This window comes from Flavobacterium sp. (genome assembly GCF_035456085.1).
GTDB lineage: Bacteria > Bacteroidota > Bacteroidia > Flavobacteriales > Flavobacteriaceae > Flavobacterium.
In genome coordinates, this window is sequence record NZ_DATIDY010000132.1 from 1 (window position 1) to 54,198 (window position 54,198).

46 protein-coding genes and 1 riboswitch are annotated in these 54,198 nt (G+C 32.9%); of the genes, 22 read left to right on the top strand and 24 right to left on the bottom strand.

Annotated features, from left to right (window positions below; genetic code table 11):
* The 13 genes from VLC96_RS10070 to VLC96_RS10130 form a co-directional block, all read right to left on the bottom strand.
* The coding region (locus VLC96_RS10070) for a trans-sulfuration enzyme family protein (protein WP_325262617.1) at positions 1–632 on the bottom strand (632 nt) is incomplete at its 3' end.
* Positions 633–697: 65 nt separating this feature from the next.
* Positions 698–1,132, bottom strand: a complete 435-nt coding sequence (locus VLC96_RS10075) for an OsmC family protein (RefSeq protein ID WP_325262618.1) — start codon at positions 1,130–1,132, stop codon at positions 698–700.
* A 28-nt stretch (positions 1,133–1,160) separates the two neighbouring features.
* Entirely contained in the window at positions 1,161–1,613 is a 453-nt protein-coding gene (locus VLC96_RS10080; RefSeq protein ID WP_325262620.1) for a pyridoxamine 5'-phosphate oxidase family protein, read from the bottom strand.
* Positions 1,614–1,662: 49 nt separating this feature from the next.
* Positions 1,663–4,077 (bottom strand): bifunctional aspartate kinase/homoserine dehydrogenase I, encoded by a 2,415-nt coding sequence (gene thrA / locus VLC96_RS10085; protein WP_325262623.1) that lies wholly within the window; start codon positions 4,075–4,077, stop codon positions 1,663–1,665.
* A 159-nt stretch (positions 4,078–4,236) separates the two neighbouring features.
* Positions 4,237–5,238 carry an alpha/beta fold hydrolase gene (locus VLC96_RS10090; protein ID WP_325262625.1) on the bottom strand — a complete coding sequence of 334 codons (1,002 nt, stop codon included), beginning with the start codon at positions 5,236–5,238 and terminating at the stop codon, positions 4,237–4,239.
* 67 nt (positions 5,239–5,305) lie between these two features.
* A riboswitch (SAM riboswitch) is annotated at positions 5,306–5,414 on the bottom strand.
* A 235-nt stretch (positions 5,415–5,649) separates the two neighbouring features.
* Positions 5,650–5,859 carry a hypothetical protein gene (locus tag VLC96_RS10095; protein ID WP_325262626.1) on the bottom strand — a complete coding sequence of 70 codons (210 nt, stop codon included), beginning with the start codon at positions 5,857–5,859 and terminating at the stop codon, positions 5,650–5,652.
* Between the two features lie 90 nt (positions 5,860–5,949).
* Positions 5,950–7,242, bottom strand: a complete 1,293-nt coding sequence (locus VLC96_RS10100; RefSeq protein WP_325262628.1) for an O-acetylhomoserine aminocarboxypropyltransferase/cysteine synthase family protein — start codon at positions 7,240–7,242, stop codon at positions 5,950–5,952.
* A gap of 632 nt (positions 7,243–7,874) precedes the next feature.
* Positions 7,875–9,089, bottom strand: coding sequence for a sterol desaturase family protein (locus VLC96_RS10105; protein ID WP_325262630.1), 1,215 nt, complete (start codon positions 9,087–9,089; stop codon positions 7,875–7,877).
* Positions 9,090–9,253: 164 nt separating this feature from the next.
* A complete protein-coding gene (locus tag VLC96_RS10110; RefSeq protein WP_325262631.1) occupies positions 9,254–10,360 on the bottom strand; it encodes a homoserine dehydrogenase family protein in 1,107 nt (368 codons plus the stop codon).
* A complete protein-coding gene (locus tag VLC96_RS10115; protein ID WP_325262633.1) occupies positions 10,347–11,348 on the bottom strand; it encodes an alpha/beta fold hydrolase in 1,002 nt (333 codons plus the stop codon). Before VLC96_RS10115 ends, VLC96_RS10110 begins: the two co-directional genes overlap by 14 nt.
* A 349-nt stretch (positions 11,349–11,697) precedes the next feature.
* A complete protein-coding gene (locus VLC96_RS10120) occupies positions 11,698–12,990 on the bottom strand; it encodes an O-acetylhomoserine aminocarboxypropyltransferase/cysteine synthase family protein (protein ID WP_325262635.1) in 1,293 nt (430 codons plus the stop codon).
* Between the two features lie 53 nt (positions 12,991–13,043).
* Positions 13,044–13,232 carry a hypothetical protein gene (locus VLC96_RS10125; RefSeq protein WP_325262637.1) on the bottom strand — a complete coding sequence of 63 codons (189 nt, stop codon included), beginning with the start codon at positions 13,230–13,232 and terminating at the stop codon, positions 13,044–13,046.
* Positions 13,233–13,622: 390 nt separating this feature from the next.
* Complete coding sequence (locus tag VLC96_RS10130; RefSeq protein WP_325262638.1) at positions 13,623–16,466, bottom strand: TonB-dependent receptor plug domain-containing protein; 2,844 nt, start codon at positions 16,464–16,466, stop codon at positions 13,623–13,625.
* Positions 16,467–16,981: 515 nt separating this feature from the next.
* Between VLC96_RS10130 and metK the strand changes: the two genes are divergently transcribed.
* Together metK and VLC96_RS10140 are read left to right on the top strand one after the other, a co-directional pair.
* Positions 16,982–18,232: a methionine adenosyltransferase gene (metK, locus tag VLC96_RS10135; RefSeq protein WP_325262640.1), complete on the top strand. Its 1,251-nt coding sequence runs from the start codon at positions 16,982–16,984 to the stop codon at positions 18,230–18,232.
* 317 nt (positions 18,233–18,549) lie between these two features.
* Positions 18,550–19,164: a deoxynucleoside kinase gene (locus tag VLC96_RS10140; RefSeq protein ID WP_325262643.1), complete on the top strand. Its 615-nt coding sequence runs from the start codon at positions 18,550–18,552 to the stop codon at positions 19,162–19,164.
* 70 nt (positions 19,165–19,234) lie between these two features.
* On the opposite strand, the gene VLC96_RS10145 is transcribed toward VLC96_RS10140, so the two are convergent.
* The 5 genes from VLC96_RS10145 to VLC96_RS10165 all read right to left on the bottom strand — a co-directional run bounded on the left by VLC96_RS10145 (position 19,235) and on the right by VLC96_RS10165 (position 26,915).
* Positions 19,235–21,805, bottom strand: coding sequence for a sodium-translocating pyrophosphatase (locus tag VLC96_RS10145; protein WP_325262645.1), 2,571 nt, complete (start codon positions 21,803–21,805; stop codon positions 19,235–19,237).
* Between the two features lie 143 nt (positions 21,806–21,948).
* Positions 21,949–22,482 (bottom strand): inorganic diphosphatase, encoded by a 534-nt coding sequence (locus tag VLC96_RS10150; RefSeq protein ID WP_325262646.1) that lies wholly within the window; start codon positions 22,480–22,482, stop codon positions 21,949–21,951.
* 102 nt (positions 22,483–22,584) lie between these two features.
* Positions 22,585–23,187, bottom strand: a complete 603-nt coding sequence (locus tag VLC96_RS10155; protein ID WP_325262648.1) for a DNA-3-methyladenine glycosylase family protein — start codon at positions 23,185–23,187, stop codon at positions 22,585–22,587.
* 184 nt (positions 23,188–23,371) lie between these two features.
* On the bottom strand, positions 23,372–25,873 hold the full coding sequence (locus VLC96_RS10160; RefSeq protein ID WP_325262650.1) for a DUF5686 and carboxypeptidase-like regulatory domain-containing protein: 2,502 nt from the start codon (positions 25,871–25,873) through the stop codon (positions 23,372–23,374).
* Positions 25,874–25,937: 64 nt separating this feature from the next.
* Positions 25,938–26,915, bottom strand: coding sequence for a pyruvate dehydrogenase complex E1 component subunit beta (locus tag VLC96_RS10165; protein ID WP_325262652.1), 978 nt, complete (start codon positions 26,913–26,915; stop codon positions 25,938–25,940).
* A 489-nt stretch (positions 26,916–27,404) separates the two neighbouring features.
* Between VLC96_RS10165 and VLC96_RS10170 the strand changes: the two genes are divergently transcribed.
* From VLC96_RS10170 to VLC96_RS10185, 4 genes are all read left to right on the top strand, one after another.
* Complete coding sequence (locus VLC96_RS10170) at positions 27,405–28,151, top strand: electron transfer flavoprotein subunit beta/FixA family protein (RefSeq protein ID WP_325262654.1); 747 nt, start codon at positions 27,405–27,407, stop codon at positions 28,149–28,151.
* Positions 28,152–28,234: 83 nt separating this feature from the next.
* Positions 28,235–29,203, top strand: a complete 969-nt coding sequence (locus VLC96_RS10175; RefSeq protein ID WP_325262655.1) for an electron transfer flavoprotein subunit alpha/FixB family protein — start codon at positions 28,235–28,237, stop codon at positions 29,201–29,203.
* Between the two features lie 160 nt (positions 29,204–29,363).
* Positions 29,364–29,987, top strand: a complete 624-nt coding sequence (locus VLC96_RS10180; protein WP_325262657.1) for a bifunctional nuclease family protein — start codon at positions 29,364–29,366, stop codon at positions 29,985–29,987.
* Between the two features lie 54 nt (positions 29,988–30,041).
* Entirely contained in the window at positions 30,042–30,893 is an 852-nt protein-coding gene (locus VLC96_RS10185; RefSeq protein WP_325262658.1) for a thymidylate synthase, read from the top strand.
* A 33-nt stretch (positions 30,894–30,926) separates the two neighbouring features.
* On the opposite strand, the gene VLC96_RS10190 is transcribed toward VLC96_RS10185, so the two are convergent.
* Entirely contained in the window at positions 30,927–31,223 is a 297-nt protein-coding gene (locus tag VLC96_RS10190) for an isoamylase early set domain-containing protein (protein WP_325262659.1), read from the bottom strand.
* A gap of 234 nt (positions 31,224–31,457) precedes the next feature.
* On the opposite strand from VLC96_RS10190, the gene VLC96_RS10195 reads away from it, so the two are divergent.
* Together VLC96_RS10195 and VLC96_RS10200 are read left to right on the top strand one after the other, a co-directional pair.
* On the top strand, positions 31,458–31,790 hold the full coding sequence (locus VLC96_RS10195; RefSeq protein ID WP_325262660.1) for a 2TM domain-containing protein: 333 nt from the start codon (positions 31,458–31,460) through the stop codon (positions 31,788–31,790).
* An 11-nt stretch (positions 31,791–31,801) separates the two neighbouring features.
* Positions 31,802–32,284, top strand: coding sequence for a dihydrofolate reductase (locus tag VLC96_RS10200; RefSeq protein WP_325262661.1), 483 nt, complete (start codon positions 31,802–31,804; stop codon positions 32,282–32,284).
* Positions 32,285–32,366: 82 nt separating this feature from the next.
* Here VLC96_RS10200 and VLC96_RS10205 read toward each other — a convergent pair whose 3' ends face one another.
* Positions 32,367–32,747, bottom strand: coding sequence for a hypothetical protein (locus VLC96_RS10205; protein ID WP_325262662.1), 381 nt, complete (start codon positions 32,745–32,747; stop codon positions 32,367–32,369).
* 122 nt (positions 32,748–32,869) lie between these two features.
* Between VLC96_RS10205 and ubiE the strand changes: the two genes are divergently transcribed.
* Both ubiE and porT read left to right on the top strand, forming a co-directional pair.
* Positions 32,870–33,601, top strand: coding sequence for a bifunctional demethylmenaquinone methyltransferase/2-methoxy-6-polyprenyl-1,4-benzoquinol methylase UbiE (gene ubiE / locus VLC96_RS10210; RefSeq protein ID WP_325262663.1), 732 nt, complete (start codon positions 32,870–32,872; stop codon positions 33,599–33,601).
* Between the two features lie 18 nt (positions 33,602–33,619).
* Positions 33,620–34,333 (top strand): type IX secretion/gliding motility protein PorT/SprT, encoded by a 714-nt coding sequence (porT, locus tag VLC96_RS10215; protein ID WP_325262664.1) that lies wholly within the window; start codon positions 33,620–33,622, stop codon positions 34,331–34,333.
* A 1-nt stretch (position 34,334) separates the two neighbouring features.
* Here porT and VLC96_RS10220 read toward each other — a convergent pair whose 3' ends face one another.
* Complete coding sequence (locus tag VLC96_RS10220) at positions 34,335–35,063, bottom strand: TrmH family RNA methyltransferase (RefSeq protein WP_325262665.1); 729 nt, start codon at positions 35,061–35,063, stop codon at positions 34,335–34,337.
* 46 nt (positions 35,064–35,109) lie between these two features.
* Here VLC96_RS10220 and tamL point away from each other — a divergent pair, with 46 nt between their 5' ends.
* From tamL to accD, 3 genes are all read left to right on the top strand, one after another.
* The gene (gene tamL / locus VLC96_RS10225) at positions 35,110–37,734 is read left to right on the top strand and encodes a translocation and assembly module lipoprotein TamL (protein ID WP_325262666.1); all 2,625 of its coding nucleotides are present in this window, start codon (positions 35,110–35,112) and stop codon (positions 37,732–37,734) included.
* A 72-nt stretch (positions 37,735–37,806) separates the two neighbouring features.
* Positions 37,807–38,874, top strand: coding sequence for a class II fructose-bisphosphate aldolase (fbaA, locus tag VLC96_RS10230; protein WP_325262667.1), 1,068 nt, complete (start codon positions 37,807–37,809; stop codon positions 38,872–38,874).
* 88 nt (positions 38,875–38,962) lie between these two features.
* Entirely contained in the window at positions 38,963–39,817 is an 855-nt protein-coding gene (gene accD / locus VLC96_RS10235; protein WP_325262668.1) for an acetyl-CoA carboxylase, carboxyltransferase subunit beta, read from the top strand.
* Positions 39,818–39,873: 56 nt separating this feature from the next.
* On the opposite strand, the gene VLC96_RS10240 is transcribed toward accD, so the two are convergent.
* Both VLC96_RS10240 and VLC96_RS10245 read right to left on the bottom strand, forming a co-directional pair.
* Positions 39,874–40,758, bottom strand: coding sequence for a cupin-like domain-containing protein (locus VLC96_RS10240; RefSeq protein WP_325262669.1), 885 nt, complete (start codon positions 40,756–40,758; stop codon positions 39,874–39,876).
* A gap of 100 nt (positions 40,759–40,858) precedes the next feature.
* Positions 40,859–42,106, bottom strand: coding sequence for an ABC transporter permease (locus tag VLC96_RS10245; RefSeq protein ID WP_325262671.1), 1,248 nt, complete (start codon positions 42,104–42,106; stop codon positions 40,859–40,861).
* A 164-nt stretch (positions 42,107–42,270) separates the two neighbouring features.
* On the opposite strand from VLC96_RS10245, the gene purH reads away from it, so the two are divergent.
* From purH to rodA, 6 genes are read left to right on the top strand one after another with little or no spacing between them, the layout of a single operon-like run.
* Positions 42,271–43,797 (top strand): bifunctional phosphoribosylaminoimidazolecarboxamide formyltransferase/IMP cyclohydrolase, encoded by a 1,527-nt coding sequence (gene purH / locus VLC96_RS10250; RefSeq protein ID WP_325262672.1) that lies wholly within the window; start codon positions 42,271–42,273, stop codon positions 43,795–43,797.
* 54 nt (positions 43,798–43,851) lie between these two features.
* Positions 43,852–44,880: a rod shape-determining protein gene (locus tag VLC96_RS10255; RefSeq protein WP_325262674.1), complete on the top strand. Its 1,029-nt coding sequence runs from the start codon at positions 43,852–43,854 to the stop codon at positions 44,878–44,880.
* Positions 44,881–44,933: 53 nt separating this feature from the next.
* Positions 44,934–45,761: a rod shape-determining protein MreC gene (gene mreC / locus VLC96_RS10260; protein ID WP_325262677.1), complete on the top strand. Its 828-nt coding sequence runs from the start codon at positions 44,934–44,936 to the stop codon at positions 45,759–45,761.
* Positions 45,754–46,260 carry a rod shape-determining protein MreD gene (locus tag VLC96_RS10265; RefSeq protein WP_325262679.1) on the top strand — a complete coding sequence of 169 codons (507 nt, stop codon included), beginning with the start codon at positions 45,754–45,756 and terminating at the stop codon, positions 46,258–46,260. The genes mreC and VLC96_RS10265 overlap by 8 nt, the downstream gene beginning before the upstream one ends.
* Positions 46,257–48,194 (top strand): penicillin-binding protein 2, encoded by a 1,938-nt coding sequence (mrdA, locus tag VLC96_RS10270; protein WP_325262681.1) that lies wholly within the window; start codon positions 46,257–46,259, stop codon positions 48,192–48,194. Before VLC96_RS10265 ends, mrdA begins: the two co-directional genes overlap by 4 nt.
* Positions 48,195–48,208: 14 nt before the next feature.
* Positions 48,209–49,444, top strand: coding sequence for a rod shape-determining protein RodA (gene rodA / locus VLC96_RS10275; protein ID WP_325262683.1), 1,236 nt, complete (start codon positions 48,209–48,211; stop codon positions 49,442–49,444).
* Between the two features lie 266 nt (positions 49,445–49,710).
* On the opposite strand, the gene VLC96_RS10280 is transcribed toward rodA, so the two are convergent.
* Positions 49,711–51,885 carry a carboxy terminal-processing peptidase gene (locus tag VLC96_RS10280; protein ID WP_325262685.1) on the bottom strand — a complete coding sequence of 725 codons (2,175 nt, stop codon included), beginning with the start codon at positions 51,883–51,885 and terminating at the stop codon, positions 49,711–49,713.
* A gap of 214 nt (positions 51,886–52,099) precedes the next feature.
* Between VLC96_RS10280 and surE the strand changes: the two genes are divergently transcribed.
* The 3 genes from surE to lpxB all read left to right on the top strand — a co-directional run.
* Positions 52,100–52,885, top strand: coding sequence for a 5'/3'-nucleotidase SurE (surE, locus tag VLC96_RS10285; protein WP_325262687.1), 786 nt, complete (start codon positions 52,100–52,102; stop codon positions 52,883–52,885).
* Positions 52,886–52,948: 63 nt separating this feature from the next.
* Positions 52,949–53,221 (top strand): hypothetical protein, encoded by a 273-nt coding sequence (locus tag VLC96_RS10290; RefSeq protein ID WP_325262689.1) that lies wholly within the window; start codon positions 52,949–52,951, stop codon positions 53,219–53,221.
* An 81-nt stretch (positions 53,222–53,302) separates the two neighbouring features.
* Positions 53,303–54,198 (top strand): lipid-A-disaccharide synthase (gene lpxB, locus VLC96_RS10295; RefSeq protein ID WP_325262691.1); only part of this gene is annotated, 896 nt, incomplete at its 3' end.

Genomic DNA, 54,198 nt, shown 5'->3' on the forward strand with positions numbered 1-54,198 from the left:
TCCATCAATTTTGTAGCCGAATGCACAACTATATGTGCACCATATTTAATTGGTTGCTGAATATAAGGAGTAGCAAAACAATTGTCTACAATCAAAATCAAGTTATGTTTTTTGGCAATTTTCCCTAAAAACTCCAAATCAATTACGTCAACACCTGGATTTGTTGGTGTTTCAACGTATAAAATTTTTGAATTTGGTTGAATGAAACTCTCAACTGTTTCTGGTTTATTGATGTCAAAATAACTGGTTTCAATTTTCCACTTTGGAAAATAAGTCATAAAAAGCGCATGGGTAGAACCAAAAACGCTGCCAGCAGACACAATATGATCACCTGATTCTAATAACGCACCAAAAGTTGAAAAAATCGCTGCCATTCCAGTTGCAAAAGCATATCCAGCCTCAGCTCCTTCCATCGCACAAACCTTATCTACAAATTCAGTTGTATTGGGATTACTGAAACGAGAATATATATTGCGAACTTTTTCTTCTGTAAAAGAAGCTCTCATGTCCTCGGCATCTTCAAATACAAAACTTGAAGACAAATACAAAGGTGTAGAATGTTCCTGAAATTGTGTTTTTTCTAAATGATTACGTATTGCCTGAGTTTCAAACCCAAATTCTTGTTCTTCCATTTTTTTTAAGCTTTTAGCTATTGGATTTTAGCTTTTGGCTAACCCTTAATAGCTAGTTATAAATATTAGATTTTTGCCAATTCTACTCCGTTCAAAATCACTTTATAATGAATTGTTGCTGTAGGTTCTACTGTTTTAGAAACTGAACAATATTTATCAAAAGACAATTGTGCTGCTTTTGCTGCTTTGTCTTCTTTGATATTTCCTTCCAAAGAAAAAACCACATAAATATTTTTAAATGGTTTTGCTTCGCCCACCTGCACACGCTCGCCTTCAACCTCAGCTTTGAAAGATGTGATTTCCTGACGCTGTTTTTTCAATATCGAAATCATATCAATTCCGCTACAACCTGCAACGCCCATTAATACTAATTCCATTGGACTTGGTCCCATATCGTTACCGCCAAATTCTGGTCTGGCATCAACATTTACAATATGTCCACGTTCGTTTTTTAATTCAAAATGGAAATTTTCGTTAACTCTGTCTAATGTTATTTTCATTATTTCTTTTTTTATTGAACACTGATTCTCATTTTACTTTATAGGTATTCATCGCACTTTTGATTTTCTGCTCTTCGGTTATCTCCGGATATAAAAAATAACTCGGAGCGATAATGGGCTCAACACTTTGAGCCGTGATCTGTATTATAGCGCTAATTGGAAATTTATCCGAAAATATATTTGTCAAGGGTTTTGATTTTGCAACAAATTCAGCTTCTTCTTTATAAATAATTGTAGCCTGCCCTTTTATTTTAAATCCTTTTTCAACAAAAACATCTATAAAACTCACACAGACATTATCGTTTTCTAAAATATTTGCAACACTATTTGGCGAAGCAATATTTGCAATCAGTAATTTATTGCCTTCAAAATGCGTAAACATTTCCTTTGGCGAAACATTCGGAAAATTATCCTTATCTGATGTCGCCAGCCAGCACAAAACACTTTGATCTATATAATTTATTACTTCTTGTGTGAACATAAATTAAAAGTTTGTTTTTTTTACTAATAACTTACCGAATTTTATATCACTATCCTTTATCCGACAACCTCAAAATATCTCCGAAAACTCCTCTGGCGGTTACAGCCGAACCTGCTCCTGCCCCTTGAATAACAATTGGTCGGTCTCCATACGATTCTGTGTAAATTTCGAAGAAAGAATCCGAACCTTTTAATCCGCCAAGGGCAGTATCTTTTGGTACAGAAACTAACTTCACTTCCAGATTCCCTTTGTCATTTTGCAAATCACCCGATAATTCACCGATGTAACGCAACACATGATTTGGCTGTTGTTCCGATTTTATTTTAGCATAAATTGGATCAAACTCTTTCAACTTATTCAAGAAGTCAGAAACGTCTCCTTCACGTAAATGCTCAGGAATTAAGTTTTGAATAGCGATTTCTTCAAACTCATTTTGTAAGTCCAATTCTCTCGCTAAAATCAATAATTTTCTACCAACGTCATTCCCACAAAGGTCTTCTCTTGGATCTGGTTCTGTGTAACCGTTATCGATGGCTTCTTTTAATATTTCACTAAACGGAACGTCTTTTGCAGAAAAATTATTGAATAAATAACTTAACGTTCCCGAGAAAACTCCTTTAATTTTAGTGATATTTTCACCTGAAAGATGCAATAATTTTATCGTATCAATCAAAGGTAAACCTGCACCAACATTGGTTTCGTACAAATATGTTTTTTGGTTGTCTTCCAATACTTGACGCAATTGTTTATAAAACTCATAACTCAAAGTATTCGCTACTTTATTCGAAGAAATCAAATCAAAACTATTTTCAGCCAATTTGATGTAATTTTCAACAAAAGTCTTGCTTGCCGAATTATCAATGGCAATCAAATTCTCTAAATGATTGTCATTTGCAAAAGCAATAATATCATCAATTGTATACGAAACTCCATTGGTTTGAATTTCGTTTCTCCAATTTGGCGAAACTCCATTTTTGTTCAAAAGAACACTCTTAGAATTCGCAATTGCAAAAACATTCAACTTAATACCTTTGCGTTTTTCAATTGATCTCTCAGACTCTAAAATCTGATTGATCAAAGTTCCTCCAACCAGTCCGTGGCCAAAAATCGCAATATTTATTTTCTTAGAAACTCCAAAAATCTCTCCGTGAATCACGTTCAGGGCTTTGTTCAGCTCTTCTTTTTTTACTACCAAACTCACGTTTTTACCCGTAACCGTGTTATTGAAAAGAATCGGAACAATTTTATTTTTGATTAAAGCCGTATATGGTTTATGAAATGTGCTCAAATCCTGTCCGATAATCGAAATGACCGACACATTATCTGTCACCGAAATTTTATTAACATCTTTAGAGTAAAAATCATTTTCGAATTCTTTCTCCAATTCAATCATTGCTCGACCCGCTTTATCAGCGTTTACCACAAGTCCAATTCCACGCTCAGACGAACCTTGAGATATGATACTTACGCTAATATCATTGTCCCCCATAACTTTAAAAATACGGGCATCAACGCCTGTTTTTCCAAGCAATCCTCTTCCTTCCAAATTCACCAAAGCAACATTCTCCAAAACTGAAAGCGTTTTAATCCCCTCTTTTCCAGCATTGGAAGTTATTAATGTTCCTTGATTTTCATGGTTGAACGTATTCAAAATTCGAAGTGGAATATTTTTTTCCAACAAAGGAATAATCGTTTTGGCATGCAAAATTGTAGCTCCAAAATTTGCCAACTCATTTGCCTCATTAAAAGTTAAATGATCAATTTTTTTAGCATCAAAAACCAATTCCGGATTCGCTGTATAAATTCCGTCAACGTGTGTGTAATTTTGCAATTCAGCAGCATCCAGGTAATTCGCCAATAACGAAGCCGTATAATTACTACCATTTCTACCAAGCGTAGTCGCTTCATTTTTGCTATTAGAACCTATAAAACCAGTCACAACATTCACCGTTGTACCGTTGTGTTCTTTAAAATATGCTATAACATTTTTCTTCGAAAGTTGCTCAACTGGCTGTGCATCACCATAATTTGAATCCGTTTTAATCAACTCTCTAGTATCTGTAAAACGCGCATTTATACCTTTTTTGGTCAATATAGACGTAAGCAATTTGGCCGAAATCAACTCGCCTTTAGACAAAACCTCATCTTTAATTTTCACGCTGTAATCGCCAATTAAGCTCACTCCTTCAAAAAGTTTTTCTAGCTTATTGAACTCCACAGACAAATCTACATCATCATAAACATCTTGCTGATAACGCTTAAAATTTTCAAAAAGCGATTTATAATCTCCGTTTTTTGCAGCCAAAGCCAGAATTTCTTCCAACTCATCAGTAGCATTCCCACGTGCCGAAACTACGATTGCAATTTGTTCCCCAGCAGCTACTTTGCCCTCAATAATTGCTACAACTTTATTGAGTCCATCTCCGTTTGACAAAGACTTTCCTCCAAATTTTAATATCTTCATTATCTTATTTTTTAAGTCAAATTATTTCGACTATTTATCTCTTTTAAATAATTCTTTGGGCGTGACCCCGTTAAGAAAATGGGCTTACATTCAGAACCGCTTATACAGCCCATTTCCTTAACGGCGTCGGGCTATCCGCGCTACTTCGGTAGCCAGCTCCTATCCCTCACGCAGCAACCGGGAACTCTTCTCGACAAAAATTCCTTTCAGTAAATTGTCCAGTTGTTTATATTCGATCAAAAAAGCATCGTGTCCATGAATGGAATCAATCTCTTGAAACGTTACATTCTCTTTATACTTTTTTAATGTTTCGTAGGTTTCTTTATTTTCATTTACCGTAAAAAACAAATCCGAATTGATTCCGATAATATGAATATCTGCTTCTATTTTTGAGGCAACCGCAACAAAAGATTCTCTGTTTCTGGTAATATCAATTGTTTTCAAAAGCTGGTTCATTAATTTATAGGCCGAAAGCTGAAAACGTTTTTGTAATTTCTCACCATGATGGCTCAACCAACTTTCAATATTATAAATACCCAATTGTTCATTTGTCGTTCGATCAAATTTAAGTTTAAAAGATTCTGGCGTTCTGTAACACATCATCGCGTGAATTCGGGCATCTTCTATTGGTTTTGCCGAATTTTTCAAAATCTGTTCCTGCAAAAAACAATTAGCAATCATCCAGTCTGTAGCTTTCCAATCGGTTGCAATCGGAATTAAATGTTGTGTAATTTTTGGTGATAATGCTGCAATTTCCCAAGCAATTCCTCCACCTACTGACCCACCAATAATGGCATATAATTGCTCAATCTGAAGCGTTTTAATTCCTTCTATAAAAAGTCTGGCCACATCTCTGGTTGTGAAATCCCAATAATTTTCGATTAGGATTCCGTCAAAACCATTTCCCGGAACATTAAAAGCCAGTATTGTATATTTATTTGTATCTATTGTCTTGTCGTCACCAATGAGTACATTCCACCATCCTTGTGAACCTACTACTTGAGAATTTCCTGTTAATGCATGATTTACCAAAACAATAGGAGCAGTGTGTAATGCTTGTCCAAAAAGTTGATAGCTCAAATTGAACGAAGCATAAAAAGCACCACTTTCGGTAGTGAAATTTTGTATTGTTATTGTTGTTGGGTTATTTTCCAATTTCAAATCTTGTTTATTTTGATTTGTACCGGAAATATTATGAAGAAAGTTGAAAAACTAGATGAATTTCTTTGTGTTATCTTTCCACGTTTGGGCGTGGTAGAATGCAGCACCTTCTTCGATAAATCGAAGGGTTGCTAAGGCTTCATCGGGTCTAATCCCTCTACCTTTCTTTATAACATTTCAATACGTTTCTGAACTTAATGGTGCAAATTAACTACAATTTTATGAAACGACCAAATAATTATGCAACTCATCTTTGAAACAATTCTTTTTCAACAAAAAAGAAATTGCCAAAAATTTCACTTATTCTCACGTTTTTTCTCTTCTTCAAAAAAGAATATTCCATGTTTTTATTCGTGAAATTATTGGCAAATAATTTTAACCTACACATTTCTCGAGTACCCTACTGTTGTCTCAAATAAAAAGAGTTTCGTTTTCTTCAGAGTACATGTGAAATAATAAAGAATTATTACCTTTTTTCTCTTTCAAATCGAAGCCTTCATCCACTACAAACCTTGGGTGATTCAACAATTTTTTAGGATTAAATGGCTCAACTTTTATAGTTCTAGTAATTATATTTTTTAGTAACTCTACTTTTCTTGTGATATATCTTAAAGTTTTCATGATGTTAAGTTTTTGTAATTTTTATTTTTTTATGGCTTATATTCTTATAGCACAATTAAGTTTCGTTTTCTAAGAAATCAATTGTACTCTTTATACTTTTTGTTCGACCAAAACTGTTTCTAGAACAGCTTTTAAATCGGCTTTTAAATCTTCAATGTCTTCCAGTCCAACCGAGAGTCGAATTAAATCTTTGGTGACTCCCGTGGCGACCTGTTCTGCATCTGACAACTGCTGATGCGTGGTACTGGCCGGATGAATAATTAAGGATTTTGTATCTCCAATATTGGCTAAAAGTGAAAACAATTTTGTTTCATCAGCTACTTTCTTCGCTGCTTCAAAACCTCCTTTTAAACCGAATGTTAGTAATCCGTTTTGTCCTTTTGGCAAATACTGCTTGGCTAAAAGATAGTACTTACTCGACTTCAACCCTGGATAATTGACCCATGCTACGGCTTCCTGCTTTTCTAACCATTCTGCCAAGGCCAATCCGTTTTCGCTGTGCTTCTGGACTCGAACCGACAATGTTTCCAATCCCTGTATAATCTGGAAAGCATTAAACGGGCTCAATGCTGCTCCGTAATCCCGCAGTCCTTCAATTCTTACTTTGGCAATGAAGGCTGCATTTCCAAGTGCTTCGTGATAGACTAAACCGTGATATCCTGGAGATGGCTCTGTGAATTCTGGGAATCTCCCGCTGCTCCAATCAAAAGTTCCTGCATCAATAATAACACCTCCGAGTGAAGTCCCATTTCCAGCAATATATTTGGTCAGGGAGTGAATCACTATATTCGCTCCAAATTCAATTGGATTCAATAAATAGGGTGATGGAACTGTATTATCAACTATAAACGGCACTTTTAATGCGTTGGCTTCTGCCGAAATAGCCTTAAGATCTAAAACATCTAATTTTGGATTTCCCAAACTTTCTGCAAAAAACACTTTTGTATTTTCTTTGGCCGCTTTTGTAAAATTGGCTGGATCTGATGGATCTACAAACGTTGTTGTAATTCCTAATCTTGGCAATGTTGCACTTAATAAATTATAAGTTCCTCCATACAAACTATTTGAAGCTACGATATGATCTCCTGCTTTCAATAAAACCAACAGTGAAGTTGCAATTGCTGCAGTTCCAGATGCTGTTACTACTGCGCCAATACCACCTTCCAAAGCGGCTAAACGTTGCTCTAGAATATCATTGGTTGGATTATTTAAGCGAGTATATATAAATCCAGATTCAGCTAAACCAAATAAGTTGGCTGCATGGTCTGAATTATTGAATACATAAGAAGATGTTTGATAAATTGGCACTGCTCGTGTTCCTGCATGCTTAGTTACATCATGTCCTGCGTGTAATGCATTTGTATTGAATTTGTTTGAACTCATAATTTTATTATTTAATTTTTATTTAATCAAAGCTTAATAAGCTTGATATATTTTTTATTTTTTTTTAAACCAAAAAACCCTTTTAGACAAATATCCAAAAGGGTTTTAAGTTGTATATAAACTTATACTTTTGGAATCAACAGATACAGGCAACCACCATGGCATTGACACACATCATCATATTCTTCTTCTTCGATTTAATGGTAAGCTTAATAATGTCTAATTGTTGCATGATTTAAAATTCTTTATTTAATCTTATTGTTGTTTTAACTTTGAATGAATGACTTGAAAATTGACTAAAAAAAAACCTCCTAATTGAATTAGGAGGTTTTGTTTATATATTATTTAATTTAAAATAAAAACTATATACACCCCCCCTTGCAGGTTTTCACCTGAATGGCTTGTTTAGACATATTGCATAAATTAAATTTCATTTTCTTTTTTCTTTTGTTTGACAAATATCTAAACTTTTTTTCAAATAACCAAACGCTAAATGAGAAATTAATGATTAAAAAACTTTTTTTTAATATAAAAATACATTTAAAACCAATTAGTTATAATTTATTAGCTTAGAGATTTTAGCATTTTCTTATATATTTTTAACATAAGTTTCTCATTTATAGAACTCATATTTAAGTTGCAAATAGAAAATCCTGATACTTTGAATGTATGGTTTGATAAAACAGCACTCCCATTATTCCTAATATTACAATTATATAAAGCAAAAATGAGTTTGGAAAAAAAGAAAAACTCAAATAGCCGATAATCAAAAATCTTAGGAAATCTAAGTGAAAAATCCATCTTTTTTGATCCAGCATTGCTCCTGTAGCTAATACACTCAAAACAATAAACACTGTTATTACAAAAATATTAAACCCAGTTATAAAATTTGAAAAGAGAATAGTGAGAAACAGTACTGTTATTGTTAAAATAGTTTTGGCTACGATTGAATTGGTCAACTTTTTTGAATACTTAATGTCTGAATCGATTATTTTTTTTGAAAACTTCCGTTCAAGGAGCACTCTTATTCTTGCATCGATATCATTTGGACCTCCAAAAATTACTTTTAATTTTTGTTTCAATGTTTTCGCCATTCTAAAAGCTACCGTTAATTCTAACACATAATGAAAGTGTTGCCACAAGAAACTATAACTACCCAATGATTTTGTTAATCCATACTTTGGTTCTGTAGTTTCTTCTACAAAGGTTCCAAAAATTTTATCCCAGATAATTAACATGTCCCCAAAATTTTTATCCAAATACTCTGGATTACTGCTATGATGAACTCTATGATGCGACGGCGTCACTATTATATATTCTAACCAACCCAGTTTTCCCACTAATTGTGTATGCGTAAAAAAAGGATAAGTCCCATGAACTAATAATAATACCGTAATCATTTCGGGTTTGAAACCAATAATGGGCAAAACACACCAAAACAAACCTCTGGCAAATGCTTGAAAAACAGTTATTCTTGCAGCCGCAGTATAATTAAAATCGTCACTTTGATGATGCACAATATGTGATGCCCATAAAATATTTATAGTGTGCCCAAATCTATGATACCAATACCAAAGCAAATCTGTTGCCAAAAACAAAAGAATCCATGTTGTAGCAGTGGACTCTATTGAGAAAATTGAAAAGTTTGCATGAAGCCAAGAAAAAACAAAGAAAAAAGTCCCAGATGTCAAAAGATCGGCAATTCGTTCTGCTATTCCGACGTTAAGATTGGCTATACTTTCATTAAAATGATGGACTTTTTTATTTTTTCTTACACTAATATAATATTCCAAAAGCATGAAGGCAGCAAAAAAAGGAACTGCAAATGCTATATAATTTAATTTCATATGTGGATTTATTGTTTTTATCGGTCATATGTAATTCGCATATCATTATTGGTGTTTATATTGGTGTTTATCTCATCGGTATTTGTTTTATTTTGGTATTCGATGATTTTCAATTGCTACCAATTTGCTGTTATGCTCATTTCATAGAGATTTTTTTATTTGCTTTAAAGCCAAATTGCTTCTTTAATTTTTATTTTCTCGCTCACTTTCAGAACATCAGTTAGGATTCCTCTTGCTATAGTTGTCTCTTTTTTTCCTGAATTGTCTCCATGAACAACTATCGGGTTATTTCCACGAGATTGTGTATAAATTTCAAAAACAGTTTCGGTTTCTTTTAATTGACCAATTGCTGAAGTGATTGGCTCTGAAACCAATTTTACCTCAAATCTATTTTCCGGAATAGAAATTTCTGCAACATATCGTAAAACGTGATTTATTGGCTGGAGAATTTTGGTGATTTCTAAATCCTTATCTAATACTGCGGCTTTTGATAAAAATTTAGACTTGACATTTGGCATCTCAAAATCCTTTGTTAGAAGTGACTCAATTTTTATATCTAAAAACTCAATCTCCTTGCCTAATTCTCTTGCTAAAACCAATAATTTTCGGGCTATTCCGATTCCTGAAAATTCTTCTTTGAAATCTTTTTTCAGTAAACCTTTCTTTTCCGCATCATTTAAAATAGTTGAAAAAGGCACATTTTCGGATGAAAATCTGTTGAAGATATAACTTAATGAGTCTGAAAAAACACCTCTTATTTTAGTTATTTTTTCTCCTGAATAATACAAATCACTTATAATTTGCAGAACCGGGATTCCAGCTCTGATATTGGTTTCATATAAAAAGTTTTTATCGAACTTCTTCAAGTTTCTACGGATATCTTTATAAAAATCAATGTGTAAAATATTCGCACTTTGATTGGCTGCAACTATATTGAATCCATTTTGAATTAATGGGATATACGATTTTACCAGCTCTGCGCTTTCAGTAGCGTCTACTATTATTACGTTTTCAAGTTCTTTATTTTTGACAAAAGCAATAATATCTGTAATTGTAAAGGGAATAGCCAACTTGTTGAAATCGGCTTCCCAAATATTTTTGACACCTTCTTTTTCAAAAAAAGCTAAGGTTGAATTAGTTATGATGGGGAAGCGCAAATCAATATTTCTTTTTTCCTGAAAGAATTGTTGACTCTCGGTTACTTGATTTATCAATGCGCTTCCCACACTTCCAATCCCAAAAAGAACTACATTAATTCTAAGCGCTTGCATAAAGATGTTCTTTACTAAAATTAAAAATTGGCTTCAAAATATCTGATAATTGATTAAATTCTATCAGATAAGCATCATGCCCGTGAATTGACTGAATTTGATGATAAAAAACATTTTTCTTTTTATTTGTCAATTCTCTATACGTTTTGCGGGTTTCCTCAGCAATAAATAAATAATCCGTATCAACAGTTACAAGGTGAATATTGCTCTCAATAGTATTGGCTACAGACAGAAAATCAGCTCTATTTCTAGTAAGATCATTGGTTTTAAGCAGATGATTCATCAATTTGTACGCAGCAAGTCTGTATCTGTTTTTTAATTTAACACCATGATCCAGTAGCCAATTCTCGATTTGCAAAACAGACAATTCATCTAATTTGCTTCTTCTAAATCGTTGATTAACATATTCCGGTGTTCTATATAATAATGTTGCATGTAAACGAGCATCAACAATTGGATCGTCTGAGTGATTTAGAATCTGATCCTGAATTAAGACATTGGCTATAACCCAATCTGTAGCTTTCCAATCTGTCGCAATCGGAATAAGATTGTCGATTCTGTCTGGTTGCAATGCTGCCATTTCCCACGCGATTGCACCGCCTAGACTTCCGCCAATTACGGCATAAACATTTTGCACTTTTAGGAAAAATAAGCCTTCCCAAAAAATTCTTGCGATGTCGCGAATAGTAAAATCTTTATAATTATCAATCAGGTTATCGCTATTTTCATCAAATCCATTTCCAGGGATATTAAAAGCAATTACTGTAAAATATTCCGTGTCGATTGCACGATTTTCTCCAACAATCCCTCTCCACCATCCTTTAGCTCCAGTAACTAGAGAATTTCCAGTCAAAGAATGATTAACAACGACAACAGGAGCGCTACCTAATGGTCTCCCAAAAACATTATAAAATAAAGGAAGATACTGCTTTTGTTTTCCTATTTCTAAATCAAAATTAAAGAGATCTATCTTTTTTAAATTTTCCATTTTTAAATAATTTTTAAAATTTACTTTTTTAAAAACTACCTTAGATTGTGGATGCAATTCTAAGGCAGTTTTACTAACAAAAAAAACACATTATGCTAATTGTGGTGTATTGCTATTTTCAAAAACAATATTTGAGTTAATTTAATCTGGTCATTGAATTGCTCTTGCATTATCTTTGATTTTTATCTTCAAAAAAGGAAAGATTTGCAAAGAGCAGTTTCAATATGACCAAAAATTACCTGACATTACCGTTTTCAAAAATGAATAATCTACTTGATGCTTTTTTTTAAAAACTACCTTAGGTCAACAGTCAAGTTGCTAAGGCAGTTTTACTAACAAAAAAAACACATTATGCTAATTGAGGGGATTTAATGGTTTCAAAAACAGCTTTCAAATCTGTCTTTAAATCTTCTAGATCTTCTAGTCCAACTGATAATCGAATTAAATCTTTGGTAACGCCTGTTGAGATTTGTTCCTCGTCAGACAATTGTTGATGTGTAGTACTTGCAGGGTGAATGATCAACGATTTAGTGTCGCCAATATTGGCTAATATTGAAAACAGTTTTGTGTTATCAGCTACTTTTTTAGCTGCTTCATAACCTGCTTTTAGACCAAATGTTACTACACCACTTTGTCCTTTTGGCAAATATTTTTGCACTAAAACATAATACTTACTTGATTTCAAACCTGGATAGTTCACCCAGGCCACTTCGTCCTGAAGCTCCAGCCATTGTGCCAAAGCCAAAGCATTTTCGCTATGTCTTTTGATTCGCACTTCCAAAGTTTCCAATCCTTGTAGAATCTGGAAAGCATTGAAAGGACTTAAAGCCGCTCCATGATCACGCAATCCTTCGATACGTGCTTTGGCAATAAAAGCAGCATTTCCTAGTGCTTCATGATATACCAAACCGTGATACCCTACGGAAGGTTCTGTAAATTCAGGGAATTTTCCATTTGCCCAATCAAAATTTCCAGCATCGATGATTACACCTCCTAGCGAGGTTCCATTTCCTGAAATATATTTGGTCAAAGAATGAATAACGATATCCGCTCCGTACTCAATTGGGTTTAATAAATAAGGAGAAGCAACTGTATTATCAACAATAAAAGGAATTTTGAAAGCTTTAGCTTCTTGCGAAATTGCTTTTAAATTCAATACATCCAATTTTGGATTTCCTAAACTTTCTACAAAAAAGGCTCTTGTATTTTGTTGAGCAGCGCGTGTAAAATTTTCTGGGTCTGTAGGATCTACGAATGTAGTTGTGATTCCTAATCTTGGTAGCGTTACTTTTAATAAATTATAAGTTCCGCCGTATAAACTGCTTGAAGCTACAATATGATCTCCAGCTTTTAAAAGTACTAACAAAGTTGTAGAAATTGCCGATGCTCCCGAAGCTGTAACTACAGCACCGATGCCCCCTTCAAGGATAGCCAATCGTTTTTCTAAAATATCATTTGTCGGATTATTTAATCGTGTATAAATATATCCCTCTTCGGCTAAACCAAATAAATTGGCCGCTTGTTCTGAATCATTAAACACATAAGAAGTAGTTTGATAAATTGGCACTGCTCTAGTTCCACCGTTTTTATTTACGTCGTGCCCTGCGTGTAATGCATTGGTTGCAAATTGTTGTGTGCTCATGATTTCTAATGTTTTAATTTATTAAATACTTATGTTTAATTATTATTTTAATTCTAAATGAAAAGATTTTCTTCTTCTAAATCATACATCTGAAATAGTAATGATTCTTGTCCCGTTAAATACATATCCTCATTTATTGGAGTTATTCCTATTTCTGTAGATTCACTCGAATTAATAATCCTTTGATGATCTATTTTTAGTAAAGATTGAAGGGCTTCTGAATTTTTATCTAATATTTTCATGACTGTGATTTTAAAAGTGTTGTATAAAAAACCCTTTTGGTTAATTTGCCAAAAGGGTTTAAAGTTTCAACTATTAACTATTATAAGAGTCGTCTTTCACTTTTAGCAACAGCAAATCGGTGTGCATCTTCGCATCATACAACATCTTTTCATTTTTTTTGCTATTGTCTCCATCTGTATTTTTTTTTAATTTAAAACTTCGATTTTTTTAACTCGACTAATTTGATAGAGTAAATGTAGTAATATTTTTCAATCCACCAAAAAGAAAAGCATAATTTAACATTTAAAAAAAAGGATTTAAATTAAAAATTAATTTAAATCCTTTGAAAACCCTTTGAAAATCAGCACTTAATAGGCTTTAACATTCAAAAACTATTTTTCCTAATTTATTTAAAATTTGAAGCTTAAACGTGAAAAAACATATCTTCCATTTAATCCAAACTGAGAAACTGCTCTCGAATAAGGAAACTGATTTGCATTACTTAAATCAGTACTTGGTGCTGGAGATAATGTTGGTGTTGTATTTGTAAATGCAGGAGTTGCAGGATTATTTTGGTCTGGATAAACATCGCCAATATTATTTACGCCAAGTGTAAGTCTAAAATTTTCGTTTATTTGATATCCTAATGAAAGATCCGTCACGATTTTTGAACTGTATTCCGGATGCTCATACACAGATGAAAATCCATCTAAATCTACATCTGTTGCTCCTGGATCGGTCACTTTTCCGAAAAAAGTATTTCTTAAATAAATATCAAGTTTTTTGATATTGAAAGTTGTTGTTAAATTGGCTTTCAATTTTGGAATTGCTTCTTCTAAATAAATTCTGCTCGATTCAGGAAAAAAAGAATATTTATATGGTTCTCCTCCAGCATCAATAATAGACTGAGGAACATTTAAATCTCCGACTCTTTTTGTTTCGTTATAACTAATTGCAAAATCATTTCTAATTATGAAGTCCTGAATTACATCATACCTGTGTGAAATCACGACATCTATACCTTTTGTTTCTGTATTAATTCCATTGGTCCAAAACGAAGCTCTTTCAACACCTTTTAAATCAAATGCTTCCTGAAAACTTTTTAACGCTTGTGTTTGTCCTGGTGATGTTGCTGTAGCAATCTGTGCATCTGATGGTCTCGAATATTGACCCGTCAAAACAATTCTGTCATCTATTCTTGTAAAATACGCATCTGTAGAAATGGTAATATTTGCTGATGGAATTTTGAACGTAAAACCTGTACTCACACTTTTGGATTTCTCTGGTTCTAAGTTTTCTACACCAATACTTTTGGCCGCTTGCGAATCATTTGTAAAATATCCAACCTGATACGGTGAACCATTAATGAATTGTGTAGAACTTGCTTCAAAATATTTCTGTTGCAATGAAGGCGCTCTAAAACCAGTTTGCCCAGAAACTCTCCAATTGATAAAATCATTTATTTTTAAAAGAGAAGCCAATTTAAAAATCACCGTATTTCCAAAATCAGAATAATTCTCATAACGAACTGCTCCATTTAAAAGCCAATCTTGGGTTGGATTTAATTCTAAATCGACATAAGCTGCAACGCTATTTCTGTCTTTCTCTTTAGCATCTGACGGCTGAAAACCTGAGAAACCTTGCGCTCCAGATCCACGTTTATTGCCAAAAAAGTCAGTAACAATCAAAGGTGAAGTTGTTGGCAATGTTCCTGAAACCAAAGCTCCATTTACATCATATAATCCATAAGAAGCTTCTTCTCCAGCTTTAATCTGATAATTTTCATATCTGAATTCTCCACCAAAAGCAACATTCAGCCCCTCTAAAACATCATACTTTTTTGTGAAATCTAAATTGGTTGTACTCTGCAAAAAAGAAACTTTACCAGCATCAAAACTAAATGGAGAATTCACACCCAAAGTTGCGTTTATCGTATTGTTTACGCCATATTTGAAAGAGTTCGTTCCAAGATTTGAACTAAAGTCAGTATCGAATCCAAATAATTGAGTAGTAACTCCAAGAGCTGCGGAAGCATCTAATATATCTGATTCAATTTCTGGTAAAAATCCATTTTCATACACTTGCGTGAAAGTTCCAGAACCGTTCGGAAGTCTGTTGAAAGCATATGACTTTCCGTTTCTATACGATACTCCTCCAAAAGAATACAAAGAAGTTATATCACTCAAAGGATATTTAGCATTAAAATACAACTGTCCCGAAGCCAATTCTGACTGACCAACACTCATATTATAATCACTTCTTTCCTGACCTCTATATTTAATTTCGTTATTTGTAACATCAAAATTCAATGCCGTTTGCATTTGAGCAATCGTTGTTGCACCCGCAATCGCAGTTTGTTGCGCTGCTGTGAAATAATTAACTTGCGGCGCATATTGTTTCAAAGTACTAATAATCTGGGCTGAATTTGGAGTAGAATTAATATTAGAAAATAAAGAATTCACCTCAACTCCATTTTGCGCAGCTCTGTTTTCAACAGCATTATAAGCATTAAAAATAGCATTACTCCTAATTCCAGCTCGACTTGTGGCTTGTCTTGTAACACCACTTCCCGTAAAATTTAGATAACTTCCAGCTTTTCCTAATGATGTTCCGTAGTTTAAATCTAATTGCAAAGTTTGTCCATCGATTCCGCCTTCAAAATTATTGGATCCCGAAGACAAATTTCCTCCATACTGAATATCTCCAGAAACATATTTTGCATCCTTTTTTAGAACAATATTGATTACTCCAGCAATAGCATCAGAGCCATATTGTGCTGCAGCGCCATCACGTAAAACTTCGATTCGCTCAATCGCGTATGACGGAATTGCATTTAAATCTGTTCCAACAGAACCTCTTCCCGGTGATCCATTTATATTTACTAGCGCACTGGTGTGTCTGCGTTTTCCATTAACTAAAATCAAAACCTGATCTGGTCCCAAACCTCTTAATTGTGCAGGATCCACGTGATCCGTCCCGTCAGCGGTAGATGTTGGGTTACTGGTAAATGAAGGAGCAACGTAATTTAGTATTTGAGTCACACTGGTTTGTGGCGCTCCTTTTGTTATTTCAGTAACATTCAAAATATCAATAGGAACAGGCACATCTGTTTTTACTCTGTTTTTATTTCTTGAACCAAGAATCGACACTTCTGATAAAACATTAGTTTTCAACGTGTCATTTTCTGTTTTATTTTGTGCGTACAATCCGGAAAATGTTGCTAAGCCGAAAAGTATTAAAAATTTATTTTTCATCTTATTAAATTGGTTTATTATTAAGTTTGTTTAAATATTCTACGTTGTTTTTTGAGCAAAAAAAAACCTACCAGAGGCAGAGTTTTTATTTTATTTTTAAATTAATCTATAGCAATATCTCTGCGATAATTCCGTTTCGACATCAAAAGTATTTTTTATGATTAATCTCATATTCTATTTTATTTTTATAGGACAAATTTGAGAACTATTTTTTTAACAGCCAAGGAAATATCGTTTTATTTTTACAAACTCTATAGAATTAATATACTTTATTAAAATTCTCTTAATTAATTTAAAAAAACCAAAAGAATAATTTGCAATTCAAAATGGTTTCATACATTTGCACCCGAAAACAAGAGGAAAAATTTGAACTGATTGCAACCTCTTCATAATGAAACGAATTCATTATGGATGCTGAAAAATTTTCAGTAGAAAAAAATGCTAAAGCAGAAACTCTCCTTTAGTATTCCCTGCAATTATCTTTTCTCGATTAATTTTTAAAATTTATAATAATTATGGCTTATTTATTTACGTCAGAATCTGTAAGTGAGGGACACCCAGACAAAGTTGCAGATCAAATTTCGGATGCATTAATTGATAACTTTTTGGCATTTGATGCTGACTCAAAAGTAGCTTGTGAGACATTGGTAACTACTGGTCAAGTGATTTTGGCAGGTGAAGTAAAGTCTAATACTTACTTAGACGTACAACAAATTGCGCGTGAAGTAATTCGTAAAATTGGTTATACGAAAAGTGAATATATGTTTGAAGCGAACTCTTGTGGTATCCTTTCAGCCATTCACGAACAATCTGCAGACATTAATCAAGGTGTTGACAGAGCCAGCAAAGAAGAGCAAGGAGCAGGAGATCAAGGAATGATGTTTGGCTATGCTACAAATGAAACTGCAAATTATATGCCTTTGGCACTTGATTTATCTCATAGTTTATTGCAAGAATTAGCCATTTTAAGACGCGAAAATAAAGAGATCACTTATTTACGTCCAGATGCAAAATCTCAAGTTACTTTAGAATATAGTGATGATAACAAACCAACACGTATTGATGCTATTGTAATTTCTACACAACATGACGATTTTGACGAAGAAACTGCAATGCTTGCAAAAATCAAAAAAGATATTGTTGAAATATTGATTCCACGAATCATTGCAAAAAATCCTGAGCACGCTCATTTATTCAATGATAAAATTCAATATCACATCAATCCAACAGGAAAATTTGTAATTGGAGGACCACACGGAGATACTGGATTAACAGGACGAAAAATCATCGTTGATACTTATGGTGGAAAAGGAGCTCACGGTGGTGGTGCTTTCTCTGGAAAAGATCCAAGTAAAGTTGACAGAAGTGCTGCTTATGCAACTCGTCATATTGCTAAAAATCTTGTTGCTGCTGGTGTTGCTGATGAAATTTTAGTACAAGTATCGTATGCTATTGGAGTAGCTAAACCAATGGGTATTTTCATTGAAACTTACGGTACATCAAAAGTGAATTTGACTGATGGTGAAATCGCTAAAAAAGTAGAAGCAATTTTTGATATGAGACCTTATTTCATCGAACAACGTTTGAAATTAAGAAACCCAATTTATAGTGAAACTGCCGCTTACGGACACATGGGACGTACTCCTGAAACTGTAACCAAAACGTTCTCTGCTCCTGGTGGATTAACAAAAACCGTTACTGTAGATTTATTTACTTGGGAAAAATTAGATTTCGTAGATCAAGTAAAAGCTGCTTTTGGATTGTAAAAAAATTCAAATTATTCGATACAAGAAACCATTCAAATTATTGAATGGTTTTTTTTTGACCAAAAATGAAGTGTGATCTTCTTCAAAAGTTAAATTTTTAATACATTAGAAAAGATAAAACTTTCAATTTTTTATTCTAAAAAAGGTAAACATAAGACATCTTGTTACTTAAAGTGTTCTTTCATTTAAATTTTTAATATTGTTTGATTTCAAAAGTTAATATTTCGAAATCAACATATAAAACCTTTTCAATAACATTAAATTTTATCTATTTTTACAAACTTAGAAAATATGAATTTTAAAATCCCAATATCGTAATGCACATAGCAATAGCTGGAAACATAGGTTCAGGAAAAACAACATTAACCCGTTTGTTAGCCAAACATTTCAAATGGGAACCTCATTTTGAAGAAGTAGTAGACAATCCATATCTTGATGATTTCTACCATCAAATGGAACGTTGGTCGTTTAATTTACAAATCTATTTCTTGAATAGTCGTTTTCGTCAGATTATGCAAATTCGTGAAAGTGGCAAAAAGATTATCCAAGACAGAACCATTTATGAGGACGCTCACATTTTTGCTCCAAATCTCTACGCTATGGGCTTGATGACCAGCCGCGATTTTGAAAACTATTCTTCTCTTTTTGAATTAATGGAATCACATGTGGCAGCACCTGATTTATTAATATACCTAAGAAGTACAATTCCAAACTTGGTAGGACAAATTCACAAACGTGGTCGCGAATATGAGAATACTATTTCTATTGACTATTTGAGCCGACTTAACGAGCGTTATGAAGCCTGGATTCAAACTTACAAAAAAGGCAAAATTATGATTATCGATGTTGATAATATTAATTTTGTTGACAATCCAGAAGATTTAGGAAATATCATCAATAGAATCGATGCTGAATTAAACGGGTTGTTTTAATCATCTTATTCAATATAAAAACAAAAATGCCTCGAGATTTTCGAGGCATTTTTAATTTATTCAATACTTATTATTTTAAAGCTTCAATTTGAGCGTCAACCTCAGCGTCTGTTCCTTCAAATTTTTTAACAACTTTCATTCCTTCAACTGTTGTAGTAACCGTGGCTGTTATTTTGCCATTAATATTTGTCTTTTCAATTCTAATTTCACGAGTCATCGACATTTCTTTTTTATCACCCTCTGGAGCAATAAATTTTCCGTCTTTATCATAATGAGACAAACACATTTCTTTTTCTTCAGGAGAACATTTCAAGCTATCACACATTTTTGCACATTCCTCTTTGGTCATTTTAGCGCATTTAGACATATCACATTTTCCCATCATCATGTCCCCTTTGTGAACAATGCATTTTTCCATCTTGATCTCTTTCTTAGCACAACAATTATCAGCACCCATAGTACTACTTCCATTTCCTAAAATCGGAGCCATAACCAATCCTATCAAACAGGTTAATTTTATCAAGATATTCATGGATGGTCCAGAAGTATCTTTGAATGGATCTCCAACAGTGTCTCCGGTAACCGCCGCTTTATGAGCTTCGGAACCTTTATAGGTCATCTCCCCATTAATCATAACACCAGCTTCAAATGATTTTTTAGCATTATCCCAAGCACCTCCGGCATTGTTTTGAAATACAGCCCAAAGTACCCCAGAAACAGTAACTCCAGCCATATAACCACCTAACATTTCAGCAATTAATTGATTATTGTCACTGTAAACTAATTTTCCTAGAAGAACGATCAGAATTGGAAAACCGATTGTCAAAACGCCTGGTAACATCATTTCACGTAGAGCAGCTTTGGTAGAAATATCAACACATTTTGCATATTCTGGTTTTCCGGCACCTTCCATAATTCCAGGAATTTCTTTGAATTGGCGACGCACTTCGTACACCATATCCATTGCTGCTTTTCCTACTGAATTCATTGCTAAAGCCGAGAAAACTACCGGTATCATTCCACCCACAAATAACATTGCTAATACTGGAGCTTTGAAAATATTAATCCCATCAATACCTGTAAAAGTTACATAGGCCGCAAATAAAGCCAACGAAGTTAAAGCTGCCGAAGCAATGGCAAAACCTTTTCCAGTTGCAGCTGTAGTATTTCCTACTGAATCTAAAATATCTGTTCTAGTACGAACTTCTTTCGGTAATTCGCTCATTTCTGCAATTCCACCTGCGTTATCAGAGATAGGTCCAAAAGCATCAATAGCTAATTGCATTGCTGTAGTCGCCATCATTGCCGAAGCAGCTAATGCTACACCATAAAATCCTGCTAAAGCATAAGAAGCCCAAATGGCTGATGCAAACAACAAAACTGTTGGAAAAGTAGAAATCATTCCCGTTGCTAATCCAGCAATTACATTTGTTGCTGAACCTGTACTCGATTTTTGAACAATGGCCATTACTGGTTTTGTCCCTAAACCTGTATAATATTCAGTTACTGATGAAATAGCTCCACCAACTACTAAACCAATAAGTGTTGCATAAAATACGTGCATCGAGGAAATTTCTTTGGAACCTTCACCAAAGAAAGTCATATTCATTGTTTCAGGAAGCATATATTGCACTAAGAAATAACAAGCGATTGCTGTTAAAACAATAGAAACCCAGTTACCTATATTCAATGCTTTTTGAACTTGAGCTTCTTTGGCATTCTCATCTGTGATTTTTACAAGCATCGTTCCAATAATAGAAAACAAAATTCCGAAACCGGCAATCGCCATTGGTAATAAAATAGGACCTATTCCGCCAAAAGCGTCTTGAATGTTCCCACCCATATCTTTTATCACATAATTTCCAAGCACCATTGCGGCTAAAACCGTAGCAACGTACGAACCAAATAAATCAGCTCCCATACCTGCAACGTCACCTACATTGTCACCTACGTTATCCGCAATTGTGGCAGGATTACGAGGATCATCCTCGGGAATACCGGCTTCAACTTTACCTACTAAATCGGCACCAACATCGGCTGCTTTTGTGTAAATTCCTCCGCCAACACGAGCAAATAAAGCAATTGACTCGGCTCCAAGAGAGAATCCTGCTAGTGTTTCAAGAACGACTGTCATAGTTTCGGTATCTTTCCAAACACCGCCAGAAAACAGATTAAAAAATATTATAAAAAAGCCTGTTAAACCCAAAACAGCTAAACCAGCTACGCCAAGTCCCATTACTGTCCCTCCGCCAAAAGAGACTTTTAAGGCTTCTGGCAAACTTGTACGAGCGGCCTGTGTGGTTCGTACATTGGTTTTGGTTGCAATTTTCATCCCCATATTTCCAGCCAAAGCAGAAAAAAATGCTCCGAAAACAAAAGCAACTACTATTAATATATTTGTTTTAACTCCTGGTATAAAAGTTATGCCTGCCAATACAATACTCGCTATTAAAACAAAGACGGCCAATAACCTGTATTCAGCTTTTAAAAAAGCTAGAGCGCCTTCGTAAATATAATCTGAAATCTCCTTCATTTTTCCATCGCCGGAATCCTGTTTTAAAACCCAAGATCTTTTGACAGCCATGTAAATTAGCCCTATTAGTGCCATGATTATTGGCACATAAATCATAATTGAATTCATAAATTCGTTTTTTGGTTGGTTCGTATAATCTATAAAGGCAGCAATTTAAAAAAAAAAGCAACACTCTTTACAGAATGTTGCCTTTTTCATAATTTTTTAAGGTAAAAATTATTTAATATAAAATTTAAAGGTGTTATATGTTTTTATAATTTAACACTAAACAATCCTTCTGGTTTGTTTGGAATATCATTAAAGCGTTTTGTACACTCTTCTATAATTGAAAATGCCTCATCAACATCTCCCCAACCTTCAACGTCAACTTTTTTGTTTTCAAGATCTTTATATACTTGGAAAAAATGCTCAATCTCTTTCAATAAGTGAGTATTAACATCAGATAATGTTTCTAATGAATTCCAAATCGGATCCGAAACTGGTACGCAGATTATTTTATCATCTGAACCTTTATCGTCGGCCATATGGAAAACTCCAATAGGTTTAACTTCCATTACACAACCTGGAAAAGTTGGCTCATTAATTAAAACCAAAACATCTAATGGGTCACCATCTAATGCTAAAGTTTCAGGGAAAAATCCGTAATCTGCAGGATACATCATTGAAGAAAATAACATTCTATCAAAACGCATTCTATTTATCTCAAAATCATACTCGTATTTGTTTCTACTTCCTCTTGGAATTTCAATCAGAACATCAAAAGTTTTTATCTTATCTGCTGCCATTATTTTTAAAGTTTTCTTAGATTATTTAACTGTTACAAATGTAATGAAAGAATACTTTTATACAATAAAAATTAAAAAATATAGCTATAACGATTGCGTTTTTCAATATTCTATTATTCTTTTGCGTTTTTTCAGATAATAATGCCAAAGTAAAAAAGTAGCATATGAACGATAAGGACTCCAAGTAATAGTGTAAGATTCCATGATTGTTTTGTCATGAATATCAAGCAACTCTTTTATCGTATTAATCACTGCAATGTCTCCTAATGGTAATAGATCTGGTTCTTGCAGGCAAAACATCAAATAAATATCTATTGTCCAGTTTCCAATTCCCTTTATTTTAATGAGTTCTTCGCGTACTTGTTTTGCGGATTTATGAGGTAAACTTTCCAAATCGATTTCCTTATTCAAAATAGCTGAAGACAAAGCTTTTATATAGGCAGTTTTTTGTCGGCTTACGCCAAGAGCTCTATATTGTTCATCAGAAATATTGAGAAGGATTTCCGGTTGAAAAGCAGGATGTGCAGCTTTTATTTTTAAAAAAGTAGCTTTCGCAGAATCTATAGAAACTTGTTGTTCCAAAATTAGTAACACTAATGTTTCGAAACCCTGAGGTCTTCTTGGAATTGTAGGCAATCCGTAAGTTGCTATAATTTCTTTGAATATAGCGTCTTTTTGAAAAAGATGATCAATTGCTTCTTGCATAGCTTAATTTTTAGAACAAATTTTAATTATTGCCTGAATGCCCTAGCCCAGATGTAATGAAAATTTTGCAGGATAAAATACTATTATTTTTTTGACCAAAAGAGCGACCAACGGAAGCTCCTTTTGGTCAATTAAAAATAAAGTATTTTGACTAAAAAATTGCAATGGAAGCTGGAAATAGCTCCTAAAAATAAAACCCAAACGATCCTTTGACTGCAAATCTGTTTACATTTGGAACATCAAGATAACCACCTCTCCAAGAGAAATCTAAACGGAAAACCTTGAATATATTTCCAATTCCCGCATTATATTCCCAGTATATATTTTCTGGAGCTACATAAGTTAAACCGGAGGCGTTTATTGCTTTATTGGCGTCGCTAATGGTTCCGTATGCACCTTTTACGCCTATAATTTCTCTCCAATTAAGCTTCCGCATAAAAGGAATTCTCGAGAATAATCGCCCATTGAAATCATGATACCATTGCATAGTGGCGTATGTATCGGTAACAAATTCGTAATAATTAAGATTACTGAACGTATTTTCGACAGTGAAAAAAGTTTGGTTCCCTGGAACTATGCTCAACAAACCAAGCGGAACTGTACCGAAGGTTTTACCAAGCTCCAAAATCAAATTAGTACGACCCAATGGCCCAATTATGATAGGCTGTTTGTAATAAATCTCAAGTTTTTTATAATTAAAATCACTGTTGAAAATCCCTTTATACCCTTGACTGTAATTGACAAAAAATGTGGTATAAGGACTATTGGCAATACTTCTTTCTACTCCGTAAGCTATAGTTCTTCGATTTGGAGTATACTCTGCCTGAATATTAAACTCTGATTGAGTAGTTTTACTTTTTATAACTCCTGCAGGGTTTTCCAAAGTTGGCAAAGTTGTATAATAATCTAAACTAAAAACAGGTGAGGCCGATTCTAGTGTCTTATACGATACGCCCGTCTGGAAAGTCAGATTCTTTACTGGCTCAATGGCGATATACGCATTGGTCAGACCGATATTGGTTAATTTTCCATTTGATCCAGTGGTGAAGAAAGCCGATGAACCATAATTTCGAGCTAAAATATCATTGGTTGTAGTCAATTGCGCTCCTAATTGTTCGATATCACGTCTGTTTCCTCCTGAAATAATAATTCGATTTTTCTTGTCAATCATCCATTTTCCGGCAAAACCATATTTGAATTTATTGTCTCGTGCACCGTAAGCAACAAATGCCTGTACACGCCAAGGATCATTTGGACCAAAATACGTTCGCGCTCCTAAGCGGGTTTTAAAACCTTCGACCTCATTATATCCAAAAGTGGAAAAAATAGGGCCAAAATCAAAATTTTTATAATTAATGTAACCACTGGCTAATACAGTTACCAAATTGGTGAGCTGCTTAAACGCCTGCACGTTTTTCAGAGTGTCAAGCATTTTATAAACTCCTTCTTCATCTTTCGTTAACTTCTCAAATCGATGTTCTTCCCAGTAATCATCATCTTTTTTATAAACGTCGTTGTCTACAAAATTAACTTCTTCCTTATAAAATTTTTCAGGTTTCTTAATATTGAATTTATGGTTTTGATAATAAGTTGTTCGCTTTCCATAAACTCCCTTAGATTTTTCTTTTTTATTTAAAGCAAAATCAGACATTAGGTAATCCTTGGTCAAAAGAAAAATAGAATCGCTCAAAACATCAAATTCTTGTTCTACATAAATATCTTTTACCCAGTTTACATTAGCACTTTTGGTAACTGCCATATTAATTTTTTTGATGGCAAACGTGGTATCATTCACCCAAAAATCACCTTTGAAAGTCAGCTCATTTTTTCGTCTTGGATAAAAAACAATATTATAACACCACTTTTTATCGATAAATGCGCTGTCTTTTAATACATAATTATAGACGTCAATCCCTGTTCTGGAAAGCGGGCTCGTGAAGCTTTTATCAAATAAAGCAATGTAATTATTGTATATATTATAATCGGAATACAAATCTTTGATGAAAGATAAAATCTGTTGATTTCCATCAAATCCAGAAGTCTTATTGGCTTTTGTAATTTCTTTTACTTTAGGTATTTTATTATCCCCATAAACATCTATCAAAGCTTCATTGATGAAAATTGGCAAATAAGTTTTCCCCGTTACCGATGAAGTATCAACATGATCAAATATGAACTCCATGCCCTTAAAAATCTTTTGTTTTTTATAAGCACTATCGATAGAATTGATATCAAACTCAACTTTCTCATATTTCTCCATTTGGTATTGATCAAATTGATACAAACCATTTTTACGTTTTTTCTCCCAAATTTTTCGTAAAATATCAAGTGCTGGATTGTTCTTTTTCGAAGTTTTTCCGGTATAAACCACTACTTCTTTTAAAGCTTGTTGTTCACTTAATTCAATGGTAAAATTATAATTAATGGATTTGGTAAGGGTAATTTCTTTGTCAGCAAAACCAACTGAAGTAACCAATAATGTTGTATATGTGTTTGGTGATTCCAAATAAAATCTACCGTCTTCGTTTGTTACTGCACCTGTACTAGAGTTTTTAAAAACAACATTGGCAAAAGGAACAGGTTGTTTTAATTTATCCACAACAATACCACTCACTTTTGTCTGAGCAAGAATGGAATTGCTAAATGCAATAAAAATTAATACGATAACGGCTAGGTTTTTTTTCATAATATATAAAAAAAAGCTTCATCAAAATTACAATTGATGAAGCTTTTTAAATAGTGATATTCAATTATTTGTATAATACTTTTTTAACAGCTTTTACAACATCAGTTGCGTTTGGCAACCACTCTTTTAATAGCACTGGAGAATAAGGTGCTGGAGTATCTGCTGTTGTAATACGTTGGATTGGCGCGTCAAGGAAATCAAAAGCTTGCTCCTGAACAAGGTAAGCAATCTCTGAAGACACACTTGCAAAAGGCCAAGCTTCTTCAAGAATTACTAATCGGTTAGTTTTTTTAACAGAAGTTAAAATCGCATCTTTATCCATTGGACGAACCGTTCTCAAATCGATAATTTCACATGAAATACCTTCTTTTGCTAATTGATCAGCAGCTATATAAGCTTCTTTTATAATTTTCCCAAAAGAAACGATAGTTACATCAGTTCCTTCTCTTTTGATATCTGCAACACCAATCGGAATAGTATATTCACCATCTGGCACTTCACCTTTATCTCCATACATTTGCTCAGATTCCATGAAAATAACTGGATCATTATCACGAATAGCCGATTTTAATAAACCTTTAGCATCATAAACATTTGATGGAACAATAACTTTCAAACCAGGAGTATTGGCAAACCAATTCTCAATAGCTTGAGAGTGAGTTGCTCCCAACTGACCAGCCGAAGCAGTTGGTCCACGGAAAACGATAGGCACATTAAATTGTCCACCTGTCATTTGGCGCATTTTGGCAGCGTTATTTATAATTTGATCTATACCAACTAAACAAAAGTTGAAAGTCATATACTCCACTATCGGACGACAACCATTCATTGCCGATCCTACTGCAATTCCAGTAAAACCAAGCTCAGCAATTGGTGTATCGATCACTCTTTTTTCGCCAAATTCTGCAAGCATTCCTTTAGATGCTTTGTATGCACCATTGTATTCAGCTACCTCTTCACCCATCAAGTATATGGATTCATCGCGACGCATTTCTTCACTCATCGCCTCACAAATAGCCTCTCTAAATTGTATCGTTCTCATATTTATATAGTCTGTGTGTAATTTTTGAACCGCAAAAATAATTATTTTAAATTACTTAAAGCATAAATTTCTTTAAAATAACAAGCTTTTATAGTATTGTTTATTTTAAGAGATGTTTCGGATTAGTTGCTATACTTTTTCATTTGCTTTCGCCAACATTTAAAAGCTGTAACGACTAGTCAAGCTAATAAGCTGATTTCATTCGAAATAAATAGTTATCAAAAATCGACAGTTTCAAAAATTAAAAAATAGTTCTTTTATTTTAATTCTAAAAAAACTATTGTTATTGAGACGAGACCGCATCACAAGCAATATTATTCACAATATTTTAAACATAACAATGAAAGAATATTAAATAAATCTTATTTTATCACATCATAATTTACGAAATCGTAATAGTGACTAAAAATATTATGCATGCATAGTAAATTATTCAATTTATTATTTTAAATTTGTCAGAATACAAAAAAGAATTTAATATATATAATTATGAAAATATTAGTTTGCATCAGTCATGTCCCTGATACTACTTCAAAAATCAACTTCGCCAACGGAGACTCTGAATTTGATACAAATGGAGTTCAATATGTAATTAATCCAAATGATGAGTATGGTCTAACACGTGCAATTTGGTTCCAGGAACAACAAGGGGCAACAGTTACTATCGTGAATGTTGGCGGTCCTGATACGGAACCTACATTAAGAAAAGCATTGGCAATTGGCGCTAATGAAGCAATTCGTGTGAACGCAAATCCAACTGACGGTTTTTTTGTAGCCAAACAGTTAGCAGAAGTAATTAAAAATGGCGGATACGACATTGTAATTGCCGGAAAAGAATCTTTAGATTATAATGGCGGAATGGTTCCTGGAATGATTGCAGGAATATTAGGATATAACTTTTTAAATTCCTGTACAGCAATCACAGTTGATGGTTCTAATGTAACTGCGGTTCGCGAAATAGATGGTGGAAAAGAAACTGTTACAACTACTTTACCGTTAATTATTGGAGCTCAAAAAGGTTTGGTAGAAGAAAAAGATCTGCGTATTCCAAACATGAGAGGTATTATGACTGCCAGAACAAAAGCCTTGACAATTTTAGAACCTGTTGATGCTCCTGTTTATACCAAAGCTGTAAAATTCGAAAAACCAGCACCAAAATCAGCAGTGAAATTAGTTTCTGCAGATAATTTGGATGAGTTAATTAATTTGTTACACAACGAAGCGAAGGTAATATAATTCTAAATTATGAATTTTAAGTTATGAATTGATATTCTCAAACACATTTAAAATTTATAATTCAACATTTAAAATAAAAAATCATGTCAATATTAATATACGCAGAATCTGCAGAAGGAAAATTTAAAAAAGTAGCATTCGAATTAGCTTCTTATGCAAAAAAAATAGCCGAATCTTTAGGAACAACTGTAACTGCATTAACCATAAATGCTGGCGACGTTTCTGAATTGTCAAAATACGGAGTTGATAAAGTCTTGAAAGTTAACAATGACAAATTAGCTGGCTTTAATGCCAAAGCATATGCTGATGTCATTAAACAAGCTGCTCAAAAAGAAGCTACCAAAGTTGTTTTATTATCATCTACAACAGATAGTATTTACATTGCTTCACAAGTTGCCGTTGCATTACAAGCTGGTTATGCATCAAATGTTGTTGGTTTACCAGTAAGTACTTCGCCTTTTCAGGTAAAAAGAAATGCTTTTTCTAATAAAGCTTTCAACATTACTGAAATCAATACCGATGTAAAAGTTTTATCAATCGGTAAAAACTCATATGGAATTTTTGAAAATCCATCATCATTAACAGAAGAAGATTTCAACCCAACAATTGGAGATGGTGACTTTGGTGTAAAAGTAGCATCTGTTGAAAAAGTTTCCGGAAAAGTTTCAATTGCCGACGCTGATATTGTAGTTTCTGGAGGAAGAGGCCTTAAAGGACCTGAAAACTGGGGAATGATTGAAGAATTAGCCAGCGTTCTTGGAGCTGCAACTGCATGTTCAAAACCAGTATCAGATTTGGGATGGAGACCACATGGTGAACACGTAGGACAAACAGGAAAACCTGTTTCAACAAATTTATACATCGCTGTCGGAATCTCTGGAGCGATACAGCATATTGCCGGAATTAATTCTTCTAAAGTAAAGGTAGTTATCAATAGTGATCCTGAAGCTCCTTTCTTTAAAGTAGCTGATTATGGAGTAGTTGGAGATGCATTCGAAATTGTACCTCAATTAATAACCAAACTAAAAGCTTTCAAAGAACAGCATTCCTAAAAATTTAATTTCTTAGAAATAAGCTACCTAAAAATAAGATAATTGTATCTTTGCTTTAGGTAGCTTTTTTGTTCGATAAATTTTGATTAAAATTGCACTTTATTTAAAACAAGGATAAGATACAATTAATATAAAGTACTTCCGTACTTGCCATACCAACATGAGCTTAGTCAAACTATCAATAAAAGGAATTTCATACAGTCAGACTCAAAATGGCGCTTATGCGTTAATTTTAAATGAGGTTGAAGGAGAAAGAAAGCTACCGATCGTTATTGGGGCTTTTGAAGCTCAGTCTATAGCTATAGCTTTAGAAAAAGAAATTAAGCCTCCTCGCCCTTTGACACATGACTTGTTTAAGAATTTTGCAGAACGTTTTGATATAATTGTAAAACAGGTAATTATTCACAAATTAGTAGATGGCGTTTTTTACTCAAGTATCATTTGCGAAAGAGATAAAATCGAAGAAATAATTGATGCCCGAACATCAGATGCAATTGCCTTGGCTATTCGATTTAATGCGCCTATTTTTACTTATAAAAACATATTAGATAAAGCTGGAATTTACCTCAAAGCCAATCCGCTAGAAAGTGAAGCTTCTAATGAGATGGAGGACATTCTTTCTAATCCAGAGACATTTGGCTCTACAGAAAGTAATGAATCCGGAAATACATATTCAAATCATAGTTTACAGGAATTAAACGAACTATTAAGTCAAGCTGTTGAACATGAAGATTATGAAAAAGCAGCTAAAATTCGTGACGAAATTTCAAAAAGAGAATCTTAAGACGTTATGCAATAGAACTTAACGTCTATAGATAAGCCATAAAGCCCACAAAAAATGAAGCAATATCTAGACTTAGTACAACATGTTATGACTAACGGTTGTCAAAAAGGAGACAGAACTGGAACTGGAACAAAAAGTGTATTTGGCTATCAAATGAGATTTGATTTAAGCGAAGGTTTTCCGATGGTAACTACCAAAAAATTACACCTTAAATCCATTATTTACGAATTGCTTTGGTTTCTAAAAGGGGATACCAATATCAAATATCTTCAGGAAAATGGAGTGAAAATTTGGGATGCCTGGGCAGATAGCAACGGCGATTTAGGTCCTGTTTACGGACACCAATGGCGTAATTGGAATAGTGAAGAAATTGACCAAATCTCGGAGCTTATTACCGAATTAAAAACAAACCCAAATAGCCGTAGAATGCTTGTTTCGGCATGGAATCCATCTGTATTACCAGACACAACTAAATCATTTGAAGAAAATGTAGCCAATAACAAAGCTGCATTACCACCTTGTCATGCTTTTTTTCAATTTTATGTAGCTACACCAGATACTGAAAAGGGAGAAACAAAAGGAAAACTTTCATGCCAACTATATCAACGCAGTGCAGATATTTTTCTAGGTGTACCTTTTAATATTGCATCTTATGCCTTACTTACAATGATGATTGCCCAAGTTTGCGATCTTGACGTAGGTGAATTTATCCATACTTTTGGAGATGCACATATTTACAATAATCATTTTGAACAATTGGAACTACAGCTTACCCGCGAACCAAAACCATTACCAAAAATGATTTTGAATCCCAACATAAAAAATATCTTCGATTTTGATTTCGACGATTTCACATTAGAAGGTTATGAGCCGCACGCCCTTATTAAAGGAAATGTAGCTGTATAAAAAAATCCGCATTGAAGCGGATTTTTTGTTTAACTATACTATTAATAAGCTGTTCTCAGCGCCTGCAAAATCATTCCATTTAAAGGAATCAGCCTCTGGTTCATTAACATAAGTACCGTCCACAACATATTTAAATTCGTAAGTTGCATCTTTATCCACCTCAAAAGTCCCCTTGAAAGTACCATTTTTCAATTTAATCAAGGCACCATCTTCTATTTTCCAATCATTAAAATCTCCTATTACAGATACTTGATCTGCATCTTTTGCCTCTATAGAAAAAGTTACTTTACAAATCGGTTTTGTTTTTATAAATTGTTTTTTTATTGACATAACTCTTTTATTTATAATGATATAGCAAAGTAAATAAAATAATTCGAAATATTGACAAACTATCTCATTTTTAATACATTAGCAAAAAATATATACCTTTTTTATCATTAAAAAAAATTTAAACGTTTTTATATTTTTTTCGATTTGTGAAAACGATTTCCGACTAAATATTCAATATTCAAAATAGTTTACTTTAAAAATAAAATTTTATCTTTATAAGCAAAATTCTATATTATGGAAAAAGAAGTACATGAACAATATGAATATGCCAGAAACCGCATACGGCAAAAGAAAAGATTGTACTACCATTTCGTTTTCTTTACTTTAGGTAGTATTTTTTTGTTTACAAGTGTATATTTTTTTGAAACAGCAATAGCGTTAAATTGGTGTATTTGGTTTATTATTATTTGGCTATTTATTTTTGTATTGCATTTTATAAAGGTTTTCATAACCGATCGGTTTATGAATAAATATTGGGAAAGAGAACAAATTGACCGATTAGTATCTTTACAACAAAAAAAAATTGCTCAATTACAATCCAAAATCGAGGAAAATAATTCCAAATAAATACAAACATTATGATTATTATGATTGCTGCTGTTGCAGAAAACAATGCTTTAGGAAAAAACAATGAATTAGTTTGGCATTTACCCAATGACTTCAAAAGATTCAAATCCTTAACGACAGGTCATCATATAATCATGGGCAGAAAGACATTTGAAAGTTTTCCTAAACCTCTTCCCAACAGAACGCATGTTGTAATAACCAGACAAAAAAATTACAAACCCGAAGGCTGTATTGTTGTAGATAGTATTGAAAAAGCTCTTGCCGTTTGCCCAGAAAATGATACTTCATTTATAATCGGTGGAGGAGAAATTTATAATTTAGGCCTTCCATTTGCTGATCAACTAGAAATTACAAAAGTTCATCACAGTTTTGATGCCGACGCTTTCTTTCCTGAAATCAATCTTAATGAGTGGAAAGAAATCCAAACAGAGTTTAATCCAATTGATGATAAGCACCAATTTGCATATACTTATCAAACATTTGTCAGAATCTGATTTTTAAATAAAATCACTGAATTCCTAAAAAAAAAGCATTCTAAAATTAGAATGCTTTTTTTAATGATTAACGGAAAATGACTTATTCCTGTACTATAATTTGATAACATAATATACAAATCACAAATATCAATATCATCCCCGAGATGAGGACAATGTAATTTGATACTTTTTGAGAGTACAACTCAAAAAAACCTTTAGTACCAAATACCACAAAGGTACTAAAGGTAAAGAAAATTAAAATTTCCAAAAACAAATTTAATCCTAAGAACGTATTTTGCGCTTTTAAAATAATACCGCCACTAGTGACAGTACCTTCAAAAAACAATACAAGAACAAATGAGATAGATAGCGCAAGGAGCATCCATTTGCTTTGAGTCATTAGTTCCCGTCTAATCATCAAAAAATATTTAAATTTTAAAGTACAAACATCAGTAATAAAAACAGCATCCACAATACCCACTTTTGGTGATTTTTCGATTATTTTTCATTTTTTTGAATAGCATTATCTAATAAAATTTTGCTCTATAAAAAAATCCCATTTATAGTATATAAGTTTGCTTATATTTGTAGAAATTAAAAAAAATGTCAAAACAGATCACTCCTTATAAAGACTCCTCTCTTAGCAAAAAAGAACAAGTTGCCCAAATGTTTGACACTATTTCGGGGAATTATGATAACTTAAACCGTGTTATTTCGTTTGGTATCGATGTTAAATGGAGAAAAAAAGTGTTGCGATTAGTTTCAGAAACTAATCCTGAGACAATCTTAGACATTGCTACAGGTACAGGAGATCTTGCTATTTTAATGGCACAAACCAAAGCCAAAAAAATCATAGGCTTAGACATTTCTGAAGGAATGCTTGAAGTGGGAACCAAAAAAATTCAAGAAAAAAACCTTTCTCAAACTATTGAAATGGTCTTAGGAGATTCTGAAAATATGCCTTTTGAAGATAGCTTTTTTGACGCAATAACAGTGGCATTTGGGGTTAGAAATTTTGAACACCTAAAAACCGGCCTTACTGAAATCTTGAGAGTTTTAAAACCAGGTGGGATTTTTGTTATTTTAGAAACTTCTGTACCAGACAAAACTCCTTACAAACAAGGTTATAATTTTTACAGTAAAAACATTTTACCATTAATTGGAAAACTGTTTTCAAAAGATAATGTTGCCTATGGATATTTATCTGAATCTGCTGCTGCTTTTCCATATGGAGAAGCATTAAACAATATTTTAAGAGAAACTGGGTTTATAAACGTTAAAGCTATGCCACAAACATTTGGTGTTGCAACTATATACTCTGCTTCAAAAAAATAATAGACATTCAGCATAAATATGAAAAAAATAATTGTTTTAATTCTATTGACTATTACCACAAAAGGAATCTCGCAAAATTCTAAAAGCATTTTCAGCAAGGATCCAATAATAAACCTTGAAAATTGGCAAAAGAAAAGACTCTATTTTGGTTTTTATTTGGGATTCAACTCTTATGATTTCAAAATCGACTATAAAGAGGTAGGCAACGACATACAGGTTGACAAAACCACTGGTTTTAATGTTGGATTGGTTACCAATTTTAGGCTACAAGAATATTTAGACTTACGTTTCGAACCGGGGCTTTATTATTCGGACAGAACATTGCATTATCCTCCTCACTACTCTTTTGATTCGCCAAGCGATGCCATAAGAGAAGTCAATAGTACTTATATTAATTTTCCATTATTATTAAAATTTTCAGCGCTTAGAACAGGAAATGTTCGGCCTTATCTTTTGGGAGGAGTATCTGCTAATTTAAATTTATCCAGTAATGCTAAATCCGTAGATGATAATCTTGAAGAAAGATTTAGAGTAAAAACTTGGACAACGAATTATGAAATAGGCTTTGGTATCGATATTTTTTCAGAATATTTTATATTTTCCCCTTCTATTAGAGGACAATTTGGAATTTCAGATGAATTAATTCGTGATAAAGATCCAAACAGCCCTTGGACAGGCAATATCGAATCCATGAAATCAAGAGCTCTTTTAATTAATTTTACTTTCCATTAATTTATCCTTGTCTTCTAAATTCGCTTAAAATAATAGCTGTGGCCGTGGCAACATTTAAACTTTCTGTAATTTGAAGATCTCCAAAACGAGGAATGGTAATTCTTTTTGTAACCAATTTTTCTATACTTCCTGAAATTCCGTTAGCTTCATTTCCCATGACAATAATGCCTTCATGTGGTAAATCTGTTTTATAAATATTCTCACTATCCATAAATGTTCCAAAAACTGGTAATTTAGTTTTTTCGAGATAATTTTCTAAATCAATATAATTAACATTTACTCTGGCAATAGAACCCATAGTCGCTTGGACAACTTTTGGATTATATATATCTACCGTTTCTTTGGAACAAATTAATTGCTGGATTCCAAACCAATCACACAATCGGAGAATTGTTCCCATATTTCCCGGATCTCTTATAGAATCGAGCGCAACGATCAAACCAGTTTCTATGATATTAGTTTCCGAAGGGATTTTAAAAACTGCCAGACAAGTATTTGGAGTTGACAATGCACTGATTTTATTCAATTCATTTTCACTAATAATTGACATTTTATGAGAAGGAATTAAGGCAAAATCTTCTTTGGTGGTATAAAGATGTTCTAGTTCAAAATTTGATTTTACTAATTCTTGAATTACTTTTACACCCTCAGCAAAAAACAATTGATTCGCAAAACGATATTTTTTTTGTTGCAAACTAGATATAAGTTTTATTTGGTTTTTACTAAGCATAAAAAATGTATTTTTGAATTAAATATTCTATAACACCAATCCCCACATGAATAAATGTTTTTTTTTCATTAAAATAAAAAATATTTTTGCCGAAAATAAAAGGCAATCTATATTTTTTAAGGAGAAAAAGAACGTTGCAAAAATATCATTATTTATCCTAATTAGTGTCTTTTTCTACGCTTGTAATTCAGAAAAAAGAGTACCAGACAGAAAACAACTTCTTGTAAAAAATCAAATTTTTGAAAACGACAAATTAGTCAAAAATCAAACTATTTACGATCAATTATACCAACAACCTAACAGCACTATATTAAAGTACAGATTTCTGTTAAATGTGTACAATTTGGCCAATCCAAATCCCGATTCTACTTTTAATTTAAAATATTTAAATAACAAAAAAAAGTATGATCGGGAAGTACGATGGCTTTCGGCGAAACAAATAGAAGGTCTTCGTAAGTCATTTTGGTATCACGGTATTCATGAGTTCTTAAAAGAAACTGGCGAAGCGCCTGTTATTGCTGATACTACAAAATCAAAAAAATCATTAACCAGACTTAGAAGCTATTATTTTAACAATGGTTATTTTGACATTAAAGCATCTTATAAATTAGATTCTTTGGCTCCTAAAAAAGCCCGAATGAAATACTACTTGAACACAGGAAATCCGTATTTTATTGATACTGTAAAAACAAAAATTCTTTCTCCCGCATTAGATTCTCTTTATAAAAAAACAACATCGATGTTGATTCCGGGAAAACAATATAAAACGGAAGATTTTGAAAATGAAAAAAATAATATTAGCACCTATTTCAGAAATCATGGCGCTTATCTTTTTCAACCCAATTACATTAATTTTGATATCGATACCATTAATAAAAAGAATAAAGCAGATGTAACTTTAAATATTGCAAACTATTCTTATTTGGAAAACGATTCTATTAAGACAGAGCCTTTTAAACTATATAAAATCAGTGACATTAAAATATTCACAGATTATTCTGCTGCAAATCACAATCAACCAATTAAGGACAGCGTGACTTATAATAATATGACTTTATATGGTTTTAAAAAAATAAAATATACGCCACATGCTATTACTGATGCGGTATTTATCACAAAAGGGGGTATGTTTAATGATACCAGAACAGTTTTATCTACTAGATATTTAAACAATTTAAAGACTTTTAATTATCCAACCATACAATATGAAGTTGATAAAAAAGACTCAACTGCTCAGTCTTTGATTGCTAAAATTTATTTGACTCCAAGGAAAAAATACAGCTTTGGTTATACTTTAGATTTTACACATTCCAACATAGAAGATTTTGGGATTACCGGAAGTGTAACGGAAACAGTACGAAATGTGTTTAATGGAGCCGAAACATTAGAAATTTCGGCAAGAGGAAATATTGGAGCATCGAATGATATTGCCAATTCAGATGATAGTTTTTTTAATGTTTCTGAATATGGTGTGGATGCAAAATTGAATTTTCCAAGAGTATTATTTCCAATTAAAACAGAAAAAATCATTCCAAAAAGTATGATTCCTTCTACAGTAGTCAGTCTGGGACTTTCCAAACAAACCAATATTGGCTTGGACAAGGAAAATTTTACTGGATCTTTTTCATATAATTGGACGCCTAAGAGAAATACAACAACTCGATTGGATCTATTAAACTTTCAATTTGTCCGCAATTTAAATCCTCAGAATTATTTTCATGTTTATACGAGTTCCTATGATGCTTTAAACGATATTGCTAAAACACATAATGAGGAGCCAAGTTATGTCGACTCAAATGGAAATTTAATTATAGAAAGCGGAACAACAGGTTTTACAAATGATGTTTTAACTGGTAAAACTGCATTAACGCCGAGCGATTCAGAATTTCAAGATGTTAATAGTATTGAACAGCAGAGGATACGACTTACTGATAATGATTTCATCTTGGCGACAAATTTTAATTTTACCAAAACCAGTAAAAAAGACTTACAAGACAATGATTTCTACACATTTAGAACAAAATTAGAATCTGCAGGAACTTTATTGTCTGTGATTTCAGAACTTGGAAATATTCCTAAAAATACAGATGGAAATTATGAGATTTTCAATTTAGAATATTCTGAATATTTAAAAACAGAATTTGACTTCATTAAACACTGGAGCTTGGGTAAATCAAACATTTTTGCCATGAGAACATTTTTTGGAATCGCTATTCCTTATGGAAACTCTAATACAATTCCGTTTTCCAAAAGTTACTATGCGGGAGGATCAAATGACAACAGAGCGTGGCAACCTTACAACCTTGGACCAGGAAGTAGTTCCTTTACAAATGACTTTAATGAAGCCAATATGAAAATTGCCATTAGTGGCGAATATCGTTTTCAAATTGCTGGCAAATGGGGTGGCGCACTTTTTGCAGATGCAGGGAACATTTGGAACGTTCTTGACGCTGTTACGTATGATCCAGCAAAATTTGACAGCATAAAAGACTTGAGCGAAATCGCTTTAGGAACAGGATTTGGTCTTAGATATGATATAAGTTTCTTTGTCGTTAGGCTTGATGTTGGGTTTAAAACCTACAATCCGGCCAAGGAAATCGGGGATCGGTGGTTTACACAATATAATTTTGCAAATTCAGTATTTAATTTTGGGATCAATTACCCTTTCTAAATGCTAATTAATTCTTATTTTTGCAAACTATAATCTAAAAACTAAAAAAAACAATTTAAAAGTAAAAAAACAATGGCACACAATATTAAACCCGGAGTAGCTACAGGCGATCAAGTTCAAGAAATTTTCCAATATGCAAAAGAAAAAGGTTTTGCGCTTCCAGCTGTAAATGTTATAGGATCTGACACAATTAATGGAGTATTAGAAACTGCAGCTAAACTTAACGCACCAGTAATTATCCAATTTTCAAACGGTGGAGCACAATTTAATGCTGGAAAAGGACTTTCTAATGCTGGAGAAAAAGCCGCTATCGCTGGTGGTATTGCTGGAGCAAAACACATTCATACATTAGCAGAAGCATATGGAGCAACAGTTATTTTACATACTGACCACTGTGCAAAAAAATTATTACCTTGGATTGATGGATTACTAGACGCTTCAGAAGCTCATTTTGCAGAAACAGGGAAACCATTATTCTCTTCTCACATGATCGATTTATCTGAAGAGCCAATCGAGGAAAACATCGAAATCTGTAAAACTTATTTAGCAAGAATGAGTAAAATGGGAATGACTCTAGAAATCGAACTTGGAATCACTGGTGGTGAAGAAGACGGTGTAGACAATTCTGATGTAGACAGCTCAAAATTATATACTCAACCAGAAGAAGTAGCTTATGCTTACGAAGAACTATTAAAAGTAAGCCCTAAATTTACTATTGCTGCTGCTTTTGGAAATGTTCACGGTGTTTACAAACCTGGAAACGTAAAATTGACTCCAAAAATCTTGAAAAATTCTCAAGATTACGTTCAAAACAAATTCCAAACTGGACCAAATCCTGTTGATTTTGTTTTCCACGGAGGATCTGGATCTACTGTTGAAGAAATCAGAGAAGGAATTAGCTACGGTGTTGTAAAAATGAATATTGATACTGATTTACAATTTGGATTTACTGAAGGTATTCGCGATTTTATGATTAACAATATTGAGTACTTAAAAACACAAATTGGAAACCCAGAAGGTCCTGATGCTCCAAACAAAAAATTCTACGATCCAAGAAGATGGTTGCGTGAAGGTGAAAAAACTTTCATTGCAAGACTTGAGCAAGCATTTGCTGACTTAAATAACGTAAATACACTATAATTACAATATTTAATGTACGATGTATGATATACGATATACGGTCTTTGAATCGTATATCGTAAATCTTAAATCTTAAATTATTAAAAATATGGCTTGGTTTAAAAGACAAGAAAAAGGAATCACTACGGCTACCGAAGACAAAATGGATATTCCAAAAGGGCTTTGGTATAAATCTCCGACTGGAAAAATTATAGATGCTGATGAGTTGGCACGTAATTTATTTGTAAGTCCCGAAGATGGTTTCCATGTTAGAATTGGAAGTGAGGCCTATTTTGATATTTTATTTGACAATAATGAATTTGTCGAATTAGACAAAAACATGACTTCTAAAGATCCTTTACATTTTGTTGATACAAAAAAATATTCGGATCGATTAAAAGAGGTAATGGCAAAAACAAATCTTAAAGATGCCGTTCGTACCGGCGTTGGAAAATCCAAAGGAAAAGAAGTCGTAATTTGCTGTATGGATTTTGCCTTCATCGGTGGATCTATGGGAGCTGTTGTTGGAGAAAAAATTGCCAGAGGAATTGATTTTGCAATCAAAAACAGATTACCTTTTGTAATGATTTCCAAATCAGGAGGAGCCAGAATGATGGAAGCTGCTTATTCATTAATGCAATTAGCAAAAACATCTGTAAAACTTGCTCAACTTGCAAAAGCAAAACTACCTTACATTTCACTTTGTACTGATCCGACAACAGGAGGAACTACTGCTTCTTATGCTATGTTAGGAGATATCAACATCTCAGAACCTGGTGCCTTAATTGGGTTTGCAGGACCCCGCGTTGTAAGAGACACAACAGGTAAAGATTTGCCAGAAGGATTTCAAACTGCTGAGTTCTTGTTAGAACATGGCTTCTTAGATTTTATTGTACCAAGAAAAGAATTAAAAGATAAGATTAATTTATACATCGATTTGATTCAAAATAATCCAATCAGATAATAAAAAAATCCCGAGTTCGGGATTTTTTTTATTTAATAGTTTTCTATAATAAGCTCTTATACAATCGGTCTTCCTTTCTTTAATTCTTTTTCAGCAATTTTAAAAACCAGTTTCTCACGCCATTTCGCATAACGTTCTCTAAAAATTACTTTAATTGCGCTATCAACTGCACCATGCATAAACAAACTCCAAACACTTGCTACTTTCCTTGCTATTGACTGATCCCAAGCACGAAGTGTCAGAGAGAAAGAGCCATCAATGTAACGCATCCAATGCCACATTCCTGCTGGCATAAACAAGGTATCACCATGTTCCAGAAAAACTTCATATCCTTCTACTCCTTTTAATGCTGGGAATTTTTCAAAGTCTGGATTAGTCACATCGTAATCTTCAAGTGCATAAGTAGTATTGGGAACGCAGTAAAGCCTTTTTTTCCATTTATTATCAAATAATATAATGTGTTTGCGCCCACCAAAATGAGTATGAAAAAGGTGAGGCAAATCAATATCATAATGTAAAAAGGTAATTGCTTTTGACCCTCCAAAAAACATGGCAGGCATACTTTCAATAAAACCACCCATTAAATCTTTGGGCACTTTTACATCATTGACCAATTCAGGTCTGTGTTTGAAAAGATTGAAGAAAAAAATACGCAATTCTGTAGGTTCTCTCTTTATTAAATCCAAATATTCACCAAATTTCATGCTGGCGATAGAGGCATTAATAACTTTTGTTGGATCAGCCTTGGAATTATCAACTAGCTTTACTTCTATATCTCCAGCTATTTCTTTAAAATAATCTGTTGACCACTTTTCACGCGCAGGCCAGTCCTTAGTTAATCCTTTTATAATTAAAGGCTTTTTTTTGTCTAAATAATTTTTTTTAAAATCCTCTCTGGTAATAGAATCTACTGTATCTACATTTCTTAAAATAAAGCTCATTGATATTGATTTAATTAAGGGGACACTCTTTCAAAAATAATTAAATATCTATAGTGTTCCAAATTTACATTAAAATAACAATATTATAATGCCAGACAAATTACATTCCTGTTCTAATAGCTTCTACAGGATCTAATTTTGAAGCACTAATTGCAGGAATTATTCCCGATAACACTCCGACAAAAATTGACAATCCTGCTCCAATTACGATATTCCAGATACTCAAAACAAATTCAAAATCTAATGCCTTGGTGAGAATGATAGAAATGATCCAAACCATTAACAATCCTATTGCTCCTCCAATTATACAAAGAATAATGGCTTCAAATAAAAATTGAAATAATATAAAACGATTCTTTGCACCTAATGATTTTTGTATTCCAATTAAATTTGTACGCTCTTTTACCGAAACAAACATAATATTAGCAACGCCAAAACCTCCTACTAAAAAAGAAAAGAAACTTATAAATATCCCTCCTATACGTAATGATCCCAAAATTTGATCTATGAAATCTAAGAACCCTGCAAAGACATTAATGAAAAAATTATCGATCTCTCCTGCTTTCAAACCTCTGAAGCTTCTAAGCTTTTGAGAAATCTCACTTTTATATTCTTCTATATCCACTCCTTTTTCTGGTTTGAATATAATTACATTTGTTAAATTAGTATTGTTATCGCCGTACAATCTTCTAATAAAGTTAACCGGAATAAATGCAGCCGAATCATTGCTTCCGCCAAAAGTTGATCCTTCTTTTTTCAAAATTCCTATAACCGTAAATCGTTGACCATACAATCTCACGTTTTTTCCAATTGGCTCTGTATCTCCAAAAAGTGATTTTGCTATCTCTGCACCTAATACAATTACTGTAGCTCCAGAATTAGCTTCAGATTCATTGTAAAATCTTCCTTTTTCAAACTCAAGCCCTTCTATATCAATAAATTCATGAGAAACCGGGAATATCTGTACATCACTAACAATGTTAGATCCAAATTTTATAGATTCGCTTCTGGTAAAAATGCGATATGCTAATTGATCGGTATGAGTCATCACACTTTTCAAATAAATATATTCTGAGTACTTTACATTAGGAAATTGTTCCCTTTTCCATTGCGGTATATCTGAAGGTCCAAAAGAAAATTTCAACAAATAAATAGTGTTTTTGTCCATACTACTCAAATCTTTAGAGATTTTTTTGTCCAAAGAGTCCACAGCTGCAAGCACCGCTATTATTGAAAAAATACCAATAGTAACACCCAATAAAGAAAGCAATGTTCTTAATTTATTGCTTCGCAAAGCATTCATTGCAAAACCAAAACTTTCTTTTAATAATCGGAGGTAAACTAGCATATTTTTCAATTTTGAATTAATGTAAAATTCAATCTTTTTATTTCAAAAACCTAAAAAATTACATTCAACAATAGGTATGTAATTTTAAAAGATTGTTACATCTTTTTATTGAATTATATTATCAAAAAAAACTACTTTTGCACTTTGATAATTATAACTACCTAATGAGCACAACAACAAAAATCAAATCAGCATTAATTTCAGTCTTTTCAAAAGATGGTTTAGAACCAATTGTTAGAAAACTACATGAGCAAAATGTAATTTTTTATTCCACAGGAGGCACAGAAGAATTCATTAAAAACTTAGGAATCCCAGTTATTCCTGTAGAAGATGTTACCTCATATCCATCTATTCTTGGTGGAAGAGTAAAAACATTGCACCCAAAAGTTTTTGGTGGAATCCTAAATCGTCAGGACAACGAAAGCGATGTACAACAAATGAAGGAATATGATATTCCTCAGATTGATTTGGTAATTGTAGATTTATATCCTTTTGAAAAAACAGTAGCTTCTGGAGCTAGCGAAGCAGATATTATTGAAAAAATCGATATTGGTGGAATTTCATTGATTCGCGCTGCCGCAAAAAATTTCAAAGACACAGCAATTGTTGCTTCAATGGACCAATACGGTCTGTTTTTGGATATGATTTCTAATCAAAATGGAGCTACAACATTAGAAGACAGGAAATTATTGGCAACTAAAGCTTTTCACGTTTCTTCTCATTATGATGGCGCCATTTTCAATTATTTTAATACTGACGAAACTATCTACAAAGCGAGTATAGAAAATGGACAAGTATTACGATATGGAGAAAACCCACATCAAAAAGGATTTTTCTTCGGTGATTTTGAAGCTATGTTTACTAAAGTTCACGGAAAAGAATTGTCATACAACAATCTATTAGATGTTGATGCCGCTGTAAACTTAATTAATGAATTTAAAAATGACGATCCAACATTTGCCATTTTAAAACATAACAACGCTTGTGGATTAGCAACAAGAAAAACTATTTGCGAAGCATATACTGTTGCCTTGGCATGCGACCCGACATCAGCTTTTGGTGGTGTATTGATTGCTAATGCTAATATTGATGTTGCTACAGCAAATGAAATAAACAAATTATTTTGCGAAGTAGTTATCGCTCCTTCTTATGATGCTGAAGCAATTGCTATTTTACAAGAAAAGAAAAACAGAATTATTTTAATACAAAACGAGGTAGAATTACCTCAAAAACAAGTAAGAACGTGTTTGAACGGCTTACTAATTCAAGAAAGAAATAACATCACTGATACTAAAGCAGACTTAAAAACCGTTACTCATAAAGCACCAACGGAACAAGAAATCGAGGATTTGATTTTTGCTTCTAAAGTTTGCAAGAATACCAAATCAAACACAATTGTTTTTGCTAAAAATGGAACTTTGATTTCTTCTGGAACAGGACAAACTTCAAGAGTAGATGCTTTGTTACAAGCAATTGAAAAAGCAAAGGTTTTTGGATTTAGTTTAGAAGGAGCTTCAATGGCAAGTGATGCATTTTTTCCTTTCCCAGACTGTGTTGAATTGGCAAAAAAAGCAGGAATAACTGCAGTAATTCAACCAGGAGGATCAATCAAAGATGAGTTGAGTATTAATTATTGTAATGATAACAATCTTGCAATGGTATTTACAGGAACTCGTCATTTTAAACATTAATTTGTTTAACTTTGTGCGTAATTTTTTTATAACTTATTAACCCCAAAAAGGCATATGGGATTTTTTGATTTCATGACCGAGGATGTTGCGATAGACCTTGGTACAGCAAATACTTTAATCATTCATAATGACAAAGTCGTAATTGATAGTCCATCTATAGTTGCGCGTGATAGAATATCGGGCAAAATTATTGCGGTTGGTAAAGAAGCCAATATGATGCAAGGGAAGACGCACGAAAATATTAAAACAATTAGACCATTAAAAGATGGTGTAATCGCAGATTTTGATGCATCAGAAAAGATGATTAGTATGTTTATAAAAAGCATACCGGCATTGAAAAAAAGAATGTTTACGCCAGCTCTTAGAATGGTAGTTTGTATCCCTTCAGGAATTACTGAGGTAGAGATGAGAGCGGTAAAAGAATCTTGCGAAAGAGTAAATGGTAAAGAAGTATACTTGATTCATGAGCCTATGGCTGCTGCAATTGGTATCGGAATCGATATTATGCAACCAAAAGGAAACATGATTGTAGATATCGGTGGAGGAACAACAGAAATTGCTGTAATAGCATTGGGTGGTATCGTTTGCGACAAATCTGTAAAAATTGCAGGAGATGTTTTTACAAATGATATTGTTTACTATATGCGTACACAACACAATTTATTTGTTGGAGAAAGTACTGCCGAAAAAATAAAAATTCAGATTGGTGCTGCTATCGAAAGCCTAGAAACACCTCCAGAAGATATGTCTGTTCAGGGAAGAGATTTGTTAACTGGAAAACCAAAACAAGTAGAAGTTTCATATAGAGAAATTGCAAAAGCATTAGATAAATCAATTCAACGTATTGAAGATGCTGTAATGGAAACTTTATCTCAAACACCTCCAGAATTAGCAGCAGATATCTACAATACGGGTATCTATCTTGCAGGTGGTGGATCTATGTTAAGAGGTCTTGATAAAAGAATCTCTCAAAAAACAGATTTACCAGTTTACATTGCTGAAGATCCATTGAGAGCTGTAGTAAGAGGAACTGGAATGGCTCTTAAAAACATTTCAAAATTTAAAAACATATTAATCAAGTAAAACTTTGGTTTACTGAATCTTATAGTTATTTAACATTTATTATACCATAAAAAATGCAGCAAATATTTTCTTTTATTATAAAAAACAGTAATAGGTTACTGTTTTTGCTGCTTTTGGGTATTTCATTATCGCTCACGATTCAATCCCATTCTTTTCACAGAAGCAGAATAATTAGCTCAGCAAATTTTTTAAGTGGTGGTGTTTACGAAAAAATAAATTCAATAGAAGAATACCTTCACCTTAGTGAACAGAACGAAGAACTTGCAAGAGAAAATGCTAATTTAAAGAGCTTATTGTTTAAAACCCAAGACTCGGCCAAAATCCCTAATTTAGATAGTTTAAAAGGTGTTTTACCAAAAGATATTATTGTATCTAAAGTAATTCGTAACTCTTATAACGTGTATGAGAATTTTTTAACTTTGAATTCAGGTTCTAAAGACGGAGTTAGACCAGATATGGGAGTGATTAACAGCTTGGGCATCGTTGGTATTGTTGATGATGTCTCTACAAATTACGCAACTGTAATTAGTATATTGAATACAAAATCACAAATAAACGCCAAGATTAAACATTCGAATCATTTTGGAACATTAAATTGGGATGGAAAAAATACTGGTTTTGTTCAATTGATTGATGTACCTAGATTAGCTACTATTAAAAAAGGAGACACAATTGTTACTGGTGGACAATCGGTTATCTTTCCAGAAAATATTGGAATTGGAACAATCGATAAAATTTTTATTCCGGGTGACAAAACTCACTATTACACCATAAGAGTAAAATTATTCAATGACATGACTAATTTAGGGCATGTTTATATTATAAAAACTGAAAACAGCGAAGAAATTAGAAATTTAGAAAACCAAAGAAAAAATGAATAGCACGTTATTGGTGAATATTTTTCGTTTTGTGTTCTTATTAGCTTTACAAATTCTGGTTTTTAATAATATGAATTTTGGAGGTTACATAAGCTCATTTCCCTATATCCTTTTTATTATCCTTTATCCTGTAAATGGTAATAAAGCCAATTTGCTTATTGCTAGTTTTTTTCTAGGTCTGACAATGGACTTATTTTGTAATTCTGGTGGTGTTCATGCAACTTCTTGTGTACTTTTGGCTTTCTTAAGACCTTATTTTTTCAAATTCTCATTCGGACTTAGTTACGAATATCAAACAATTAAATTGAATGATGTACTAACTCCCGAAAGATTTACGTTTATTTTACTATCGGTTACAACACATCACATAGTTTTATTTTTATTAGAATCTTTCCAAATCACTTTTTTATTAGATATTTTACTTAGAACATTTTTAAGTATACTGTTTACTATTTTAACCTGCATTATTCTTATTTATCTCATAAAGCCAAATAAACGATGAGAAAAGTCTTGTTGCCAGCTTTAATTATTATTGGTGCATCTTTGTTAGTCTTACGTGTTTTTTATCTGCAAATTATTGACGATTCTTTTAAATTAAAATCAGAAAATAATGCTATAAAAATAAAATATGATTATCCAGAGAGAGGTTATATTTACGACAGAAACGGAGTATTATTGGTAGCCAATCAGCCTTCGTATGATATTATGGTTATCCCAAGAGAATTAAACAAAACAGACACACTTGAGTTTTGTAAACTATTAAATATTACTAAGGAAGATTTTATTAAAAGAATAGAAAAGGCAAAAGTATACAGCCCAAGACTGCCTTCTGTGTTTATGGCACAGTTGAATAAAACGGAATTTGCCGCTTTCCAAGAAAAAATCAGAAAATTTGAGGGCTTTTATTTTCAAAAACGTTCTCTACGTGATTATGAAGTCGATTATGGAGCTAATATATTTGGTTTTATAACTCAGGTTAATGACAAACTTATTGAAAAAAATAAATATTATAAAAGCGGAGATTTAATTGGAAGGCAAGGAGTTGAAGAAAGTTATGAGAAAATCCTCCGTGGAATAAAAGGCGTCAAATACTTTCAGAAAGACAAATTCAATCGAGAAATTGGTTCTTATAAAGACGGAAAATACGATACAATTGCTGTTCAGGGAGAAGATATAAATCTTACCATTGATGCTGAAATTCAAAAATACGGCGAGCAATTAATGGTTAATAAACGTGGAGGAATAGTCGCTATTGAACCTAAGACTGGTGAAATTTTAGCATTAGTGACAGCACCATCTTATGATCCTGGAATTCTTGTAGGAAGACAACGTTCTAAGAATTACACAAAATTATATCACGATTCCATAGCAAAACCCCTTTATGATAGAGGACTATTAGCAGAATATCCACCGGGATCTCCGTTTAAAATAATGACTGGACTTGTCGGATTACAGGAAAATGTTGTTGATGAAAGCACTACATTTATGTGTAGCCATGGATTTTATTATGCGCCTGGTCGATTTCAAGGATGTCACTGTGGTGGTGGCCCAAGAGATCTGCATGTTGGAATTTATAAATCATGTAACGCATATTTCTCAAATGTGTATTTACGTACAATAGCAAAATACAAGAGTACACCTTATGCGGTTGATGTCTGGAGTAATCACATTAAAAGTTTTGGACTAGGACAATTCATGGGCTATGATTTACCAATAGGCCGAAGAGGTAAAATACCTACTTCAAAAACCTATAAAAAAATGTATCCTGGCTGGGGCTATAGCGGAAAAACAATTATTTCTAATGCTATTGGTCAAGGTGAAGTATTGATGACACCGATTCAATTAGCAAACATGATGGCTGCGGTTGCGAATCAAGGATATTATTATACACCTCATATCATTAAAAAAATAAAAGGAGAAACCATTGATAAAAAGTTCGTTACCAGACACGAAACTACAATTGACAAAAAATATTTTCCTCCAATGATTAGCGGATTATTTGATGTTTATAATAAAGGAACAGCGTACGCTCTTAGAGTCGATGGAATTGACATTTGTGGTAAAACGGGAACTGCTGAAAATTTCGCGAAAATTAATGGTGTTAGAACAAAACTACAAGATCACTCTATTTTTGTTGCATTTGCACCAAAAGATGATCCCAAAATTGCGATCGCTATTTTAGTTGAAAATGGAGGCTTTGGAGCAACAATTGCAGGACCTATTGCTAGTTTAATGATTGAAAAATATTTAAGAAAAAAAATCACCCGAACAGATTTAGAAACTCGAATATTAAACACAAGTTTGCAGAGCCGATACGCGAAACTAGGCGGTCTGTCTCCAGAAATTAAAGAACAATTAAGAAAGCAGGATTCTATTAACGAGAGTAAAAAGAAACCTGCACCTGTAAAAATAGATTCTTCTAAGACCAAAAAATAATACATTCATATCAAATGAAAAATCAAAGTTTATCAAGCAATATTGATTGGATATGTATCATAATCTACATAGCACTTGTGTCTTTAGGTTGGCTGAACATCTATTCTTCTTCATTATCTTCTACTGAAGGGACCTACGAAAAGCAAGCGATATTTATTGCGTTGACAGTTCCAATGATATTTGTATTACTATATATTGATGGTAAATTTTATGAAAAATATGCAAGTATCATTTTTGTAATTTCACTTATATCATTGGCTGGATTGTTTGTTTTCGGAAAAACGATTGCTGGACAGCGCTGTTGGTATGGATTTGGGAGTTTTACTTTGCAGCCTTCAGAATTTGCAAAAGCTGCGACTTCATTGGCAATTGCAAAATATCTCAGTGACACTCAGATTAATCTAAAGGACATGAATAGGCAACTACAAGCATTGGCAATTACTTTTTTACCCGTAATGCTTATTTTGCCGCAGCCTGACCCTGGTAGTGCTTTAATCTATAGCATTTTCATAATTGTTTTATACAGAGAGGGACTTCCAGCTTGGTATGTTTGGACAGGTTTTATTACGATTTTGTTGTTTATGTTAACGTTGATTTTAGAGCCGGAATATGTCATTCTGATGGCGCTCGTTATAATTATTTTGATTCATTATAAATCAAGAATAGCCGATAGAAATATTGTATTGAGCACTATTCTTTTTACAATTATATCAGGATTTGTTTTATCTGTCAACTATGTATTTACAAATGTTTTCAAACAACACCATCGTGACCGTTTTAACATTCTGCTTGGTAAAGAAGTTGATATGAAAGGAATTGGATACAACACTAACCAATCTGAAATCGCTGTTGGATCTGGAGGATGGCTAGGAAAAGGTTTCCTTGAAGGAACACAAACTAAAGGAGGTTTTGTACCAGAGCAACATACCGATTATATTTTTACCACAGTTGGTGAAGAATGGGGGTTTGTCGGATCTTTGGTTGTAATTGCGCTTTTTACTGGCTTGTTTCTTAGAATAATTTATTTAGCCGAAAGACAAAAAACAAAATTTAGTAGAGTGTATGGCTATTGTGTTGCTGGAATTTTATTTATTCACTTCTTTGTAAATATTGCAATGGTGATTGGAATATTTCCAACTATCGGGGTTCCGTTACCTTTCTTTTCGTACGGAGGATCTGGTCTATGGGGATTCACCATTTTGCTGTTTATTTTCATCAAAATGGATGCTAATAAAGTAAATGAGTGGTAGATTACTTAAAAGTACTTATCACAATTACAATCATTTGGTTTTGAAGATCCAGATAATCAATTTAAAGATTCAATTCCTTATCTTCTATTGGTTTAGATTAAAATAGCGAAAATATTGCTTATTATCTACTAGGATGCGTTACAAATTAATTTAAATGAGTTATCACATTTTCAGATAAAATTATTTTGGGTTGAAGAATTCCATAACATAAAAAATGCTCCAACTATTGCTAATTGGAGCATTTTTTATATTTCTAAAAGAAGATTTTAAGATTTTACTAACTTTCCTTTTTTATCACCAGGAATAACATTTTTCGCTATTGATTTAGGTTGTAAATCATCAAGAATATTTAAAGCTTCTTCAACATAAATATCTTTTGCTAAACTTTCATGCCATCTATCTCTTTTTTCTTTGAGAACTGGATCTTTAGTAAATTCTTCTATTTCATATGGTAATGAAGAAAATTTCAAATTATTTTTATAATCAACAATTGGCTTGAACTTTTTAGCAGTTTCTTCAATTTGATCTTGAGCTAATTTGAATTTCTCATAATTTAAACTATAAGTATTCTCTGTACTTCTGCTATCAATCCATTTGGCATTTTCTTCGATCAATTTGAATTGAATATTACTTTCAATTCTTTTTTTACTATTGCTAATAGCCTGGTCAAATTTCGAAGTATTATTCCAAACATTATAAGGCGCTGGATCAATTTTGTCCCATTTCATTGCATTTGGTTCATCACGTTCGCCCATTTTTAAATAAGCAAAACGGTCTGGCATCACTATATCGCTGCTCACACCTTCTAGCTGAGTTGAACCTCCATTAATTCTATAAAATTTTTGAGTAGTTGTTTTTAATGCACCCAAATCTCCCGCAGAACTGTTACGAACAAACTGATTCAAATCGATTACATTTTGAACAGTTCCTTTACCGTAAGTCTGTTTACTTCCAATAATGATTCCCCTTTTATAATCTTGAATAGCTGCCGCCAAAATCTCTGACGCTGAAGCAGAAAATTCATTGACCATAATTACCAGTGGTCCATCCCACTCGATTTTTTTATCGGTATCATATAAAATTTCTTTTTTCTTACCTGCAGATTTTATTTGAACAATTGGACCTTGCTCAATGAATAAACCTGCAATATCAACAACAGTAGATAATGATCCACCACCATCATCGCGTACATCTAATACAATACCTTTTACACCTGTTTTTTTCAGTCTGTCAACTTCTAATGCGATGTCTTTCCCAGCATCTCTACCATCTTTATTTTCAAAATCAATATAAAATTTAGGCAAATATATTACTCCATATTTCACCCCATTTTTCTCAACTACACTTGATTTTGCGTATGTTTCTTCGATCTCTACAATATCTCTGATAATAGAAATAACTTGAATAGTACCGTCTACTTTTTTGACAGTCAAACGAACTTCAGAACCTTTTGGTCCTTTAATTTTTTTGACAACATCATCCAAGCGCATTCCGACAACATCAACAGGAACACCGTTTCCTTGGGCTACTTTCATTACTAAGTCACCAGCTTCTAGCTTTTTCCCTCTCCAAGCTGGTCCACCAGAGATTAATTCTGAAATTTCAGTATAATCATTTTTCTTTTGTAATCTAGCACCAATTCCTTCCAATTTTCCACTCATGCTTACATCAAACCTTTCTTTTTCCTCTGGTGCAAAATAACTTGTATGAGGATCAAAACCAGACATAATTGCATTGATATACAATGTAAACCAGTCATCTCTTTTTAATTCATTCATTAAACTAAAAGATTCATTCAAGGAGTTAAGAGAATTTGTTCTGGTTTCAGCATCCAAAGCAGCGTTTGTCTTCATCACATATTTTGGATCTTTCTCTTTTTTATCCTCTTCCATTTTCTTCTTGTCAGTAAAGGACGAAAGTGTTGAAAGCTTGATTTGTTTTCTCCATCTCTCTTTTAGCTCTGTGGTATTTTTAGCATATGGTGCCTTATCATAATCGACATTAAAATCCTCATCAGTATTATAATTGAAAGGCTTGCTCAAAATATCTTTGAATATTTTTTTGCTCTCTTCCATACGAAGCATTAAACGATCATAAGTAAGGTTGAAAAAAGTTAAATCCCTATTATTCAACTGATCATCCACTTCCAATTCGAATTTTGAAAACTCATTAATATCCGATTGCAAGAAGAAACGCTTAGACGGATCTAATGCTGCTATATAATCTTTATAAACACCTTTTGAAAAATTGTCATCAACAATAGCCGGATTATAATGACCTTTCTCAATAACAAAAGATAATATCTCTAGTAGTAGTTTATCCCTATCTGGATCCACCTCTTTTTTTGACTTTATATTAAAGGCAAATAAGGTAGCCGAAAGGCATACCACAGCTATGAGTATTTTATAATTTCTTTTCATAAAGCTAATAATAGAATTCATCAATTTTTTGAACTAAGTTACGTTAAAAACCATGCCAACCCCTTATAACACTACTTAATTTTTTGTTAAAGGTGCAAAAATAAATTTTTTAAATTTTGAGAAAGCAAACGTAAAAAAAATATTTTATTTGTTCGCAATATAAGATTTTGAGTTGCTACATTTGTTTATGAACTCAAATTTTATCAACAATTGCTTTCCCCTTAAAAAATAATAAATGAAAAACAAAAAACCTTTAATACTCATTACAAATGATGATGGAATAACAGCACCAGGACTTAGAACTCTAATTGAAGTAATGTCTACAATAGGAGATGTAATTGTTGTCGCTCCAGACAAACCTCAGAGTGCTATGGGGCATGCCATTACCATAAACAACACTTTGTATCTCAATAGAATTTCTAAAGATAGTGATGCTATACAAGAATACAGTTGTTCAGGAACACCTGTAGATTGTGTAAAAATAGCAGTTAATGAGATACTTAAGCAAAAACCAGACCTTTGCGTTTCCGGTATTAATCATGGCTCAAATTCTTCAATAAATGTCATTTATTCCGGAACGATGAGTGCCGCTGTAGAAGCGGGAATAGAAGGCATTCAAGGTATTGGATTTTCATTATTAGATTACGATTGGAATGCTGATTTTACACCAATCAAATCCTATGTAAAAACTATTGCATTGGAAGTGTTGGAAAACAAACTTCCAAAAGGAGTTGTGTTAAATGTAAATTTCCCTAAATTAAAAGAAAAAGATATCAAAGGAATTAAAGTTTGTCGTCAGGCAAACGCTAAATACGATCAAAAATTTGATAAGCGACAAACTCCATTTGGCAAAGATTATTATTGGCTGGCAGGCGAATTTGTCAATGAAGACAAAGGTGAAGATACTGATGAATGGGCTTTAGAAAATGGTTTTATTTCGGTTGTCCCTGTACAATTTGATTTGACTGCTCATCATAGTATGCAACAACTTAACTCTTGGAAATGGAATGATTCGAAATGATTCGAAAAACATAAAAGCATAACTTTCGATACTCAATTCATTAATAAAAAACATAAATAACACATGAATAAAATAGACTTACTTACCGGATTTGTAATTGGAATAATTACTTGTTTTATCGGAATGTTCCTTTACATAACAATTGGAATGCACACCGATTTTTTAGCAGGTATACAAGTAATGAGAAGCGAAGGTCATCTCGGAAAAATCGTTACTCTGGGTGCCATACTCGATTTAATTGCCTTTGGTATTTTACTGAAAATGAACAAAGAACTTATGGCAAGAGGTGTCGTTTTGGCAGTTATTGTATTGACTATTGTTACCATATTTGTTTAAGAAAGTAACTAAGCTACTAAGTTCGGGGATTCTAAGTTGCAAAGAATAAATACTATATTTGTTGACCAAAAAAAACGCAAAATGAAATACTATATTATTGCTGGAGAAGCTTCTGGAGATTTGCATGGATCTAATTTAATGAAAGCAATTTATGAAGAAGATCCTCAAGCCGAAATCCGTTTTTGGGGTGGCGATTTGATGCAAAATGTAGGCGGTACGCTAGTAAAACACTATCGCGATTTGGCTTTTATGGGTTTTGTAGAAGTGCTTTTCAACTTAAAAACCATTTTGAGCAACATTACTATTTGCAAAAATGATATAACACAATTCAATCCTGACGTAATTATTTATATCGATTACCCAGGTTTTAATATGCGAATTGCTAAATGGGCAAAACAAGTCGGTTACAAAAATCATTATTATATTTCGCCACAAATCTGGGCTTGGAAAGAAAGCCGAATTAAGGCTATAAAACATGACATTGATAAAATGTATGTGATTTTACCTTTCGAAAAAGATTTCTACGAAGTCAAACATCATTTTCCTGTCGCTTTTGTGGGACATCCGTTAATTGATGCAATCCACAATCAATCAACCATTGATGCGACAGCTTTTAGAACAGAAAATCATTTGTCCGAAAAACCAATTATTGCCATTTTACCAGGAAGCCGCAAACAAGAAATCAGTAAAATGTTATCTGTAATGTTAAGCGTTGTTACTGATTTTCCAGATTATCAATTTGTAATTGCAGGTGCTCCAAGTCAGGAATTTTCATTTTACCAACAATTCATTTCAAGCGATAATATAAAATTCATCTCCAATAAAACATATGCTTTATTGCGAAATTCCACTGCTGCATTAGTAACATCAGGAACAGCAACTCTGGAGACTGCACTTTTCAAAGTTCCGGAAGTTGTTTGCTATAAAGGTAGCTGGGCTTCGTATCAAATTGCGAAGCGAATTATTACTTTAAAATA

Coding starts and splice junctions, on each gene's coding strand:
- rodA (WP_325262683.1), top strand. CDS start 48,209: ATGAAAAATCAAAGTTTATCAAGCAATATTGATTGGATATGTATCATA.
- accD (WP_325262668.1), top strand. CDS start 38,963: ATGGCTTGGTTTAAAAGACAAGAAAAAGGAATCACTACGGCTACCGAA.
- VLC96_RS10290 (WP_325262689.1), top strand. CDS start 52,949: ATGAATAAAATAGACTTACTTACCGGATTTGTAATTGGAATAATTACT.
- VLC96_RS10145 (WP_325262645.1), bottom strand. CDS start 21,805: ATGAATTCAATTATGATTTATGTGCCAATAATCATGGCACTAATAGGG.
- VLC96_RS10200 (WP_325262661.1), top strand. CDS start 31,802: ATGATTATTATGATTGCTGCTGTTGCAGAAAACAATGCTTTAGGAAAA.
- purH (WP_325262672.1), top strand. CDS start 42,271: ATGAGCACAACAACAAAAATCAAATCAGCATTAATTTCAGTCTTTTCA.
- mreC (WP_325262677.1), top strand. CDS start 44,934: ATGCAGCAAATATTTTCTTTTATTATAAAAAACAGTAATAGGTTACTG.
- VLC96_RS10170 (WP_325262654.1), top strand. CDS start 27,405: ATGAAAATATTAGTTTGCATCAGTCATGTCCCTGATACTACTTCAAAA.
- VLC96_RS10075 (WP_325262618.1), bottom strand. CDS start 1,132: ATGAAAATAACATTAGACAGAGTTAACGAAAATTTCCATTTTGAATTA.
- tamL (WP_325262666.1), top strand. CDS start 35,110: ATGAATAAATGTTTTTTTTTCATTAAAATAAAAAATATTTTTGCCGAA.
- VLC96_RS10125 (WP_325262637.1), bottom strand. CDS start 13,232: ATGAAAATATTAGATAAAAATTCAGAAGCCCTTCAATCTTTACTAAAA.
- VLC96_RS10185 (WP_325262658.1), top strand. CDS start 30,042: ATGAAGCAATATCTAGACTTAGTACAACATGTTATGACTAACGGTTGT.
- mrdA (WP_325262681.1), top strand. CDS start 46,257: ATGAGAAAAGTCTTGTTGCCAGCTTTAATTATTATTGGTGCATCTTTG.
- VLC96_RS10105 (WP_325262630.1), bottom strand. CDS start 9,089: ATGAAATTAAATTATATAGCATTTGCAGTTCCTTTTTTTGCTGCCTTC.
- VLC96_RS10100 (WP_325262628.1), bottom strand. CDS start 7,242: ATGAGTTCAAACAAATTCAATACAAATGCATTACACGCAGGACATGAT.
- VLC96_RS10110 (WP_325262631.1), bottom strand. CDS start 10,360: ATGCAAGCGCTTAGAATTAATGTAGTTCTTTTTGGGATTGGAAGTGTG.
- surE (WP_325262687.1), top strand. CDS start 52,100: ATGAAAAACAAAAAACCTTTAATACTCATTACAAATGATGATGGAATA.
- VLC96_RS10245 (WP_325262671.1), bottom strand. CDS start 42,106: ATGCTAGTTTACCTCCGATTATTAAAAGAAAGTTTTGGTTTTGCAATG.
- VLC96_RS10115 (WP_325262633.1), bottom strand. CDS start 11,348: ATGGAAAATTTAAAAAAGATAGATCTCTTTAATTTTGATTTAGAAATA.
- ubiE (WP_325262663.1), top strand. CDS start 32,870: ATGTCAAAACAGATCACTCCTTATAAAGACTCCTCTCTTAGCAAAAAA.
- VLC96_RS10240 (WP_325262669.1), bottom strand. CDS start 40,758: ATGAGCTTTATTTTAAGAAATGTAGATACAGTAGATTCTATTACCAGA.
- fbaA (WP_325262667.1), top strand. CDS start 37,807: ATGGCACACAATATTAAACCCGGAGTAGCTACAGGCGATCAAGTTCAA.
- VLC96_RS10255 (WP_325262674.1), top strand. CDS start 43,852: ATGGGATTTTTTGATTTCATGACCGAGGATGTTGCGATAGACCTTGGT.
- VLC96_RS10195 (WP_325262660.1), top strand. CDS start 31,458: ATGGAAAAAGAAGTACATGAACAATATGAATATGCCAGAAACCGCATA.
- VLC96_RS10140 (WP_325262643.1), top strand. CDS start 18,550: ATGCACATAGCAATAGCTGGAAACATAGGTTCAGGAAAAACAACATTA.
- VLC96_RS10080 (WP_325262620.1), bottom strand. CDS start 1,613: ATGTTCACACAAGAAGTAATAAATTATATAGATCAAAGTGTTTTGTGC.
- thrA (WP_325262623.1), bottom strand. CDS start 4,077: ATGAAGATATTAAAATTTGGAGGAAAGTCTTTGTCAAACGGAGATGGA.
- VLC96_RS10280 (WP_325262685.1), bottom strand. CDS start 51,885: ATGAATTCTATTATTAGCTTTATGAAAAGAAATTATAAAATACTCATA.
- VLC96_RS10220 (WP_325262665.1), bottom strand. CDS start 35,063: ATGCTTAGTAAAAACCAAATAAAACTTATATCTAGTTTGCAACAAAAA.
- VLC96_RS10265 (WP_325262679.1), top strand. CDS start 45,754: ATGAATAGCACGTTATTGGTGAATATTTTTCGTTTTGTGTTCTTATTA.
- VLC96_RS10130 (WP_325262638.1), bottom strand. CDS start 16,466: ATGAAAAATAAATTTTTAATACTTTTCGGCTTAGCAACATTTTCCGGA.
- VLC96_RS10095 (WP_325262626.1), bottom strand. CDS start 5,859: ATGAAAACTTTAAGATATATCACAAGAAAAGTAGAGTTACTAAAAAAT.
- VLC96_RS10120 (WP_325262635.1), bottom strand. CDS start 12,990: ATGAGCACACAACAATTTGCAACCAATGCATTACACGCAGGGCACGAC.
- VLC96_RS10190 (WP_325262659.1), bottom strand. CDS start 31,223: ATGTCAATAAAAAAACAATTTATAAAAACAAAACCGATTTGTAAAGTA.
- VLC96_RS10160 (WP_325262650.1), bottom strand. CDS start 25,873: ATGAAAAAAAACCTAGCCGTTATCGTATTAATTTTTATTGCATTTAGC.
- VLC96_RS10150 (WP_325262646.1), bottom strand. CDS start 22,482: ATGGCAGCAGATAAGATAAAAACTTTTGATGTTCTGATTGAAATTCCA.
- VLC96_RS10175 (WP_325262655.1), top strand. CDS start 28,235: ATGTCAATATTAATATACGCAGAATCTGCAGAAGGAAAATTTAAAAAA.
- porT (WP_325262664.1), top strand. CDS start 33,620: ATGAAAAAAATAATTGTTTTAATTCTATTGACTATTACCACAAAAGGA.
- metK (WP_325262640.1), top strand. CDS start 16,982: ATGGCTTATTTATTTACGTCAGAATCTGTAAGTGAGGGACACCCAGAC.
- VLC96_RS10155 (WP_325262648.1), bottom strand. CDS start 23,187: ATGCAAGAAGCAATTGATCATCTTTTTCAAAAAGACGCTATATTCAAA.
- VLC96_RS10180 (WP_325262657.1), top strand. CDS start 29,364: ATGAGCTTAGTCAAACTATCAATAAAAGGAATTTCATACAGTCAGACT.
- VLC96_RS10165 (WP_325262652.1), bottom strand. CDS start 26,915: ATGAGAACGATACAATTTAGAGAGGCTATTTGTGAGGCGATGAGTGAA.